This is a genomic window from Bacillus sp. RZ2MS9 (genome assembly GCF_001816185.2).
Classification (GTDB): Bacteria; Bacillota; Bacilli; order Bacillales; family Bacillaceae_G; genus Bacillus_A; species Bacillus_A cereus.
Window position 1 is genome coordinate 4500093 of sequence record NZ_CP049978.1, and the last position, 57671, is coordinate 4557763.

Genomic DNA, 57671 nt, shown 5'->3' on the forward strand with positions numbered 1-57671 from the left:
AGATGTTCCAATAATGTTAGCATCAAAACCTTGTACTGGGCTCGCTTCTAACATATCTAACGCTTTCCCTTTTGTTGGATTTTCCAGTTGTGGAATGTCCACTAATACAACATCTGCCAGTTCTTTTTGTGCTAATAAGAATGCCGTTGTTGCTCCTGTAAATCCTGCACCGATGACTGAAACCTTCTTGCGTTTGATTGTCATAATTTACCCCCCGCTTTAATTATGCGTTTTTGATTATCGCTACATCCATGTTTTTAATAAGTTCATTAGCGAACTCAGAACATTTCACTTCTGTTGCACCTTCCATTAAGCGTGCGAAATCATAAGTTACTACTTTTGAAGCAATTGTTTTCTCAACAGAAGCAGTTACTAATTTCGCAGCTTCGTTCCATCCTAAGTGTTCTAATAATAATACACCTGAAAGAAGAACAGAAGATGGGTTTACTTTATCTAAACCTGCATATTTTGGAGCTGTACCGTGTGTAGCTTCAAAGATAGCATGTCCAGTCACATAGTTAATGTTTGCACCAGGTGCAATACCAATTCCACCTACTTGTGCAGCAAGTGCATCAGAGATATAGTCACCATTTAAGTTCATTGTTGCAACAACATCGAACTCACGTGGACGAGTTAAAATTTGTTGTAAGAAGATGTCTGCAATAGAATCTTTTACGATGATTTTTCCAGCCACTTCAGCGTCTGCCATCGCTTTATTCGCTGCATCTTTACCATCTTTTTCAACGATACGATCGTATTCAGCCCAAGTAAATACTTTGTCGCCGAATTCTTGTTCCGCTACTTCGTAACCCCAGTTTTTGAAAGCACCTTCTGTAAATTTCATAATGTTTCCTTTATGAACTAATGTAACAGAAGAGCGTTTTTCGTTAATTGCATATTGAATTGCAGCACGAACAAGACGCTTTGTCCCTTCTTCTGAAATCGGCTTAATACCAATACCAGATGTTTCTGGGAAGCGGATTTTATTAACACCCATTGCTTCTTTTAAGAAAGCAAGAACTTTTTCTGCTTCTGGAGATCCTTGTGCATATTCAATTCCAGCATAAATGTCTTCTGTATTTTCACGGAAAATAACCATATCAGTATCTTCCGGACGTTTTACAGGTGAAGGAACACCTTCAAAATAACGAACTGGACGTAGACATACATATAAATCTAATTCTTGACGAAGTGCTACGTTTAGAGAACGAATACCACCGCCAACTGGAGTTGTAAGTGGACCTTTAATCGCGATTAAATATTCACGAATTAAGTTTAAAGTTTCTTCTGGTAACCACTCGCCTGTTTGGTTGAATGCTTTTTCCCCTGCAAGCACTTCTTTCCAAACGATTTTCTTCTCACCATCATAAGCTTTTTCAACTGCTGCTTCTAGTACGCGAGATGCAGCCGCCCAAATATCAGGACCAATTCCATCTCCCTCGATAAATGGAATAATCGGATTGTTTGGTACATTCATAACACCATTAGTTACAGTAATTTTTTCACCTGTCGTCAATGTGATAACCCCCATGTTTGAAATTTCATATGTATGAAACTGAGGGAATAACCCCTCAGTTCAAACCGTTAGTCAAATTAAAATATTCTAATCATTACATCTTTCCGAAAAAATCAGACTTTTGAAAGCGTATTTTCACTATCAAAATAGTGTTATTCGCTTATCGTTGTGCAATTGGAACATACACTTGATGCGTTGGTCCATTATAATCAGCACGCGGACGAATTAAACGGTTGTTTTCATATTGTTCTAGAATATGAGCTAACCAGCCTGACATACGGCTAATTGCAAAAATAGGTGTAAATAAGTCATGGTCAATTCCTAAACAATGGTATACAGAAGCTGAATAGAAATCAACATTTGGTGGAAGACCTTTTTCTTTTGTTACAATGTCTTCAATTTTGATAGACATATTATACCATTTCTCTTCTCCTAAAAGCACGCATAATCTCTTAGACATTTCACGTAAGTGTTTTGCACGTGGATCACCCTGCTCATACACACGGTGGCCAAAGCCCATGATTTTCACTTTATTTTGAAGAGCATTATGAATATATGACTCTACATTTTCTTCTTCACCAATCTCAGTTAACATCTTCATTACATTTTCATTTGCCCCACCGTGAAGAGGACCTTTTAATGCACCGATTGCTGCTGTAATACCAGAATATACATCTGAAAGTGTAGCTACGCAAACACGTGCAGTAAATGTAGAAGCGTTTAACTCATGATCTGCATGAAGTACAAGCGCCTTATCAAAAGCTTCAATTTCAACTTCATTTGGCTCGCGATCATTTAACATGTACAAGAAGTTTGCAGCTAATGATAAATCCTTTCTTGGCTCAACAATATCTAAACCTTTACGGATTCTCGCGTAAGCAGCAACTAAAGTTCCGACTTGTGCCTGTAATTTAACCGCTTTCAAATAATTGGACTTTTCATCCATAATTTCAGCGCTCTCATCGTATAATGATAGCATGGAAATTGCAGTTCGTAAAACAGACATCGGATGTGCAATTTTTAAATCTACTTGTTTCAAATATGTTAAAATCTCACCTGGAACTTTATAGTATTCAGATACAATTTCATTAAATTCCGCTAGTTCTTTTTCATTAGGAAGCTTGCGGTGCCATAATAAGTACACTACTTCTTCAAACGTAGCATTCTCAGCTAAATCATCAATATTATACCCAACATAAGTTAATGTATCATCAATAATAGAGCTCACAGATGATGTTGTTGCTACTACCCCTTCTAAACCTCGAATAACAGTCATGACATTCTCTCCTTTTCCTGAAAATTCTCCCAACCTTGCTCCTTATATCTATTTGCTCCCCTTATGAATTATGAACGCCCGTTCACTCTTTAGGCAAGCAAAATGCACGATCATGCAAATTTGTTGCGATGTTCCCCTCTTATTGTCCATTGTTTACATGGAAAGCATGAGCGTGAATGTCTCCCCGAATCCTCACGCTCAAAACAACAAGTTAGTGAGGAAAATACATTCCGAAGAGTTTTATGATAAAAACAACATAAAACAATATCATTATAAAATTGTTTTATGTTGTTTTTATTTTATCTGGTGTAAAGTCTCTGCTGTTATGTAACTTTTCAAAGTTTCTAATCCTATTATAAACAATTATCTGACTTTTGTGAACAGAAAGAATTCAAAAATTTTATATTACTATAAAATTCCTTATTTAAACATCTGTATAATACTCATAACCGCATAGGCAATTCCAGCCCCAATTAACGGACCAACAGCAACCCCATTAAATAGCGCAACCGCTATAATTGTCCCAAAAACAAGCGCAGTTGTAATGTGAGGATCCGTCGTCAACAATTGTACGCCGCCTTTCGCTAACAAAGCGACCGCTACACCTGAAGCTAAAGCAATCCACGCATAATAAGATTTCGCCGCTTCTCCAAGTTGTTTAAAACCTATTTCCCCTGTCGCAATCGGTACGAGCACCGCTATTGTAATGACCGTTACACCTAGGTTAATTCCTTTCGTTTGTAAATAAGGAAAGACCTTATCTCCTAAAAACGTAAACTTCAATAAAAATAACACGCCAATAGCTACAGTAAGCGATTGGTTTTTAGCAATAAGTCCTATAATAAGTAGTATGAATAAAAATAACGTTGACTGACTAATCATGTTTGCACTTCCTTTCTGAAAATAATGAACTCATTTCCAAACAAAAATACCTTTAAACCTATCGTTATACATGCTATATCGATGCCTATTCAACATGAATCACTTCATTTTTTATGTATTTTAAAATGACAAACTGAGACTTTCACCATCAAAATTTAAGCATGTATACATTTTAAAAAACGGGCGTCTCTTCTTTCTTTTCTAATTAGAAACAGGTAAAATAAAAAGAAGAGAAAATGAAGTTTTTACCATATAGTAGAAGCATCAACACCAAGCTTTCACAGTCACTCACATACTGAAAAAGCAGGAAAAATCCATCATTCCACTATAACATAAAGTGAAACTTTAATCAGTGGGGCATTTTCCACTGATTATTAGCCTTCACCAATCGGGCTTTTACGGGCAGTTTATCTCCAGCTAACTCCTTTGATCCAGCCGCACTTCGGGTAGGAGATTTACTTGCCCGCAAATAGCGGGGTAAAGTGAAACTTTAATCAGTGGAGCACACTCGTTATAAGTTGAACGAATTAGGATAATCCAAATTGGAATGGGAGGTATACATCTTTGAACCGAAACTTACTATATATGATATTGCGACTCATATTTGTCATTGTAGCAACGGTAGCTGGGTTCTATGTATTACTATACATGTCAGGGCTTATCTATCCTTTTATTATCGCTTTTGCATTTGCTTATTTGATTAATCCTGTCGTCAATTTCCTTAATCAAAAACTACAATTTCCTCGCGCACTAGCAGTACTCGTTAGCTTAATTCTCGTATTTGGAGCTATCGTTGGACTTGTTACATATCTTGTGACTGAAGCAATATCTGCCACAACATACTTACTACAACTTGTTACAGTAAAGTTTCCAGATATCGTTACATTCGCTCAGCAATTTGCACTTAATCATATTATGCCTCTCTACGATGATTTAATCTCTAAATTTAATCATCTTGGAGAACCACAGCGCTATACAATTACACAAAACATTCAAAACTTAGGAACAGAAGCAACAACACAAATGAAAGAACTTTTAACCGCCATTATAAGCGGGTTAACGAATTTCATTAGTGCACTGCCAACAACTTTAACTGTTCTTGTATTCATTTTATTAGCCACTTTCTTCATTAGTTACGATTGGCACCGTCTTGCTCAGAAAGCAAGAAAATTGCTACCGAATCGTGTACATGGCTATGGAAAAACTATTTTTGTCGACTTAAGAAAAGCTTTGTTTGGTTTTGTGAAAGCACAACTTACACTCGTATCTATGACAACCGTCATTGTACTAATCGGACTTTTAATATTACGCGTACCATACGCCATTACTATTGCGATTATTACAGGAGTTGTAGATTTACTACCATACTTAGGAACAGGCGCAGTCTTCGTTCCATGGGTTATATACGTATTTTTCACTGGCGATACCGCATTCGCCATTGGTCTTCTCATTTTATACATCGTCGTGATTGTCCAAAGACAAATTATGGAGCCGAAAGTACTTTCATCTAACATCGGTCTCGATCCATTAGCAACACTCGTCGCTCTATTTGTCGGCTTTAAACTTTTTGGCTTTTTAGGATTAATCATCGGCCCAGTCACCTTAGTACTACTTAATACATTACACAAAGCTAATGTCTTCCATGACTTGTGGAAATATATTAAAGGTTCACCTTCAAAATAATAGTTTCTAATTCATACACAACAAAAAACTTACATGTAATCAGTGGGAATTTCCCACTGATTATTCCTTGTACTTATTTTTCATACTCATTACATAAAACAAGAGAATTGCACTCAGAAAAGATAATTCTCTTGTTTTTTTGCATAAAAAACGCATATTTCGTGGTGTTTTTACATATTTATTCTATTTATTTTATAATTATCATTTACATTTATTACTTTTTATGTAAATGAATAAATATACAAAATAGCATAAAACAAGACTTCAACTAACAATCTCCGCCTTTTTATATGAATTTTTTACACCAATCGTCCCTTTATATAAGAAAGCAAAAATTTAATTCAGCAGCGTTTCCCTCCATCTTATTCATCTAAATTAATAGCACTAAAAAATCACAAGTTTAATCGAAGTACACACAAGAGTTCAAACGAAAATTATATAGCACATATAATAAGCGAACGTTTTGTTCATCCCCACTCATCATTCGCCCCACATCAGACGCTTACGAGCAGCCCAGCTTTGAGATAGAAATTTCACCCCACAAATAGCGAGGTAAAGCAAAGCTTCAATCAGAAAGTTCCTCTCCTCTTACAATACAAAAAATAGCACTTAGATTTCTACAATCTAAGTGCTATTTCTGAATAATAATAGTAGAGTTCTTTCTAAATTTCCATTCCATCCACTTCATAACAAGCGGCTTCAATAAAGCTCTCGTAATAGGGATCACGCAGATAAACCCTAGCACATCGGTCACATACCCAGGAAGCACTAAGAGAATACCTCCTACAAATACAAAAATACCATCTAGTACCGCCTCACCTGGCATTTCCCCTCTATTCAACTTAGATTGAATCTCTCCAAGCACTTTAAACCCTTGTCTTTTCGCCAAATACACACCTACAACACCTGTAAATACAATCATAGCGAACGTAGACCATAAACCTATTACATGACTTGATCCAATTAAGACCGTAATCTCAATCGCCGGTATTAAAATAAACAAGAATAGTAACCACTTCATAGTTCTACACCTCTCTCACAACTCACTTTTAACGTCCTCACAACGCCTATATACATCATATGAAATATAGATACTCTTTCATATTAAAACACATAACAAACAGCTTTTAAAAGCAATTCTAGGCGCTTTAAGCTAATTCTATCTCGTTTTTGTGTAAAAAAAAGAGAAGGACTCCGATCCTTCTCTCCGTATTACTTATAGCACTTCCGCATGTCCATTATAAACAATTCCGCGTGCTGCATCAACTGTTACTTCTTGGCCATTTTTTAAAGTTGCTGTTACGCCGTTTACACCAACGATAACAGGAATACCGATTGATACGCCTACAACAGCTGCATGGCTTGTTAAGCCACCTTCTTCTACAACTAAAGCCGCAGCTTTTTCGATTGCAGGAATCATATCTTTATCAGTGCTTGTTGTAACAAGGATATCACCTTCGTTTACGTTCGCTACAGCTTCAGCAGCTGTTTTTGCTACAACTACTTTACCTTTTGCAGCTTTACGACCAATTCCTTGTCCTTTAGCAATTTCTTCACCAACAACGTGGATTTTCATTAAGTTTGTTGTACCAGTTTCAGCAACTGGAACACCCGCAGTAATCACTACAGTATCTCCAAGTCCAATTAGACCCGCATCCATACCTGTTTGAATTGCTGTATCTAACATTTCGTCAGTTGAAGCTGCGCGCTTCTCAGCCATAAATGCTTGTACACCCCAAACAAGTGCAAGACGACGTCCTACTTGCTCGTCAGATGTTACAGCTACGATTGGAGATTTTGGACGGTATTTAGAGATCATTTTCGCAGTATATCCACTTTCTGTTGGAGCTACGATTGCAGCTACATCAAGAGCAAGTGCTGTATGCGCAACAGATTGGCTAATTGCATCTGTAATTGTTGGAGTGAACTCTTTAATACGTTTTTTGAACATATCTTCATATTGTAATGATTTTTCAACACGTACCGCAATGTTAGCCATCATTGTTACCGCTTCTACTGGGTATTGTCCAGCAGCTGTTTCACCTGAAAGCATGATTGCATCTGTACCATCGAAGATTGCGTTAGCTACGTCACTTGCTTCCGCACGAGTTGGACGTGGGTTACGTTGCATAGAATCTAACATTTGTGTTGCAGTAATAACCGGTTTACCTAACACGTTACATTTTTTAATTAGACGTTTTTGTACTAACGGTACTTCTTCTGGTGGAATTTCTACACCCATATCACCACGAGCTACCATTAAACCGTCAGAAACTTCTAAGATTGAATCGATGTTGTCGATACCTTCTTGGTTTTCGATTTTTGGTACGATTTGGATGTATTGAGCGTTATGCTCTTCTAATAATTCACGGATTTCTAATACGTCAGACGCTTTACGTACGAATGAAGCTGCAATGAAATCAACTTTTTGCTCGATACCGAAGATGATATCTTTTACGTCTTTTTCAGTGATACCAGGAAGCTTAATGCTTACGTTTGGTACGTTAACACCTTTTTTATTTTTTACAGTTCCGCTGTTAAGAACTTTTGTACGGATGTTTCCATCAGCTTTTTCGATTACTTCTAGTTCGATAAGACCGTCATCGATTAGAATACGAGAACCCGGGTCTACATCGTCATAAAGACCAGCATAAGATACAGAGAACTTCTCTGCAGTACCTAATACTTGCTCAGTAGAAAGAACTACCTCTGCACCTGTTACAAGCTCAGCTTGTCCGTCTACGAAGTCGTGAGTACGGATTTCTGGACCTTTTGTATCAAGTAAGATACCAACTGTTTTACCAGTTTTCTTTGAAGCTTCACGAATGTTTTTAATACGAGCTCCGTGCTCTTCATGGCTACCATGAGAGAAGTTTAAACGAGCAACGTTCATACCTGCTTCGATTAATTGCTCTAATTTTTCAATACTTTCACTAGCAGGACCTATAGTACATACAATTTTAGTTTTACGCATATTGCACCTCCGAAAATTATGAAACCGTTCCCAAATATCTGACATTACGCCGATTAGATGGATAATTCTTTAGATAATTGATACATATCTTTATCGATTGTATGCTTTTGAGCTAACGCTTCGATAATGTCATGATCAACAAGTTTATTATCTTGAATACCTACACAACGTCCACCTTTACCAGCAATTAACAACTCAACTGCTCTTGCACCAAGACGACTTGCTAATACACGGTCTTGTGCACTTGGTGATCCACCACGTTGTACGTGACCTAATACAGTTACACGAGTATCAAAGTTTGTTGCTTCTTCAATGTGCTTACCGATGTCAATTGCACTTCCAACACCTTCAGCTACAATGATAATACTGTGTTTTTTACCACGTTCGCTACCACGTTTTAGACGAGCGATTACATCATCCATGTCATACTCTTCTTCTGGAATTAAGATTGTTTCTGCACCATCAGCTAAACCAGCCCATAATGCGATATCTCCAGCATGACGTCCCATTACTTCGATAACATATGTACGTTCATGAGATGTAGCTGTATCACGGATTTTATCAATTGCATCAATAACAGTGTTTAAAGCTGTATCGAAACCAATTGTGAAGTCTGTTCCAGGGATATCATTGTCGATTGTACCTGGTACACCAACACATGGGAATCCTTGTTCAGTTAATTTTTTAGCGCCTTGGTAAGAACCATCTCCACCAATAACAACAAGTCCTTCGATACCATGTTTCTTTAATTGCTCGATACCTTTTAGTCGTACTTCTGGGTCTTTAAACTCAGGACATCTTGCTGTATATAATTTCGTACCACCGCGGTGGATAATATCGCCAACAGAACCAAGTTCTAATTTTTCAATGTGACCAGAAATTAATCCAGCGTATCCATGGTAAATACCATATACTTCAATATCATGGAAAATCGCTTTACGAACAACTGCACGAATGGCAGCATTCATACCAGGTGAATCTCCACCACTTGTTAATACACCAATACGTTTCATTTGTACTCACCTCATAAAGATTATTTGCCTTATAATAAAATAACACGAAAAAATATAAAAACACAATGGAGAAGATGTGTCTTTTCATAATAAAAACGTGCATTCGCGAAGAGGAACGCACGCTTTTCTTATTTTATCCCAATGGAAGCGTTTGAAAACGAAACTTGCCCAATTTTCATATATTTTTCATAACGTTTTTCGATTAATTCATCTTTCGAAATTCCGTTTAATTGTTCAAAAGTTTTTCTAATTATTAAGTCTATATTTTCTGACTGTTTCAAAATATTACGGTGAGCTCCACCTTTTGTCTCTGGAATAATTTCATCAATTACACCTAATTCTTTCAAATCTGCTGCTGTAATTTTCATTGCCTCTGCAGCTTCCTTTGCTTTTCCTGCATCTTTCCAAAGAATTGCCGCCGCACCCTCTGGTGTAATAACAGAATAAGTGGAATTTTCTAGCATATGAATGTAATCTCCTACTCCAAGGCCTAGCGCACCACCACTACCACCTTCACCGATAACGATACAAATAACTGGTACCGTTAAACCTGCCATCTCAAATAGGTTGCGGGCAATAGCTTCACTTTGTCCACGTTCTTCAGCTGCTTTACCAGGATAAGCTCCCTTCGTATCGATGAAACAAATAATAGGACGATTAAACTTTTCCGCTTGTTTCATGAGACGCAGTGCTTTTCGATATCCTTCTGGATGAGGCATTCCAAAGTTACGGCGAATATTTTCTTTCGTATCTTTTCCGCGCTGATGCCCAATTACAGTTACAGGCATCCCTTTATATTTCGCAATGCCGCCGACAATCGCTGCATCATCGCCAAATAGACGATCTCCATGACATTCGAAAAAATCAGTAAATAAGTGCTCAATATAATCGAGCGTTGTCGGTCGTTCTGCATGACGAGCAATTTGAACACGGTCCCATACTTTTAGATTGCCGTATATATCTTCCTCTAAATTTTCTAGCTTTTCTTCCAAAATACGAATCTCCTCACTGAAGTCCATCTGGCTGTTTTTCGTATAGTCTTTCAGTTCACGAATCTTATTTCTTAGCTCAACAACTGGTTTTTCAAATTCTAGCTCTGCCATACAGCCACTTCCCCTCCTTGATGAACTTCTAAAATCTTACGAAGCGATTCTCTCATATCATCACGATGCACCACCGCATCTAATTGACCATGATCTAGTAAGAATTCTGCCGTTTGGAAATCTTCCGGTAGTTTCTCACGCACCGTTTGTTCAATTACACGTCTACCAGCAAATCCGATAAGTGCACCTGGTTCTGCAAGATTATAATCACCAAGTGAAGCGAAACTCGCTGAAACCCCGCCCGTCGTTGGGTGAGTCATAACAGAAATAAATAATCCTCCTGCATTACTATGCTTTTTCAAAGCTACGCTTGTTTTTGCCATTTGCATTAAACTTAATATACCTTCTTGCATACGGGCACCACCCGAAGCAGTAAAGATAATAAATGGAACTTGTAAGTCGTACGCCTTTTCAACCGCACGGGCGATTTTTTCTCCTACTACAGAGCCCATGCTCCCCATTCGAAAACGAGAATCCATTACTGCAACAACAACAAGCATGTCATCAATTGTTCCTTCACCAGTTACAACCGCTTCGTTCAATTCAGTCTTCTTACGATCGCTCTCTAGTTTCTCTTCATAACCTGGAAACTCGAGTGGATTTAATGAAACCATTTCTTTGTCATACTCACGGAATGACCCTTCGTCCAATATACTATCAAGACGTTCCCATGCATTCATAGGATGATGATATCCACAATTCACACATACTTTTAAATTTTTTAGAAGTTCTTTCGTATACATGATTTTTTTACATTCCGGACATTTTGTCATAACGCCATCTGGCACATCTTTTCGTACTTGTTCTGAAGGTATTGCAGCGTACTTTTTCTTTTTCACGAATAAATCTCTTAGCACAATTTGACCCCCTTCGTTGAGAGCTAAGGTTAGCGTAAGAAGAAAATGGGGCTAACACCAAAGTTTGATGTTAGCCTTATCTTCTCAATCTGTCTAATAACCTCACTCTTTACGTTTAACTTTAACCGCTACGCGGTAGAATGTTTGTCATAACGTGTCATGGTCATTTCGACAAATTTTATACATTACGAGTGAAACTGTATATTCTCTACTAATTCATCGTAAATTTTTAGTGCATCATTTTCTTGTTTTTCTTCCAAAGTAGCGTAAAGCTTTCTATACATATCGATAGAATCTCTTGAAACTTTACAAGAAAGCGTTGATACGTAATCATTTACGATCATCCAAATGCGATATAGTAAATAATTATCGACTTGTTCAATAAGTGTTTTAAAGAACGTTTGATGAAGCGTTGGGATTGAGTTTTCATTTCCTTCAAGTACTTGGTGTAATTTACTTAGCACTTTAGAAAACGTTTCTTTCGGTAAATTACATACAATTCGAATCATATCTTTCTCGAGTAATCGTTTCGTTTGTAATAAATCACGAATTGTTTTCTCATCTTGCAATAAGAACGGAGCAATTAATTGTACAAGACCGTTATCATAAAAGTTTCGAATAAACGTCCCTTCACCACGTCTCGTTTCAATCAATCCTACCAGTTCTAAAGCACGCAATGCTTCTCTTACAGAGGAACGTCCTACGTTTAAGCGTGAACTTAACTCACGCTCAGACGGCAAACGATCCCCCGCCACCAATCCATCCTCTTCCATAATGGAACGGATTTTTTTTACAATTTCGAGATATACTTTTGTATTTGATGATGTCAATGGAATTTCCTCGCTTATTCTTTACCAATCAGCGCTAATTGTTTTGTTTTTTCAGCGATCTCATTTGGATCTACTTGACGGCGAGCTACTCCTGTCTCCATTGCTGCTTTTGCAACGTAAGCCGCTACTTGAGGCGCTACACGCGCGTCAAATGGTGCCGGAATGATATAGTCTGCATTTAACTCATCTTCTGCTACAAGCTCAGCAATAGCCTGTACAGCTGCCATCTTCATTTCTTCGTTAATTTGTGTCGCATGTACGTCAAGTGCACCGCGGAAAATACCAGGGAACGCCAGTACATTATTTACTTGGTTCGGGAAGTCAGAACGACCTGTTCCAACAACAGCTGCGCCCGCTGCTTTTGCCAATTCTGGCATAATTTCTGGAACTGGATTCGCCATTGCAAAAATAATCGCATCGTCATTCATTGTACGAACCATCTCTTCTGTTAATGCACCTTCTGCAGATACACCAATGAATACGTCTGCACCTTGTACAACATCAGCTAAAGAACCTTCTATACGATTCTTATTTGTATATTTTGCAACTTCATCCTTCACCGAATTCATACCTGTAGGACGACCATCATAGATTGCCCCTTTACGGTCACACATAATAATGTCGCGTACACCATAGCGATATAAAAGTTTAATAATTGCAATACCTGCTGCACCTGCGCCATTTGCGACAACTTTAATGTCAGACATTTTCTTTCCAACTAATTTCAGTGCATTTACAAGACCTGCTACTGTTACAATAGCTGTTCCGTGTTGATCATCATGGAAGATAGGAATATTTGTTTCTTTTTTCAAACGCTCTTCAATAATGAAGCAGTTTGGTGCTGCGATATCTTCTAAGTTAACGCCGCCAAAAGTTGGCTCCATTAATTTTACAGTTTCAACAATTTTATCTACATCGTTTGTATTTAAGGCAATTGGGAATGCATCTACACCAGCAAAGCTCTTGAATAATACAGCTTTACCTTCCATTACTGGAAGAGATGCTTCAGGTCCAATGTTACCAAGACCAAGTACAGCTGTTCCATCTGTCACAACTGCTACCATATTTCCCTTCATCGTATATTCATATACCTTACTTTTATCGTCATAAATTTCTTTACAAGGTTCTGCAACCCCTGGAGAATATGCAAGACTTAAATCTTTTGCATTTTCTACTTTTACTTTTGATACAGTTTCTAATTTTCCTTGATGCACTTTATGCATGTGAAGTGCTTCTTCACGAAGTGTTGACAAACTATCCACTCTCCTCAAATTATTCTTGCTGATATCAATTTCTCCAAGTGGTCTGACCACGAACACTACTACTATAATAATCGAAGTGTAGGGAAATTGTCCATTATATTTTCACAACTACATTTTCTTCCCCGACAATTTCACGAAGTGCTCCTAAACATTCTTCACTTGGATGAATCGATAAACTCCGAGATAATTGTACCATTTTATGTTCCTTTTCATAATAAATTAGTACTTTCGCAAAACCTGAATAGTCGAACAATATTTTCGTAACCCGATTTAAAAGCTTTTTCTCATACTGAGATGGCAATTTCACGTAAACAGATGCGTCTTTTTCTTTTCTTCATAAACATCCATTTCCTCTAGCGGATATAGTCCATTTATAATCCATTGCAGCTTATGATTTCTTAGCTCAATCGTACCGTCAACTAAAACAATTGCTCCTTCTTGCAACTTATCCGAGAAATGTATATACGTTTCCGGGAAGAGGACCGCTTCCATTTCATCATTTTGATCACAGAATGTAATAAATGCCATCTTTTGAAACTTTTTCGTACGAATCACTCTAACACTTGTTATATACACAATAGCTCTTTGTACTTTTTTCTTGTGTCGCATCGCCTGAGCGAGAGATGGAATTTCTAATTCTTTTGCTAACTTCACATATTGCGCTGTCGGATAACTTGATAAATAAAAGCCAAGTACTTCTTTCTCTTTATTTAGTTGTTCAATAAAAGATAGCTCTTCTCCTTGTACATATTTTGATTTTGGAACAGCATCTCCTAAATCACGTGCGAGATTCGCGTACTCTAACGCCCCTTTAATACTTTTCCATAAATTCGTTCTCGAAACACCAAAATCATCAAAACATCCCGACCAGACGAAAGCTTCTAAATTACGCTCCGTTACGAACTTTGACGGCATACGGAGACAAAATTCAAATAAATCTTCGAACATTTTTTTCTCTCGTTCTTCTAATAATGCCGTCACTGTAGCCATTCCAATATTTCGGATCGAAAGTAAACTGTAACGTATCGCATTCCCTTCTATTTGGAAGTTATAACCACTTCTCTGAAGAGACGGCGGCAAAACGTGAAAACCTTTCCGCTTCGTTTCTCGTATATACTGTACAATTTTATCTTCATTTCCAATTGCGCTTGATAATAATGCCGTCATAAATTCCAGCGTATAGTTCGCTTTCAAATAGGCAAGCTGATATCCGATCATACTGTAAGCTACAGCGTGGCTTCGGTTAAAACCGTAATTCGCAAATCTGACAATTAAATCATAAATTTTTTCAGCAGACGTCTCATCATATCCATTTCGCAAACATCCCTGGACGAAATGCTTACGTTCCTGATCTAAAATATCACGATTTTTTTTACTCACTGCACGGCGCAGTAAATCTGCTTCTCCAAGCGAAAACCCTGCTAACTTCGATGCAATTTGCATAATTTGTTCTTGGTATACAATGACGCCGTATGTTCTTTCTAAAATTGGCTTTAAATCCGGATGTAAATATTCGATTTTTCTTTTTCCATGTTTCGATTCAATAAAAGTCGGTATCTGTTCCATCGGTCCTGGTCTGTATAACGAGTTAACAGCTACGATATCTTCAAACTCATTCGGTTTTAACCCGCGAAGTACATTTCGCATACCGCCTGACTCAAGCTGGAATACACCTGTTGTATCTCCTCTCCCTAATAATTGGAATGTCTTTTCATCTTGAAGAGGTAAGTTTCTTATATCGATTTCTTTCCCAGTTTTGTTCGCGATAAATTTTATAATATTTTCAAGTAACGTTAAATTACGTAATCCTAAAAAGTCCATCTTAAGCAACCCAAGTTCTTCTAGCGCATCGGCTGGATATTGCGTAACATAAACATCGTTATGTCCTTCTTGAATTGCTACACTGCCTGTTAGCGGTTCTTGACTCATAATAACACCAGCCGCATGAATAGACGTATGACGTGGTAAACCTTCTACACGTTTTGCGATTTCAAACACACGCTCATGCAAAAGATTCCCTTGTATAAACTCACGAAGTGATTGTGATTCTTCATATGCATCTTTTAACGTTATACCAAGCTTTGATGGGATAAGTTTTGAAAATATATCAATATCTCGCGGCGGAAGCCCCATTACGCGGGCAATGTCTCTAATTGCCGCTTTTGCTGCAAGCGTACCAAACGTTACAATTTGCGCAACACGGAGCTGACCGTATTTATCTTTCACATAGCGAATCATCTCATCACGTCTTACGTCTGGAAAATCAATATCAATATCAGGAAGCGTCACACGTTCAGGATTTAAAAACCTTTCAAATAATAGATCGTATTCAATTGGATCAATATCTGTAATTTCTAATACGTATGAAACGAGTGAACCAGCTGCCGATCCACGACCTGGTCCTGTTAGAATATGATTTTCATGTGCATACTTCATAAAATCCCATACGATGAGGAAATAATCACTAAATCCCATACGAGAAATAACATTTAATTCATGATCCAAACGCTTTATATGCACTTCTTTCGGTTCACCATATCGTTTCCGCAAACCTTCTTCACAAACACGACGCAAGTATATATCACTCGTTTCATTAGACGGAACAGGAAACTTCGGAAGTTGATTTACATGGAACGGTATTTCTACTTGGCAACGCTCTGCAATTTTTATTGTATTTTGGATTGCTTCCGGCGCATGGGAAAATAGTGCTTCCATTTCATCCGATGACTTTAAATAATACTGATCTGTTTTCAGCCTCGGCCTATCTGGATCAGTCATTTTCGTTCCACTTTCAACAGATAGTAAACATTCATGAACAAGCGCGTCACTTTGATTGATATAGCGCACATCGTTTGTTGCAACGACTGGAATATTAACCCTACTAATAAATTCAGGTAGTTTCTCTTGTAAAAGCAACTCATCTTGAATTGCATGATGCTGCAAACTCATATAAAAATGGCCGAACATATTTTGATACGTGCGAGCTACTTCTTCAGCCTGACTCTCATTGTCTTCTAGTAATAATTGCTCAATTTCGCCATCTTTACCTGGCGAAATAGCAATTAATCCTTTCGCATAATGCGCAAGCCACTTCTTAGGAATACCTTCTTTGGACTTTGTCATAATACTGCTAGAAATCTTTAATAAATTTTGGTAGCCTATTTCATTCTCAGCAAGTAATACAAGCGGATAAGACCTTTCTTCTTCTTCACTAAAAATAGAAGCGGTTAATCCAATAACAGGCTGTATACCATGTTTCTTACATGCTTTATAAAACGGAATAACACCATACATAACATTTTCATCCGTAATAGCTAGCGATGAAAAACCAAGTTCTTTCGCCCTGACTACAAGCTCATCAATTTTACAAGCACTTTTTAATAAACTAAAAACGGTTTGACATTGTAAATGCACAAACTTCACTGTTGTACCCTCTCTTTACCTATTTGACTACTTTTATTATAGGTGATGAGGAAAGCGGAAATCAAAACATACTTCTTATACTTTGTCCATATATATGAAGAAGAAAGGGGAATGACGATGGATGTAAGAGAACATACTTTTTTCTCTCTGCTTATTATTAGTTATTTTATTGCCTTTGGGGTTATACTTGGCGGTTCATTAATTGGTGGATTTGGTGCGTTTCTTATCGGAAAACCAGCTCTAACTTACATTAATCAATTCGCCCAAAATTTAAGAATTTGGGCACTCGTTGCAGCAATCGGCGGAACATTCGATACCTTTTATAGCTTTGAAAGAAGTTTCTTTGGCGGAGATATGAAAGATATCGTAAAACAAATTCTCCTTATTTTTTTCGCAACTGGTGGTATGCAAACAGGTCTCATTATTATTAAATGGCTAACGCAGGAACATGTATGAGAGTACCAAGTGCCAATACAGCAAAAAGATGGTACTTAGTATTAGCTGGTGCTGCTGTTGGAGGCGTGTTGAGCTGGTTTATTTTTTTGTACATATACGGTGTTTTTCAACAAGAACAAGCCAGTAAAATAGCAGAACAAAGAGAAATTATAGAAAAACAAGAAGCAAAGCTCCACGTCCTTCTCGAAGATCAAGAAAAATTGAACACTGAAAATAAACGGCTCTTAACCATTCAAGAGATTAAAATAAAACTTATCAATCGAGAAAAATACGATTTAGACAATCTTACACTCGAAAATATGACTACATCTATTCATAATGATCTCCAGCATCTTTTAACGAAAAACATTCAAAGTATCGCAAAAAATAAAGACCTACTAAAAAAGGTAATCGAAAATAAAACATACAAACATTACGATCGCCTATACCGTTTTAAAGTCGATACAATATCTTTTGATACAGTGCTTGAAATTAGCATTACTATAGAGAAAGAAAAATAAAGAAGGAGGGCTTTAGCGCCGCTCCTTCTTTTCGTTCTAACATATAGTCTTTTATTTACAAATCTCACGTAAATCAGCAAAAAGACGATCCGCTTCTTCCCAAGAAGATGCCTTGGCACCAGAAGCCATCGGATGCCCTCCGCCGTTATATTGCATTGCCAATTTGTTTATAACTGGTCCTTTTGAACGAAGACGAACACGAATTACGTCATCTTCCTCTAAAAATAGAACCCACGCCTTTAATCCATCAATATTGCCAAGCGCTCCAACAACACCAGATGCTTCAGAAGGAAGTACATCAAACTCTTCTAATACTTCTTTCGTTAATTTAATGTAAGCTGCTCCTTCTTCTACCATCGTAAAGTTTTGTAAAATATAACCGTTTAAACGAGCAATTTTTTCTTTTGTCTTATACATTTCATTGTATAAATCTGTGAATTTCACACCCATATCAACAAGCTCACTTACGTAACGAAGTGTTTTTGCTGTCGTATTTGGGAATAAGAAACGACCTGTATCTCCAACAATTCCTGCTAAAATAAGGCGAGCTGCTTCTTTTGTTATTTTTAATCCTTTATCTTTTCCATAGTTATAAAACTCATAAATCATTTCACTTGTAGAACTCGCTGTCGTGTCTACCCACGTAATATCTCCATATGGATCTTCATTTGGATGATGATCAATTTTAATTAACATCTTCCCTTTTGTATAGCGTTGATCGTCAACCCGTTCTTGATTCGCAGTATCACAAACAATAACAAGCGCATTTTCATATACACTATCTTCAATATCATCCATTACTCGTAAGTATGCTAGTGACGGTTCATTGTACCCAACCGTATAAATATTTTTCTCTGGAAACGATTCTTGTAGAATTGTACCAAGACCACCCTGTGAACCTAACGCATCTGGGTCCGGACGCACGTGGCGATGAATAATAATTGTATCAAACTCTTTAATTGCTCCTAAAATTTGCTCATGCATATGTATAATCTCCTTTTTAATCAACTTCTTCACTTTATCCTCCATTATAACGGAAAGTATTTCATACATGCGAACAATTGCTTTATAATAAAAGTTAGAAAGTTTAGATATTTCTTTTTCTTTTCTATTATTTTTCACAAAGCGATGGGAGTGTTCATTATGCCAGTATTAGTCTTCTGTATTATCGTCTCATTTATGTTGTACCTCTTTTACAAAACAAAATACTTTCGTACAAACCGCCCAATGGAGAAAGGTTGGCTCTCAGGAAAATCCGCAATGGCACTCGGTTCATTCGTTTTATTTTTCGGGATAAACCAATTCTTTTTAGAACTTTCAACCGCTCGTATTATCGTTGGTGTTTTATTCGTTCTATTTGGTAGTGCAAGTGTATTTAACGGGTTTCGCCAATACAAACATTTCTTGCCATTAGCAGTTAAAGAAGCCGAAGTCTATGAAGCAACATAAAAAAGCATCAATATTGTGATGCTTTTTTACGTCCCTTAACTTTCAAAATCATATATGCAACAAACGCAGATGGTATATTAAATGGGTTACCTTGTACATGAAAATGTAGTTGTTCTTCTCCAAAAGACATTTTTTCATATAGCTCTCGCTGAGATAATCCTGTCTTTTCCTTTTTTTCATGTAAACCTTGTAAATATAAATATTGGATCGGTATCATTACAAGAAAGTAAAATAGTGCGATACTACCAAAAAAGAGTACGGCTGACGACATAATGCATACCACCTTTCAGAATTCCATTTTCTTACAATATAATCATAACACAATATACAACCAAATTGAATTACTATTCTGTCTTTTCTTACGTTACTTTTCCACTCCACTCCATACATATTTTACTAAAACTCCCATCTAAAATCATGCCTTTCAAATTTAAAACAACAAAAAAAGATGGAACAAATCAAAACGATTTGTTCCATCTTTTTATTTATCGATTAACTGCACCATAAGTAATGCCTTTCCAACAACATTACCTTCATGATGCACCTCTACATCGACCTTACCAAATTTACGCCCAATTTCTAATACTTTCGGATGAACAGATACAACATTATCAATTTGAACCGGCTTTACGAAATAAATCGTTAAGTTTTCAACAATTAAATCGCTTTTCTTTTGCGCACGAATGACGCGATTTGTCGCTTCTGTCACAATTGTTGCAAATACACCGTACGATAACGTTCCGATTGAGTTCGTCATTTGCGGCGTCACCGAAAATTGATATAGATGCTCATTCTTCGCTTCTTTCGGCGTCATAAATTGATTCGTTACAATATCATCAATGGTTTCTCCAACTTGTGGCTGACGTTGAATCATTTGCAGTGCCTGAAGTACATCTTGACGGCTAATAATACCTTGTAGTTTATTTCCTTCATCAACAACAGGAAGTAACTCAATACCTTCCCACACCATCATACGTGCCGCAGCTGCGACAGACATTTTACCGTTCACTGTAATTGGGTGTTTTGTCATCACTTTATCAATTGGTGTTTCTTTCGCTACACCGATCATATCTTTTGAAGTCACGATTCCTAGCACTTTGTTACTTTCATCAACAATCGGATACCTTCCGTGCATCGTCTCTTCATTATAGGCATGCCATTGCTGCACTGTATCATTTGGCTTTAAATATAACGTTTCTTCAATTGGCGTTAAAATATCTTCAACGAGTACAATTTCTTTCTTAATAAGCTGATCGTAAATCGCACGGTTAATTAACGTTGCAACTGTAAAGGTATCGTAACTACTTGAAATAATCGGCAGTTTTAATTCATCTGCTAATTTCTTCACATGATCTTCCGTATCAAATCCGCCCGTAATTAATACAGCGGCTCCAGTTTCTAACGCTAATTGATGTGCGTTCGTACGGTTACCGACAATAAGTAAGTTCCCAGCTTCTGTATAGCGCATCATCGCTTCTAATTTCATTGCCCCGATTACGAATTTATTTAACGTTTTATGTAGTCCTTCTCTGCCTCCAAGTACTTGACCGTCGACAATGTTAACGACTTCTGCATATGTCAGTTTTTCGATATTCTCTTTCTTCTTTTGTTCAATTCGAATTGTTCCGACACGTTCAATTGTACTAACATACCCTTTATTTTCTGCATCTTTAATTGCACGGTAAGCGGTCCCTTCACTTACACTCAAATCTTTCGCAATTTGTCTTACAGAAATTTTATGGCCTACTGGCAGGCTATTAATATGTTCTAAAATTTGGTTATGCTTGGTAGCCAAATGGTTTCACCATACTTTCTTTTCCCTAAATTCTTCATGTGTTGTACTTTCAGTATACTATATTTTCAAAACTGTTACACTCTCTCTTTGCATACCTGTACTATTTTTTTTATAACAAAATGACTCTTACATTCCACCAGTCATTCTATTACAACAATGTAATGCTATTGTCATCTCATTCGATAGTTCGCACACTTGATTACCTATACAATTAAGACAAGAAATAAAACAAAGGAGCGAACACATGATGAAAAAACTTTTAGAGGTTGTAGGTGCTGTATTTTTAGCTTTCGTAGATGGGAAAAAAGTTACAATGGAATTGAATGAAACACCTGAACAACCACGTACCAAAAGAAAAGAATCACCAAAACAAATACAAGTATTAAAAGCTGTCCTACACACGTAAAAACCCTTCACTTTTCTTTTCAAATGAAGGGTTTCTTTTCTATAGTGTAATACTTTCTCCAGCTTCTAATACTTTCCCTGTACAATTTTGTAGCTTTTCTACAAATTGATATGGATCTTGTTCAATAACTGGGAACGTATTGTAATGCATCGGTACAACAGTTTTCGCATTAATCCATTTTGCCGCTAGTACAGCATCTTCTGGTCCCATTGTGAAATTATCACCAATTGGTAAAAATGCTAGATCAACTTTATTTAATTCCCCAATTAACTTCATATCAGAGAATAGTGCAGTATCTCCTGCATGGTATACAGTTCTCTCTTCTGCTGTAAATAAAATACCTGCTGGCATACCTGTATATGTAATCGTCTTATTTTCTTCATCAATATAACTAGAGCCGTGGAATGCTTGTGTAAACTTCACTTTTCCGAAGTCAAATTCATGTGAACCACCAATATGCATCGGGTGTGTATTTACACCTTGCCAACTTAAAAATGTTGCTAGTTCAAATGGCGCTACAACAACTGCATTATTTTTCTTCGCAAGTTCTACTGTATCTCCAACATGATCACCGTGTCCATGCGATAAAAGAATTGCATCCACTTTTACATCTTCAGCTTTTAAATCTGTTCTCGGATTACCTGTTAAAAACGGGTCAATTAAAATAACTTTTCCATTCGTCTCAATTTTCACAACTGAATGTCCATGATAAGATACTTTCATTATTACATTCCTCCCCTATTCACATTCTCACTTTTTATTCTACATGATTTTTCAATCCCCTGTCTTTTCTAACATCTATTTACTTGTCATAACGCTTTCTTCCGAGTTAAAGTTATATTTGTAATTAAATATCTCGGGGGTGCCAATCGATGAATGCTAGATTAGAAAATTTAATGCAATGGCTAAAAGAAAAAAACGTAGAAGCTGCGTTCTTAACTTCTACACCGAACGTCTTCTACATGACAAACTTCCACTGTGAACCACACGAAAGACTTCTTGGTATGTTTGTATTCCAAGAAAAAGAACCTATTTTAATTTGCCCTAAAATGGAAGAAGGTCAAGCGCGTAACGCTGGCTGGGCACATGAAATTATCGGATTTACTGATACTGACAGACCATGGGATATGATTGCAAAAGCAATTAAAGACCGCGGCATCAATGCAAATGCAGTTGCAATTGAAAAAGAACATTTAAACGTAGAGCGCTACGAAGAATTAACGAAATTATTCCCAAATGCAGCTTTCAAATCAGCTGAGGAGAAAGTTCGCGAACTTCGTTTAATTAAAGATGAAAAAGAACTTTCTATTTTACGCGAAGCAGCTAAAATGGCGGACTATGCTGTTGAAGTTGGTGTAAATGCAATTAAAGAAAACCGCAGCGAGCTAGAAGTATTAGCAATTATTGAACACGAATTAAAAACAAAAGGCATACATAAAATGTCATTTGATACGATGGTATTAGCAGGTGCGAACTCTGCTCTTCCACACGGTATTCCTGGCGCAAACAAAATGAAACGCGGCGATTTCGTACTATTTGATTTAGGCGTAATCATTGATGGTTATTGCTCTGATATTACACGTACAGTAGCATTCGGTGAGATTTCTGAAGAGCAAACTCGCATTTACAACACTGTACTTGCTGGACAACTACAAGCAGTTGAAGCATGTAAACCGGGTGTTACACTTGGCGCAATCGACAACGCTGCACGTTCTGTTATCGCAGATGCAGGTTACGGTGACTTCTTCCCACACCGCCTTGGTCACGGACTTGGAATTAGCGTACACGAATATCCAGATGTAAAAGCTGGCAACGAGTCTCCATTAAAAGAAGGTATGGTCTTCACAATCGAGCCAGGTATTTACGTACCAAACGTAGGTGGCGTTCGTATTGAAGATGATATTTACATCACAAAAGACGGATCAGAAATTTTAACAAAGTTCCCGAAAGAGTTACAATTTGTAAAATAATAAAAAAGGTAGCTTGATTGCTGCCTTTTTTATTTCTCTACTATTTCAAATTTAGCACCATCTTCTCCTCATACTTATCATCCCATTTAATCACAATCTCTATTGGTTCATCTTTAGAGATAGGCGCGCAACTTACACAAGAAGGCTTCATTTCAACCTTTGCTCCTCTATGAACTTCTGACGTTTGTGTCATTGTACTAAAGGCTCCATTAATAGCAATCTCTAAGTTTTTAAATTCTGTCTTTCCATCCCCGCCCTTATATTGAAACGTAAACATTCCATCTTCACTGTCATCCTTAATATGCCCTTTATATTGTCCAGTCCAACTTTTGCTCTCGCTAGAAAAAGTAACATACGAAATGGAACAGCTTCCTAAAAAGAAAATACTAATGAAAAAGAATAATGCTCTCTTCATAATGCCCCCTCCATTCAAAAGCACTTATTTATTGTCTATTTCTTCCTCTTATTATACTATTAAAATACAGAATTTTCTAAAATAGGTGGTTTATATGTTACAACAACAGTTAGAAGAAATTCGTAATAATCATTACGTAATGGATACAATTAACATGGATTCTTTAATTTCCAATATGCTTAAACATATCGGTGTTACCGATAGCTATTTAAGGGACAAACTTATTTGCTCTACTTTTTACCATCTCATCAAAAAGGACTACCTTTCACACACACAATTACAGAAACTATTATTAGAAAGCATCAGTGACAAATATTTATTGTATAAAATTCATTCGGATGACGAAGATGCGGTATTTACCCGTGCATTTACAACATTATTAATTGCACTCATTATTGATGCCGATACAAATCATAATTTCTTATCACAGGCTGATCTTTTACATGTAAAAGATCGATTAGTGTTATATATGAACAACGAGCATGATTTCCGCGGATATGTGCAAGACCACGGCTGGGCACATAGTATCGCTCACGCTTCTGATACATTTGAGGCGCTTGTTCGTAGTCCTAAACTGGAAACTTTATATTATGAAGAAATATTACAAACTTTATTAAACAAAGTTTGTGTCCATTCTATTTACTACAAATATGAAGAAGACGAACGTCTCGTTTATCCGATTGTCGCAATGCTACAAAATGGTCTAAAGGAAGAGGTACTCCTATTAGCCCTTCATGAATTAGTAGCTCAATTACCCGTCAAAAAACAGACATTACATACCGAATCGTACGAGTACCTATACGGAAATATAAAATCTTTCTTACGTAGTTTGTTTTTCCGACTACGCACACTGTCTATATGTGAAGAAACCGAATGCAAAATTGAAAAGTTGCTGCAAGACCTTCCAAAATATTATTAAAAAAAGAAGGCCACTTAGAAAGTGCCTTCTTCTATTTCACTAATATTTAATTGAAATTTCACGATCCAAACTGAGAAAAGGTGGACAAGAAGCGCAAACGCCATACATGCTCCGCTTAAAAAAGTTAGTATAGGATGCGAATACACGTGCCCCAATCCATAGGATATCGCCACGAAAAACATTGTTATGTAAATATAAATTGCTCCATGTATTTGCCTCATATAAACCTCCTTTTCCCATATTATAACATAAATTTTCTGATTATTCACATTAATTACTTGTAATCAATATTTCTCAACTGTTACACCTCTTACAGCAGCCTTAATATACGGTGACCCTTGTAAACTTTGTAAACCCTCTGTTTTCCTGTTACGACTACACCGTATATTGGTAAGTCTTTTGTTTTGGTGTTTTTTATTTCTTTATCCCGCATTAACAGGCAGTAAGACCCCACATCAAAATTCAGCGGAAGCAAAGAAGTTAGGGGGGGCGGACTGCTCGTAAAAGCCCGATTGGTGAGGGCTGATAATCAGTAGGGGATGCCCCCCCACTGATTAAAGTTTCACTTTATAGTTTATCCTAAAATATTCTCGATATCCCTCTTTATTTTCACTTAAAGATATCCAAATACAGCTTTTATAAATTTTTCCATAGTAAAAAGCACATTTATTTTGATGTGCTCTTCACATATAATTTAGTAAAATATGAACCATTTTTTTGAAACAAAAACTCCCACTCATCTCTCCCCATACTATCGTTATGACTTAGTTTCCATAATAATTGAACGAGGATAAAATCCCAGCTTTTCATAAAATGATACAGCTTCATTTCCATACACTACTGTTAATTCAATTTCATCTATCTTTTTCACTTTAAACCATTCCACTGCACTATTCATTAATTTCAAACCAAATCCGTTTCTTCGGTATTTTTCATCAACAAATAAAACTTCAATCTTTCCGCTTACGCTTTTACTATACGCTATACAAAATCCTAATATATTATCTGTTTCTGACTCAATCAATAATTCAATTCTATATTCTCCGTACTTTGAGTTCTTTTTATAATTTTCAATACGTTCCTCAAATGTCATTCTTGGGTAATCGCCAGAAAAATATTTTGATTTATTATTATGATATTCATGCAATTTATTTAAGGATTCTCTTATTATCTCTATTTCATCGAGAGTGATATATTTATTACTAATTCTCATCCTATAGCATCTCCAATAATATATATTTCAGCAAAAAAATAAGACTGTTTTTTGTTCACAAAATATTACTCTATTATTCCATCGCTTCCCTCACAACATCTTGAATCATAACAACTTCCGTTTTCATATCAACAGATGGTGCTTCTTCATCAATACATTCATGCCAAAATTCCAAGTGCTTTTTATCGATTTCATAATGAGAATTTTCGACAAGAGCCCCGCCTTCTCCTTGCACAGAATACCAATATAAGTATTCTTCTCCATCTCTTATTTCCCGGAAAATTGTCTCAACGTACATCTTTTCGTCGTTTAATGTCAAAAGCACTTCTTTCATATTGTCATTAAGAAGCTGCATCCATTCATCTACACGATGACTTTTACCTTGTTTCACTTTGAATCTCGTTAATTCCACATTCATTTTTATTCCCCCGTTTTCTTACGTACAAACAATCTATATTCTATCGGATTATGAAAACTTAATTTACTAGCTAGTTTTTGCGAAGGAATATTGTCTACATAACAATCCCAGCACGGTGTAATATCATTTTGCATGCAATGTTCAATGAACCGTGTTGCAACAGCTTGAGCTAATCCTTTCCCTTGATGCGCTTCATGTGTTGCGATATCTATTTCAGCATAACCATTCCCGCTAAATATTGAGACGCATTCAGCTACAATTATCCCATCTTGTTCTATACAAAATCCAAAACCACTATTCAAAAACGTTTCTTTTGATCCCCAATATTCTTTATAATACTTCTCTGTAAATTCACTGCTTCGTTCTATATCACTTTTATCAATACGCTTCACTGCATATGTATTTTTATTTGCATCTTGTGTTCGCTCTTCAAAGATTTCTCTTTGGAATTTCATTCGTGGCATATTCCGAAGTACATTACTAAAACGCCCTTCAATCATCATTTCCCACTCTTCACTTGAAGCGAATAGTGTAAATCTCTTCTCTGTTTTTTCAATAGCCATTTTTAAATACATCAATAAATCTTCATTATAATTTTGATCATCCGTATGACCAAATAAATAATAGATACCGTTAACTGTACGAATTAATCCTGCTGTTAACTTCTCGTTGGCAAAAACCTCACCATCTACCATTTGATCACATACCGCATAAGCAAATGTCGTCGTTCTTGTATTACTTTCCAAAATCGGAATGATTTTTCTATACTCGGCTACAGATAATTTTTTCATAATTGCTCCACTATAATCGTATCAGCCTCTATATGTTCAAAACAAAGATTTACCGTCCTCTTTAATGCTCTCGTTCTATGAATCGTACATGCTGGAATTAAAATAGAATCATTTGGCTTTAAAACCGCCGTTTCTCCATCTTCAAAATCAATAAGTAACTCTCCCTCTAGCACAATAAATAATTCATCCGAATTAGAATGATAGTGCCAATCATATTCACCAGTAAATACAGCGATGCGTAAGCAATGACTGTTTATGTTTGAAACGACGAAGTTTTTATGTTGATCTTGAATGTCTTTTGTTAATTCTATTAAGTTCACAGTTTCCATATTTCATCCCATCCTTCCATTAGTCGTTCTTCTGAAAAACCAACTTAGTCTCCACCACCTCCGCAATCTCCTCCGCCATCACTTGAGCTGCTACAATCGTTGCTACTGTAGTCACCGAATCCACTTGATGAGCTTGAATTGGATGAAGATTTTTTGCTTCTTTTTCTATCTTTTTTACTTTCATGACTAGGCCAAACCTTATCAAATAATATAAAGAATAAGATTCCTTCTACCATAACAAGCATAACGCCAAAAATACCTTCAATAACATTAGGGGTTATCCCCAAACATTTAACCATCCCACATAAAAACACACAAAAAATCACATACAAGAACATACAAATATATCGAAATACTTTTTCTATCATAAGGACTACTTTTTTTGAAAAAGGTATGTTCTGTTCCTGTTTTCTCTTCATATACTTTTGTCTCTTAACTTGCTTTTTCTTCCTCTTTTTGCTCCCCATTGAATCCCCTCTTTTTGTTATATAATTCTAAATTATCATAATAAAAATCGATTTACACCAATAAATAACAATTATTCACATGTTATTTCTCCATAAAAAAAGACCCTCCTCATAAAGGAAGGTCTCGAATGTATTTCTATTATGATAAAGCAGGAGCTTTTTCAAGAAGCTCTTTCGCATCGGCGTATTGTAAGCCGTGCGCTTCTGCAACTGCTTCGAATGTTACATAGCCATCTAATGTGTTAATACCTTTTAGTAATGCAGTGTTGCCTAAGCAAGCATCTTTGTAACCTTTGTTCGCAATTTGTACTGCATATGGTACTGTTACGTTTGTTAATGCAAGAGTTGACGTACGTGGAACTGCACCTGGCATATTAGCAACTGCATAATGAACAACGCCGTGTTTTTCGTAAGTTGGGTTGTCATGAGTTGTAATACGATCAGTTGTTTCGAAAATACCACCTTGGTCAATCGCGATATCTACAACGACAGAACCTGGTTCCATTGATTGAATCATTTCTTCAGTTACAAGTTTTGGCGCTTTTGCACCTGGAATTAATACTGCTCCAATAACAAGGTCAGATTCTTTAACAGCTTCTGCAATGTTGTATGGATTAGACATTAATGTTTTTACTTGGTTACCGAAAATATCATCTAATTGACGAAGACGTTCTGCACTTAAGTCAATGATTGTTACATCTGCACCTAAACCTACTGCAATCTTAGCTGCGTTTGTACCAGCTTGACCACCGCCGATGATTGTTACTTTGCCGCGTTTTACCCCTGGAACGCCTGCAAGTAAAATACCTTTACCACCTTTGTTTTTCTCAAGGAATTGTGCACCGATTTGTGCAGACATACGACCAGCTACTTCACTCATAGGTGCAAGTAATGGTAAAGAACGATTGTCTAATTGTACTGTTTCGTATGCGATTGATGCAACTTTGTTATCGATTAATGCTTTCGTTAATTCTGGCTCTGGAGCTAAGTGTAAGTATGTGAATAAAATTAAACCTTCACGGAAATAGCCGTATTCACTTGCTACTGGCTCTTTTACCTTCATAACCATATCTTGATTCCATGCTTCTTCAGCAGTTTCTACAAGTTTCGCACCAGCTTGTACGTATTCTTCATCCGTAAAGCCAGATCCTAAACCTGCTCCTTTTTGAACAAAAACTTCATGACCATTTTGTACTAAATGTACTGCTCCCGCTGGCGTCATTGCCACACGGTTTTCATTGTTTTTAATTTCTGTTGGAATACCGATACGCATGATTAGTTCCCCCTTGAGTTATGAAATGACCCCTGAATCATTTTTTAAAGCGCTTTCTACGCTCTTATATTTTAACATAATATCTCAATATTTGACAAAAAAATAACACGAGTTTTCCGATAGATTTAATTTTATATTAAAGGACAGTATTATCCGCACCTCTCAGCACAATGGATAAACTGTCCAATTATTCGAAACTTCATCTTATTTTATTCTATCGATGTCTATGAATAACATCCACTGCACCAGTAACTTCAATAATTGTACCGGTAATCATATCGGAATCGTCCTCACATAAAAACGAAATGGTTCTTGCAATATCTTCACCTGTTCCAGATCTACCAATCGGTGTGTTATGCTCTTTCAGCTGACGTGCTTCTTGAATAGTTGCCTCTTTCATCTCGCCTATAATATCACCAGGACATACCATGTTCGCAGTAATACCATACTCCGCTTCTTCATAAGCAACTGTTTTCGTTAATGAAACAAGTCCTACTTTCGCTGCGGCAAAAGCTGAACGATAAATCCATCCCGGTGCACTATCCGCCCCTTGAAATCCGTAATTAATAATACGGCCAAAGTTCTGTTTTCTCATGACCGGAACGACAAGTTTTAATAAATGAAATACCGCTGTTAAATTTCCCTGAATCATTTCATTCCATTCATCTTCTTCATAATCAACTAACTTTTTTCGTTCAAATACATATGGACCAGCATTATTAATTAAAAAGTCAATTTTGCCAAAACGGCTCATCGCTTCTTCTACTATTTTATGTAAATCTTCCTTTTTCGTGACATCCGCTTGCACGAATTGTAGACGCTCTTCCACATCTTTATATGTTTCTTTCATCGTTTCCATAGCCGTGGTATCGCTATGGTACGTTACTGTTACTGAATAGCCTTTAGCCAATAACTTTTCTGTTACTTGCTTTCCTAAACCTTTCGTACCGGCTGTAATGAGCGCATGTCTCACAAAACTGCCCCCTTTTAAATTGCTATACTTCATATGTAACAAGTTCTCGCTCCAATTACAACTAAAATGAATTGAAACAGAGTTTTCAAAATTCTGTAACGTTTCTGGCAAGCACGTTACCAAAATTTGTTTTATAATTAAGTTGTAAACAGTTATAAAACAGATTGGGAGGAATTTACTATGAATAATACATATACAAATATTTTAATCGCGGTGGATGGTTCTAAAGAAGCAGAAAAAGCCTTTAAAAAAGCAATTCAAGTCGCAAAGCGCAACAATGCAACATTAACAATTGCTCATATCGTTGATGTAAAAGCATACTCAGCAGTAGAAGCTTATAGCCGTGCAATTGCGGAACGGGCAAATCTATTTGCAGAAGACTTATTAGAAGACTACAAAAAAACTGCGCTTGAAGCTGGTCTTGAAAAAATTGAAACTGTATTAGAATTCGGTAATCCTAAATCAAAAATTTCAAAAGAAATCGCTCCAAATCATAAAGTAGATTTAATTATGTGTGGTGCGACTGGTTTAAATGCTGTTGAGCGTTTCCTAATTGGTAGCGTCTCTGAACATATTATTCGCTATGCGAAATGCGATGTCCTTGTTGTTCGTGGTGATGAGGAACAAGGTGAGCTTTAATTTATAGATAAAACACCAAGTCCACATAGGCTTGGTGTTTTTCATTTTATAAACTTCACTATAAACACAAGACATGCTACGACAACAACGGTAATTGCCAACACATAAGGCGGAAGAAACTTCAAAGACCATAACGCCATCATGATTGTCGCGATCGTTAAGTACGTTTGCCTTGCACCCTCTGTCATTTTTTTACGAAGTAAGAAAACGTACAAATAGCCAATTGGCGGCGTAATAAAGCAAAGAACATATATGATTTTTGATTTTAAATACCACTTTTGTTCTCCGAGTTTCTTTATATCTTCTTCTATTCTCTTATGCTCTTGCTCTCTCGCTTCTTCTACAAGCGGATTTTCCTCTTCTCCTCGCTTTTCTTTCATATAAGGAAGAAAGTGCATAAAAAAATAGTATGCAAATACGAACGCACCAAATCCAATATTTAATCTTTCTAATGGAATATGTTCACTAAAAAAAGCAGCAGTAAGCACTAAAGACAAACAGTATGTCATCATCCAAAATGAATGTTTTCTCTTTTTCCGTTCCATTTCTTTTTCACCTTGTATATCTTTTCTTTTCGAAATCCATATAGAAATAAAGCAATCTACTACAAATAGAGCAAAAATAAATATCGCAACGTGTACTGTTTCTAAATCCTCAAATGAAAAGATATTTGGGAATGCAACATGTAATACAATTAGCGTGTACAAAATTAACCCTATAAAATAAATACGTCTCATTTTTCATCCCTTTCTTATTTCCTAACATTACGTTAACATACATTTTTTAGAAATAGACGGACAAAATATATATGTGTAAAAAAGGAGGATGCAACATGGATGATTCTGAACGTATTATTTTAGATGTGAATGGGAAAGAACTCGAAATGCTAGATACGATTCGTACTCATTTTAAAGAGAAACATGGCGTTGAACTAAGTAACGGTGCATTACTTAGAGATTTGATGGATATTGAGTATATTCGAATTACGGAAGATCGACATAAGTATGATTAATTTGTGGCTATAAAAAAAGAAGGTAAGCTTCTCTCCATCAAGATTAGCGTACCTTCTTCCCTATAAAATCAATCAACTTCCAACAAACTCTCCAACTAACCCCTTCGCCTTCTCCAAAGCGTTTTTGATTTGTTCAAATCCTGTTCCACCCGCACTATTACGACGCTTTACAGCCGCATATGGTGAAAGAACTTCATACAAATCTTCTTCAAATAAAGAGCTCATTTCTTGATATGTTTCAAGCGGGACATCTAATAAATAAATTCCTTTTTGTGTGCAATGTAGCACTAACTTCCCAACAATTTCATGAGCTTGACGGAATGGTAGTCCTTTGTTTGCTAAATAGTCGGCAATTTCTGTTGCGTTGGAGAAATCTTGCGTCACAGCTTGCCCCATTTTTTCTTTGTTTACAGTCATCGTTTCAAGCATGCCCGCCATAATATGAAGGCATCCTTCTACTGTTTTTACTGTATCAAACATTCCTTCTTTATCTTCTTGCAAGTCTTTATTGTAAGCGAGCGGTAATCCTTTCATTACTGTAAGTAAACTGAATAAATTACCGTATACTCTGCCTGTTTTACCACGGATTAGTTCTGCCATATCCGGGTTTTTCTTTTGCGGCATAATGCTGCTTCCAGTTGCGTATTGATCGCTCATTTCAATAAATTGAAACTCTTGGCTACTCCATAAAATAAGTTCTTCACAAAAGCGCGATAAGTGCATCATAAGCATAGATGAGTTACTTAGGAACTCCAGTATGAAATCACGATCGCTTACTGCATCTAAACTATTTTCATATATTCCATTAAATCCAAGAAGCTCCGCACTATATTCTCGGTCAATCGGGAATGTCGTCCCAGCTAGCGCTCCTGCTCCTAATGGGGAGATATTAATACGCTTTAACGAATCTTCATAACGATTTACATCACGCTCTAACATCCAAAAATAAGCGAGAATATGATGAGCAAATGAAATCGGCTGGGCACGTTGCAAATGCGTATAGCCAGGCATAATCGTTTCAATATTATTTTCTGCTTGATGAACAAGAACAGTTTGCAATTGTTTTGTAGCTTTTATAATATGTTCTACCTTTTCTTTTAAATACAAATGCATATCTGTCGCTACTTGATCATTACGACTTCGGCCTGTATGAAGTTTCCCTCCTACTTCGCCAATTTGTTCAATTAACATCTTTTCGATATTTAAATGAATATCTTCTGCTTCTACTGAAAATTGTAGCTTATTCTCTTTTGCTTCTTTCAATAAATATTGAAGACCTACCTTTATTTTCTCTGCTTCTTCTTTCGTCACGATGCTCTGCTTTGCTAGCATCGTGACGTGTGCAATACTCCCGTTTATATCTTGATTTACTAATTGTTGATCGAAGGAGATGGATGCTCCAAACTCTTCAACCCATGCTTCCGCTTCTTCTGTAAAACGTCCGCCCCAAAGTTTGCTCACGCTTCCACCTTCTTTTGATTCACTTGGCTGTATACTTTCGTCGGTAAACCAAATAATGAAATGAATCCAACTGCTGCATCATGATTAAATTCGTCCTGGGCAGTATATGTTGCTAATTTTTCATCGTATAAAGAGTATTCAGATTTACGTCCTTCTACAATCGCATGACCTTTAAATAATTTCACACGCACTGTACCTGTTACATTCTTTTGCGTTTCTTGTAAAAATGCATGAAGCGCTTGTTTTAAAGGTGAGAACCATAAACCGTTATAAATAAGTTCTGTTATTTTCTGTTCAATCACTGGTTTAAAATGCGCTACTTCTTTTACGTGTGTTAAATCTTCCAACTCTTTATGCGCAGTGATTAACGTCATTGCTGCTGGACATTCGTATACTTCACGAGATTTAATACCGACAAGACGATTTTCTACGTGATCAATACGTCCAACGCCGTGTTTTCCAGCAAGCGCATTTAACGTTTTAATTAATTCTGCAAGTGAATATGCAGTGCCATTTAAAGTAGTCGGTACGCCCGCTTCAAATCCGATTTCTACAAACTCTGCTTTATTCGGTGTATCTTCTAACGCCAATGTCATCTCATATGCATCTTCTGGCGGCGCTGCCCATGGATCTTCTAAAATTCCACATTCGTTGCTGCGTCCCCATAAGTTCTGATCGATTGAAAACGGGCTATCTAAATTAATCGGAATTGGTACATCGTTTTCTTTTGCATATGCAATTTCTTCTTCACGTGACCATTTCCATTCACGTACAGGCGCAATCACTTCTAAGTAAGGATTTAATGCTTGGATAGAAACTTCAAAACGAACTTGGTCATTTCCTTTTCCTGTACATCCGTGTGCAACTGCAGTTGCGCCTTCTTGTTCTGCGATTTCTACTAATTTCTTCGCAATAAGCGGACGAGATAATGCAGAGACAAGAGGGTATTTTCCTTCGTATAATGTGTGTGCTTGCATCGCCATCAATGCATATTCGTTTGCAAATTCTTCTTGAACGTCAATCATATATGATTTAATTGCACCTACTGAAAGTGCCTTTTCCTTTACAAATGCTAAGTCTTTACCTTCCCCTAAGTCTAAACAAAGCGCGATAATATCATAATTCTTCTCTTGTAACCATTTAATTGCAACGGAAGTATCAAGACCTCCGGAATATGCTAATACAACTTTTTTCTTCTCCATTTTGCATCCCCCTAAAGAATAAATATTCATTTTCTTTTATAATAATTCACACTTTAACACCTTTCACAAAATGTATCAAGAGTCATTTTCAAATTTTTTCAAACAATTTCGTCGAACTTCTTTCTGTTTTTCTGTACAATATAAGCAGGAAAACGGGGGTGAACTTATGGAAAAGTATTTCTTATACGATGAACATCTAGGAATTGAAATTCCACATTTACAAGAAGACTGGGAAGAAATCCCCGAAAAAATGCAACATGCTATTTTACTAAAATGGGAACAAGTTCGCGGGAAAATTCCTGATCGTATAAAAGAACTTGAGCACTATATTAATAAAAAACAACATTATTTAAATAACGAAGAAGACTTCGAAGTTTCTTGTAAACTAAATTCAGAAATTGCCGATCTTGCTTCCATCATTAATGACCTTTGGCTTTGGTATCGACTCACTCAAAATGTATCTGAGGGGAAAGCACACCAATGAAAAAAGCATGCCCCTCAATTACTTTGGGTCATGCTTTTTTTGTCGTAACATGATTTACAATATATCTCTTGTGCTGTTTTTGCCAAACACACATCAAAAGGGCCAACTAATATACTTCTTTCTTTCGGCAACTTTACAAAAGCAACAAGCTCTTCTTCATATTGAATTTTTTTCTGACATGAAATACATATTAATTCTTTTCTTTTGAACATTTCTTTTAGCATACCTTCACTCTCCCCTTCATCTATCTATATTAATATACTCTCATAATAGTTAAGACTTGTAAAAAAATGACACATTCCGAATCGAATGATTCATATACTATGTACAAAAGGAGGTCTACAGCTTATGCGTGCTTTCGTTATTATCGCTTTAACTTTTTTAAGTGTGATTAGTTGGGATGCGTTTTTCAAAGATAAAAGTGATGAAAAGAATACAACGGAATAAAACCTTTTTTTCTTACTTATTGGACAAACCGTTACAAACTGTCCAATCCTCCGAAATAACTTAGGCTTTTCTACAAAAATATTTAAACATAACATTTTTTGTAGATTCCCTCCGTTTATTGTCGGTTTCCATCCGCATACATTTTTTAAAAGTATGATATAATAGTATAAATCTTGAAGGAAGGGATTTTGATATCATGATCGCTCGAAGGAGCATGTGGCATCGTATTGACGAATCATACACGTAGCGTATTTTTCAGCTCAGATACTTTAGTCTAGCGAAAAAAATACGAGAGTGGGGAAATTATGATTGCCCGAAGGATAATTTGGCAAAAAAAAGACTCTTCTTACACATAGCGTTTTGTTTAGGACTTAATTGTTACTAACTAAACAAAACAAAGAAGAGCAGGATTGCTAAATGAAGAATCCTACTCCACGTTTTGTTTAGTCGTTTTAAGACTTAAACTAAAACGAAGGTAGGGAGAATTGATGGACGAGAGGATTATTCGTTATTTCTTCAGCGACATATAGCGTAGTTAGTTTTTTCGTAAACTAACTGAAAGCTACATGTGAGCTCGTAGTTAGTTTACAACACAAAAAGGACTACTAACTACGGAAAGAAGGAATAACGATGAGGAACATCCAAAGTCGGCAAATTATTAAAGAAATTTTTATGGTTTTAATCGGTTCATTTATTTTAGCAGCAGCGCTATATCACATTCACTTCCAAAACCACTTAACAGAAGGTGGCTTTGTAGGAATTGCACTATTCATTCAAAACTTTTATGATATTTCACCATCTATTTCAACTGTATTAATGGATATCCCAATTATTTTACTGTGTGCTTCATTTTTAGGTAGAAAAATGGTTGGCTATTCATTCCTAGGTTCAATTTCATTCGGAGTATTTTATTCCTTTATGGAAAATTATTCTCCATTTACGGTAGATTTATCAAATAACTTATTTATAGCTGCAGTAGTTGGCGGTGCGTTAGCTGGTATTGGACTCGGTTTTATATTGCGATTTGGCGGTGCAACCGGTGGAGACGATATTTTAACAATTGTATTAAGTAAACGAACTCGTTTTACAATTGGGCAAATTTTCTTCGTCTTTGACGCGATTGTTCTTGCGCTTTCATTATATTATTTAAATTGGACAGAAATTGCTTTTACTATTCTTTCGATTGCCGTACAGGCAAAAACATTGGATTTAATTTATTATCCAAAAACAGAAAAAACAGCAGAAAAGCAGCCAGTATCTGTTCCAATGTCTAAAAAACATGCAACAAATTAAAAAAGCGAAAGGCTTCGGCCTCTCGCTTTTTTTATGCTCTTTTTTCTTTCTCGACTATATGGCGCACTTGATAAAATCTATTTGCAAATTCAGTAACGTTTCTTGTTAAACGATAATTCACTGTAGATCCAATTGCCATTCCAATTACCGGTATACCTTGGAATAATTTACGACGAAGAGCATAAATCGAAAATGTCTTCAAAATTTGTTTTAACACAACCTCAGTAGAAGCTGTTTGTAGCACTGCTTCGTCTCCTTCGTAGAAGAACGAATCTTCTTGCTCCAGCTCTTGCAATAAATTGTACCATGCGTATTGCTGAAGTCTTCCTGGTAGTAATGACGCATGAAACACCTTTAACGCAAGCATCATTTCATACGGCTTGTTCACATCATGTCCAAATGATGTTGCAATAAGTTGGACTGCCTTCACATTTAATGCGATCATAACCGGAAAATCCGCCGTTAATAATAATAAACCTCCAGCACCTGTTGCCCCGCCTTGTACAAATGAATATAGACGATGACGTGCTGTTTGCTGCTCTGCTATGTATGTTAATTGATCAATAGATAATCCTTTCAAATCTTCAAGCTGTTCAATCGATTCATCAAATAATCTTGATGTTCCTAAAATCCGATTACGTGCATCTAACTGTGCTTGTGAACTTTGAATAAATGCATGCAAATGAAAGAGCCATCCATCTGCTTTCGTGAAGAATTCTTTTCGCTTTTTCTCAGGTAATTTCGCAACTGTAGTATGTAACCATTTATCAAACACTTTTTGAAAATCGGTCGCTTCTTGCTCAACTAATTGCGCTTCCCATTCTTTTATATTGTCTAAAATGGCTTGTTCTCGCTTCGATCGCATCGTAACAACCACCTCGTTCGATTTTTTTCTATTGTAACATATTTCTGCTTATTCTTTGCAAATATGCTTGTCTATCTTTATTCACATACCATTTTTGAATGGCATAAAATATTAACAAAAAGGATGAGATAAATCACATGAATCTATCCGATATAAAAAAAGAATATAATGCGGTATTCAGCTTAGGACAAAACTGCTGGCCTGCTTGGGCATTATATCAATTAGAATTATCACCATTTTTTGGCGTTATTGATTTTATGCTAAGCCCCTCATTAGAAAAAGTGAATGTATTATTACAAAATCGATTTGACCGCTTTTTAAATTTCGAAAATTTATCCTTCATCTCATTTTGGGATGATGATGCAAAATTAAGATTAAGGGACAACCTTTATGAAATTGACTCCTGTCATGACTTTAAAACAGATGTAAACACACCAACTTCTTGGCCTTCTTATACAGAAATTAAGTTAAATTATGAACATCGTATTAATCGTTTTCTAGCTACAATTGAAACGGCCGAATCCATATTATTTATTCGAACTGGAGGAACATATGAAGAAGCATGTTCCCTAGAACAAATTTTATCTCAAATCGTTACACATACATTCTCTGTCCTGTTACTAATTCCTGCCGATATACCAACTATCACCCAAGAAGATTGGGGATTACAACGTGTTTGCGTTATGAAATGTCCTATTATGGATGTATACCAATACAATGAAGCATTTTGGAAAGACTTATTTGATGGCATTACGATTAGACCACATTCTTAAATACATGACACCTTTACTACAAAACATATTATAATCTTCCTTATACAAAAAAATAAGGAGTGATTGTATATGTATCCACGTGCAAAGGCTTTTGGCATTGCTATACATCACGGGCGTCTTCTCGTACAAGAATATCATTCAGCCGATGAAACATTTTACCGACCTCTTGGTGGTTCAATTGAACTTGGTGAACAATCAGCACATACCGTTATTCGTGAATTTAGGGAAGAGCTTCATACAGAAGTGGAAATCACCAATTATTTAGGTTGTTTAGAAAATGTCTTTCATCTAGATGGAGACATTGGTCATGAAATTATTCAACTATATTCTTTGCGTTTATTAGACACGTCACTATATGAAATGAAAATATTAAATATACAAGATGAGGAAACAGTAGCATATGCGAAATGGATTCCTATTACGGCATTCATTCAGAAAGAAAAAATATTATATCCGGATGGAGTTTTAAAATACATCCAAAAGAAAAAAGACGAAATCCTATAGGATCTCGTCTTTTTTTCATATATTAACCAATATCTCCAAGACGTAGTACGTCACGAGCAATCATAACTTCTTCGTCAGTTGGAATTACGATAATTTTTACTGGAGAGTGTGGGAAGCTGATGAATGCTTCTTCACCGAATACGTTATTACGTTTTGCATCGAAGTATACGCCCATGTACTCAAGGCCTTCTAATACGCGCTCACGAATAATCGCACTGTTTTCACCTACACCAGCTGTGAAGATGATTGCGTCTACACCTTTCATACGAGCAGTGTAAGAACCGATGTATTTGTGGATACGGCTTACGAATACATCAAGTGCTACTTTCGCACGGTGGTCGCCTTCTTCTTCTTTCGCAATGATGTCACGTAGGTCACTAGAGTAACCAGTAAGACCTAACATACCACTCTTCTTGTTTAATACGTTAACTACTTCTTCTACTGTTTGGCCTGTTTTTTCCATGATGTATGGAATTAACGCAGGGTCAAGGTTACCAGAACGTGTACCCATTGTTACACCAGCAAGTGGAGTGAAGCCCATAGAAGTATCAATAGATTTACCGCCTTCTACTGCTGCGATACTTGCACCGTTACCTAAGTGACAAGAAAGTAAGCTTAAGCTTTCAATTGGACGACCTAATAATTCAGCCGCACGCTCAGTTACATATTTATGAGAAGTTCCGTGGAAACCGTATTTACGGATGCCGAATTTTTCATAGTACTCATATGGTAAGCTGTATAGGAATGCAGATTCCGGCATTGTTTGGTGGAATGCTGTATCGAATACTGCTACTGCTGGTACGTTTGGTAATACTTCTTGGAATGCTTTAATACCAACAACGTTTGCTGGGTTATGAAGTGGTGCTAAATCGCTTAATTCTTCGATATCAGCTAATACTTCATCAGTAATTAAAACAGAGTCAGCAAATTTTTCGCCGCCGTGAACAACACGGTGACCGATACCGCCAATCTCATCTAGAGATTTAACGATTCCGTTTTCAGTTAACTTTTTAAGAAGCATATTAACTGCTACTGCGTGATCTGGAATGTTTGTAATTTCTTTTTGTTTTTCGCCATCTACAGTAATAGTGAAGATACTATCTTCTAAACCGATACGTTCTACTAAACCTTTTGTTAATACTGTTTCACTTGGCATTTCAAATAATTGGAATTTTAAGGAAGAGCTTCCTGCGTTAATCGCGATGATTTTTGACATCTAGTCTTTCGCCCCTTTTTCTCTTGGTAGTTGTGTGGATGTTTCCACAAACCGCTCGATTTTATCTGATCAAATTCACTAAATATGAAAACGTTTCATCATTAGCAAATTTTATACTCACGATTTTAATTTAAACATCGTCCGACATATATTTCAAGTGAAAAAATTGTAACACCAAGAAAAAATATATATTACAGATTTCAAAAAAATTCAGTTAAATCTTGTATATATTTAAAAATATGACATATTATATAAAACTGTACTACATAAATCACTAATGCTGTTACATATACCTAGCTTTATTTATGTGTTGCAAACCAAGTATTTAATTGATCCATAATGTCTTCCATCGCCTTCATGTTAGAGAATTTAGGCAACTCCACTAATAACGCCTGTTTTGGCATTGTTACATTAGCGCCTTTCTTTTGGAGAACAAATATACTTTTTGCATTTTTCTCGTTTTTAAACATGGAAACAGGAAGCTGTAATAACCCTTGAATAAAGCATGTTTCTTTAATAAATGCATGTAATTTCGGTGCTTGGTCACTTTCAAAAATGAAGTTTGGTACTAAGAAGAATAAGTAACCGCCCTCTTTCGCATGTTTCACACTTTGTTCAATAAATAAGTGATGGGCATACGACATTCCTTCATCTGCTTTTAATTTATATTCACTTGCACCGATTTCGTTTGGATAATAACCAACTGGCAAGTCTGAAACGACTGCATCAACTGGATCGATATAAAGTGGTGCTAGTCCATCTTGATGGAAGAATTCGATTGCATGCTTTTGTAAATTTGCATTTACTAAAGCAAGTTTAATTAGCACTTCATCCACTTCTACACCAAATCCACTCATTGTTAGTCCTTCTTTAGCGCTATTAAACACTGTAGTCATTAAGTTACCTGTTCCAATTGCAGGATCTAAAACTGTAATTTCATTTTGACCTTGCATAAATTTATGGAATAAGTAACTCATGAACATCCCAACTGCATCAGGTGTCATTTCGTGATTCGCTTGTACGCCTTCTTTCATTCCTTTTAAGATGGCTAACTGAAATGCTTTACGAATTTCTTCACCTTTATATGTTTCTTCATTAAACGTACTATATTCACGATTCAGCCTTTCAATTGCTGATTCGGATAATTCCTCTTGTAAAATCGCTCCCTCAAACAAGTTATCACCTGTTTCTACAAGCGCCTCTAAATATGTTACATCTAATTCTTTACGTAAAACTACCGCAGAAGAATCAAAAATAGAAAATAATGTTTCTACTGTCTGACTCACGTACATTCCTCCTTCTCTCTTTTACACATAACTTATATCATACCACAAAGTGATTTTTTCCAAAAAGAAAAAGCGACCTCCTGTAAAGAGCTCCCCTTTAGTTATATATGATATAACGTTTTTTCTCATATATCGATGCCGTTACAGAGCAATATATGAGAAAAAACGACCTCTTTATAAGAGGTCATTTTCTTCACATTACTTCGCAGATTTAGCTGCTTCTAATGCTGCTTCATAGTTTGGATGGCTTGTACCTTCGCTTACGTATTCTACGTAAACTACTTTGTCATTGCTATCTACTACGAATACTGCACGAGCAAGTAAACGAAGTTCTTTCATTACTAAGCCGTAAGCTTCACCGAATGAAAGGTCGCGGTGGTCAGAAAGTGTTACAACATTTTCTAAACCGTTTGCTGCACACCAGCGTTTTTGAGCGAATGGTAAATCAGCGCTAATTGTTAATACTTTCGCGTTTTCAATACCTGCTGCATCTTGGTTAAAACGACGTGTTTGTGCATCACACACACCTGTGTCGATTGAAGGTACAACACTAATTAATTTCACTTCGCCTTTGTATGTTTCTAAACTTACTGGAGATAAGTCGTTTGCTAATACTTGGAAGTTTGGCGCTTGATCGCCAACTTTAACTTCTGTTCCAACTAAAGTCATTGGATTACCTTTAAAAGTTACGTTTGCCACTTGAAAATCCTCCCTTATTTAAACAAAATATGTACAATGTAAATGATAGTTTGTCCCTATCGATAATGCAAATAAAATCGCTTTATTTACAAAAAAATTAAAGAAGCTAACCTATTGATTAGCTTCTTTATTCGTTAAATTTGAAATTCAGGATCATCTTCTTTTCGTTTATCCATCATTTCTTTCACTTTATCAACAGCTTGTGGCGCTAATTCAATTATTTTATCGATGACATGTGTTTGTTTATCTAAGTGCAATACTTTCACACCATCTCCATTTATAACAAGAAAAGCAACAGGATTAATAGAAACTCCTCCACCACTTCCCCCGCCAAATGGATGGCGGCCTGAATGTTCTACTTTACCAAATTCACTTCCACCAGCAGCAAATCCGAAACTTACTTTCGAAACAGTAAGAATTACACTTCCATCTGCCGCTTTAATTGGGTCACCAACAATTGTATTTACATCAGTCATTTGTTTTAAATGCTGCATTGCTGTTGTCATTAAACCTTGAATTGGATGGTCCATTCTATATCCCCCCTATGCTTGAACAGATTTTTCTGTCATACCAGATCTTTGCTTCCTCATAAATATGAGCAATTTCACCGCTGTTTTTATAGTGCGGAATATACGAAAAGATGCTGTTAACTCACATCTTGATGCAAATCCTTTTCCTTGAAAAACTGGGGTAATTTCAAATTCTGGTACGTCGACAATATGCATATATTGTCCGACAACTCCAGCAGCCATACCTTTTGTCCCCCATGCATATCCAGTGACAATTCCAGTACTAGCTGCGTCGCCTGCTCCAATTTGTGTATGCCATTTCCAACCATTGATTTTCACTCGTTTGAGAAAATCTTTAACAATAGTATGAACTTCTTGAAGCTTTTTTATCAGTTCACCAATGCTGTCAAGTTGCGCCATAATTTTATTATCGAGTCCGCCGTCCTCTTCAGCTTTTTCGATTTTCTGTCCTGTCTTTTTCTGCTGTTTTTCAATTCTTTCCAACACATCAAATGTATATCGAATCATCCATATTTTCACTTGAAGCAAACATTTCTTTTCCATTTCTGAATATAAAAATGTCACCTTAAGCTTTATTTTTGACAATAGTATAAACAAAATAAAAAGAAGAAGAATTATTATTCCAATTACGAGCCACTTCATACGTATCATCCTTTCACTCCGTACCCATTATCGACAACTTTATTCATCATTAAACAGAGTTCTATAAGATTGAATATAAAAATTTTTCTAAAAATAAAAAGGTGTTTTGACATTTTATATCGAAATATATTATTTGAACATATCATCAGGGAACGGACTCTAATGATATGTAGCACGAAAAACAGAAAATTTAACTGCAGTGGAGGGATACATAATGGCAGATCGTCGCAATTTATTTTTCTTTTATGGTGATGACAAAGCAACGCTCGTTGAAAAAATGAAACCAATCTATCGTATTTTAGAAGAGAATGGATTTACCATATTAGATCATCCAAAAAATGCAAACGCTATCGTCAGTGTTGGAGATGATGCAACCTTCTTACAAGCCGTTCGTAAAACTGGTTTTAGGGAAGATTGCTTATACGCAGGGATTTCTACGAAAGATGAAACTTCGTTCTACTGCGATTTCCATATTGATCACGTTGATACAGCCCTTCAAGAAATTACAAAAAATGAAATTGAAGTGCGTAAATATCCAACAATTCAGGTAGATGTAGATCACAGTACATCTTTCCATTGTTTAAATGAGTTCTCATTACGTTCTAGTATTATAAAAACATTCGTTGTAGATGTTCACGTTGATGATTTATATTTCGAAACATTTAGAGGTGACGGTTTAGTAGTTTCTACCCCAACAGGAAGTACTGCTTACAATAAATCATTGCATGGCGCAGTTGTTGACCCACTTATTCCATGTTTCCAAGTAAGCGAACTAGCATCTTTAAACAACAACACTTACCGTACGCTCGGTTCACCTTTCATTTTAAATCACGAACGTACATTAACTTTAAAACTAAGACCAGACGGTAACGATTATCCTGTTATCGGCATGGATAACGAAGCGCTTAGCATTAAACAAGTGGAAAAAGCTGTTGTACGCTTAAGCGATAAACAAATTAAAACAGTTAAATTAAAAAACAATTCTTTCTGGGAAAAAGTACAGAGAACGTTTTTATAGGATTAAAATAACCGCAGAATTATGGAATTCCATAATTCTGCGGTTATTTATTTACCCCGATTGGCGCGGACAATACTCTCTTACTATCCACCCGTTATTCTTGTCAGTTTTTGTCGGTAAGTCGATATATTTTAATAATCGCTCATATATTTCGAGTTACGGTAGATATATTTCAATAATCGCTTATATATTTCGAGTTACAGTCGATATATTCCGAAAATCGCTCATATATTTTTATGCATCTTTTCTATAGACAACTTGGCCATCTATTACGGTCATTTCTGCTTCTACTTCTTTTATTTCTTCTGCCTCAATTTCAAACATATTGCGGTCTAATATTGTAAAGTCTGCTTCATATCCTTTTGTAATTTGCCCTCGCTTCGCTTCTTTTCCAATTGCATAGGCACTTCCTGTTGTAAATAAAGAAACAGCCTCATATACCGTTAATCTTTCCTCAGGCATATAGCATACACCGTCAATAAAACTTCTACGTGTAACAGCGCTATATATACCTAGAAACGGATTTACTTGTTCAATGGGGGCATCTGAGCCACCATTACAATGTAGCCCTGCTTCCAGTAATGTCTTCCAAGCATACGCATAACGAAGACGGCACTCTCCTAGTTTTTCAATGACTGACGGAAAATCTGATGAAAGAAAGACTGGCTGTATATCTATAATGACTTGCAAGTTTTTCATTCTTTCAATTAACTCCTCACGAGCAAGCTGACAATGAATAATGCGGTCACGTAACCCTTTTGCTGGTGGATATAATTCGAGTGCATCAATGACATATTCAAGCGATAAATCACCGATAGTATGAATCGCAACTGGCATATGTAAATCTCGTGCTTTCTTCACTAATTCTGCAAGTTCTTCACATGAGAAAATCGCAACCCCATTCGTTTCCTTCGCATCTTCATACGGTTCACTTAATAATGCTGTTCTTCCGCCAAAAGAACCGTCAGAAAAAATTTTCATTGCCCCAAATTCAATATAATGTTCATTTTCATATTCTTTTCGTTCATGTGCTACTTCATGGTGAACGAGCAAATGGGCTTTAAATGGCATTTCTTTTATCACATGAGAAAACGCATTATGCGTTTTTCTAAAACCACCATAATAATTTAAATCTTCCGTATGCCCGCCAACAAGTCCGTATTTCCAGCAATCTTTAATCGCTGTTTGCAGAGCTCTTTGTAAATAAGCTTCATCAATTTCTGGCTGAACATGTTTAATTAATTCTTGCCCTTGTTCATATAAAAGTCCTGTTAACTTATTTGATGAATCTCTGCCAATTTTCCCGCCTTTTGGATCTTCTGCCTTTTCTGTTATATTCGCTTCTTGCAGTATGTATGAATTCACCCATGTAACGTGACGACAAACTCTCTTTAATAAAATAGGATGGTCTTTCGAAATTTCATCTAAATCACGCGCGTGAACATCTTTCGTATCTGTAAAGTTATTTTCATTCCATCCTTCTCCAATAATCCAAGAGCCCTTTGGAGCTTCTTCCACTCGCTTCTGAACAAGAGTCAGTACTTCGCTATAAGATGTACAATTTGATAAATCTAGACGAAGTAATCTCTCTCCATGCCCAATAAGATGCATATGGCTATCAACGAGACCTGGGATCATTGTTTTTCCTTTTAGGTCATGTAACTTTACGTTTGAATATTTGCTTTCTAATTCTCCCTTATTACCAGCATCAACAATTATGCCGTTTTCAACGTAAACAGCGTCCACTTTTTCATTTTCTTCTCTCATTGTGTAAATGGTGCCGCCATACCAAATTTCTCCCATATATCCCATCTCCTTTATTTTTTATTGTATAAAAAAAAGCACCATTTCAAAACATGGTGCTTTTCTAAAAATTACTTTTGTTCAGTAGTAGACGTTGTAACTTGCCATTCAATATTAAATTTATCTTTTACTTGTCCGTATGCTGGGCTCCAGAATGTTTCTTGAAGTGGCATGATAACTTCTCCACCTTCTTGTAACTTATCGAATACTTCTTTTGCTTTTTCTGCATTACTAATTTGAATTGCAATTGTTACTTGAGATCCGTTTGCATGTCCTTGACCTGGGAATGTATCAGAAATCATAAGATCCGTATTACCAACTTTTAAAGTAGCGTGTAAAACGCGCTCTTTCGCTTCAGCTGGAATCGGGTATTCTGGATTTTCAGGCATGTCACCAAAAGTTTGCATGACTTCTACTTTTGCATCTAAAGCCTCTTTATAAAACTGTACAGCTTCTTGCCCACTACCATCTAAAACTAAGTACGGATTAATACCTAAAATCATACGGACACCTCTTTTTTAAGTTTATAAAATCGAACTTGTGTTCGTTTTTTATATTATCATTGTTTTGCATTTCATTCAACTATTTACTCCACTGTTTTCAAAATTATTTTGACGGAATCTCCATCTCTTGTTTTCTAAGTTCAATACGGCGAATTTTTCCAGAAATCGTTTTTGGTAGTTCATCTACAAATTCAATTTTGCGAGGGTATTTATATGGTGCAGTGAGTTCTTTGACGTGTTGTTGGAGTGTTGGAATTAATGTTTCTTCGTTCTTTTCTATATTCTCTCTTAATACGATAAATGCCTTCACGACACTTCCACGAATTTCATCAGGACTTGCGACAACTGCACATTCTCTTACGTAAGGATGTTTTACAAGTGCATCCTCTACTTCAAACGGCCCGATTGTATAACCAGAGCTAATAATGATATCATCACCGCGCCCTTCAAACCAAAAGTAGCCGTCTTCATCTTTCTTCGCTTTATCACCTGTAATATAATAATCACCGCGGAATTGCATCGCTGTACGTTCATCGTCTTTGTAATATTGTTTAAAGAGGGCCGGCGTTTCAATGTGAACTGCAATATCACCAACTTCGCCTACTTTAACTGGAGTACCTTCCTCATTTACGATATCGACGTGGTTACCTGGCGTTGGTTTCCCCATTGAACCTGGTCTAATATCCATCCCTTTCATTACACCAACAAGTAATGTATTTTCCGTTTGCCCATAGCCGTCTCTCACTGTAATATGAAAGTGCTTTTGGAACGTTCCAATGACTTCTCTATTTAACGGCTCACCTGCTGATACAGCGCTATGTAACGCCTCTAAATTGTACTGGCTTAAATCTTCTACCTTTGCCATTAATCTATACTCAGTCGGTGTACAACAAAGCACATTCACCTTATTATCGTCTAATAAGTTCAGGTACGTTTTCGGTTCAAACTTACCGTGATATACAAATCCTGTTGCCCCTGATCCTAGCGTTGCTAAAAACGGGCTCCAAATCCACTTTTGCCAGCCTGGACTAGCTGTTGCCCATACAATATCATTCTCTTCAATTCCGAGCCAATTTGGAGCGCTCGTACGTAAATGAGCGTATGCCCACGCATGTGTATGAACGACACCTTTCGGATTTCCTGTCGTTCCTGACGTGTAAGATAAAAAGACCATATCTTCTTTATCTGTCTTCGCCATTTCTAACATGTCACTCTCTGTTTCTAACGCTGTTTTTAAATTAATCCATCCATCTACTGACTGCTCGCTCAGGACAAATTTTCGAAGAGATTCCATCGCTTCTATATCATCAAACTGCCTAATATACGGCTCATAGCTTACTATCGCTTTTACTTCTCCATGTCCAATTCGATATTCTATATCTTTTTTACGTAACATTTCCGAGCTTGGAATTACGACAAATCCTGCTTTAATAGCAGCAATATACGTCATGTACGCTTCAATTAAACGCGGCATCATAATGAGAAGCTTGTCCCCTTTTTGCAAACCACTTTTTATAAAAGCGTTTCCAATTTTATTCGCACCTTGCATTAATTCAGCGTATGTAACTTCCCTTCGATTCCCTTTATCATCTTGCCAAATTAAAGCTAACTTCTCTTTATCACCTGTATATTTCTCTATTTCAGAAACTAAATTATAAGACGGTGGCGCCAACAATTCTTCTCTCTTCATAAAATATCCTCCCTTTTCTTTATGCCTCCTTTATATAATAAAGAATTTTCTGTCAATTTTGAACCCTCTTCTTTTGACAAATTTTTCAGTTCTGTCGAATTAGTAAATGAAATTACATCGACTTACCGACAAATAGCGACACAACACAAAAAAGAAAGAGCGGGAGAACCCGCTCTTTCTAAGCCATCATATGGGATTATTTTTGGTAACCGCCTAATTGTTGCTCAGCTAGTGAAACTAGACGTTTAGTGATTTCACCACCAACAGAACCGTTAGCGCGAGCTGTTGCATCAGCTCCAAGTTGAACACCAAACTCTTGAGCGATTTCGTATTTCATTTGGTCTAATGCTGATTCAGCACCAGGAACCGCTAATTTATTTGTGCTACGTGACATGTTATATCACCTCCTTGTGAGTATAGAGTGTGATAAATAACATGACTTCATACACGTTTTAAATATGGTAATTTATGGTTTTAGAAAAGTTCTTCAAATTTTTCTTCTTCCGCCACTACTTCTACCGTTTGTAATACCATTGTTTCTTTGTTCGCTACAGCTTCATCGATTAATGGTGTGAAATCGTATTTCGCTTCAAAACGATTTGCTTTTTCACGTTTCGGCTTCGTCGCTGGGCTTGCTGGTGTAAATACAGTACAGCAATCTTCATATGGACGAATTGAAATATCATACGTGCCGATTTCTTCAGCGATTTTAATAATCTCTAATTTATCCATCGTAATAAGCGGACGAATAACTGGGTAGTTTGTTACTTCGTTAATCGTATGCATACTATCTAACGTTTGGCTTGCTACTTGTCCAAGACTTTCACCAGTCGTAATTGCAAGTGCGTTACGCTCCTCAGCAATACGTTCTGTAATACGCATCATCATACGGCGCATAACCGTCATTGAATAGCTAGATGGAATTTCTTTATTAATCGTTTTTTGCACTTCTGTAAACGGAACAAGGTGAAGCGTTACTCGTTTACAATACTTCGTTAACTCTTGCGCTAAATCGATTACTTTTTGTTTTGCACGCTCACTTGTGAAAGGTGGACTATGGAAGTGAACTGCTTCCACAGATACGCCGCGTTTCATCGTTAAGTAAGCTGCTACTGGGCTATCAATACCACCAGAAAGAAGTACCATTACTTTTCCGCCAACGCCAACTGGTAAACCGCCAGCTCCCATACGCTCATCACACATAATGTAGCTATAGCCACTGCGAATTTCTACGCGTACATTTACATCTGGATTATGAACATCTACTGTAATATCTTCTGTGTTTTCTAGAATGTGTCCGCCAATCTCAGGTAATAATTCCATCGTTCTCATTGGGAAATGCTTATAAGAACGGTGTACAGTAATTTTAAATGTTTTCACATCACCTTTTACTTGTAAGAAAGCTGCTAATGCACCTTCTTTAATGTCTTCTAATTCTGATGGTACTTTCATCGCTAAGTTAAACTTATGAATACCAAATACATCCTTCAATCTTTCAGAGACTGCTTCATGATCTTCACCATTTAACTGGATGTACATACGATCATGTGTTGCATCGATTTTAATATTTGGGAATTTTTTCAGTTTGAACTTCACGTTATCTTTTAATGTGCTTACAAACTTAGAACGGTTCTTACCTTTTGTCGTCATTTCTCCGTAACGCACTAAAATATATTCATATTTCAACATAATTTCTTTACCTCATCACTTCATATAATTTTGGCATCGTCTCTTTTACAATACCTTCAAATTGTTTTACTTCTTCCATTGTGTTTTCTGGTGCTAAACTAATACGAATAGCGCTTGCAGCTGCTGCATGCGGCACTCCCATTGACACTAACACTCTGCTCACTTCATTTGCTTTTGAAGAACAAGCAGATTTCGTTGACACATATACACCGTGTTCTTCTAAAGCATGAACGACTACTTCTGGTTTTAAACCAACAAATGATACATTTAAAATGTGCGGTGCTGCATATGCAAGCGACGTGTTAATCGTTACATCTTCCATCTCTTTAAAGAAACGAACAAGCTCTGCTTGTAAACTTTGCAAATGAGCTACCTTTTCTTTCACTTGTTCCATTGTCATGCGAAGTGCTTTCACCATCGCTACAATGCCAGGTAAATTTTCTGTACCAGAGCGATACTTAAGCTCTTGTTGACCACCTGATAAAATCGGATCTAATCTTACGCCATCGCGTACATAAAGAAGACCTGTTCCTTTTACACTGTGGAATTTATGTCCAGATATTGAGCAAAGATCAATATGAGAAGCATATAAATCAAGCGGTACTTTTCCTATCCCTTGTACATGATCTACATGGAATCTTATTTTCGGATGATTCGATAATAACGTTCCAATTTCAGCAACGGGCTGAATTGCTCCAGTTTCGTTGTTCACATGAATAATTGACACAAGAATCGTATCTTCACGAAGCGCTCGTTTCACATCTTCTACCGATACAACACCATGCTCGTTAACCGGTAAGTATGTTACATCAAACCCGAGTTCTTCTAATTGCTTATATGCTTCAAACACAGACGCGTGTTCAATATTTGTTGTAATGATATGTTTACCACGCGAACGATTCCTCATCGCTATCCCTTTAATCGCAAGGTTATTCCCTTCCGTTCCACCTGATGTAAAAATAATTTCAGAAGGTTTAACACGAAGAAGCTGCGCTGCAATCGTTCTTGATTGTGTTAATAGACGCTCTGCCTCTCCTCCAAGCGAATGAATAGAAGAAGGATTACCAAAATATTTCCCAGCAACCGTCACGTACGATTGAAGAGCTTCTGGATATGGCTTAGTCGTCGCACTATTATCAAAATAGATCATCGTTCTTCCCCTTTCAGCGCTATCACATCATATAATCATATCATAAATACGTGTCATTACGCTAAGACTACGCAAAGGTTCCGTTTTATCTCGATTGGTGAAGGCTAATAATTGGCGAGGATGCCCTCCTATTACAGTTTCACTTTATCCCGCGTTAACGGGCAATAAGACTCTCACCTCAAAATCCAGTTAGAGCAAAGAAGTTAGATGGGAGATTAACTGCCCGTAAATGCCCGATTGGTGAAGGCTAGTAATCAGTGGGGATGAATCTTCCCACCGATTACAGTTTCACTTTATTTTGAAACGAATAACCTTGCTGTATTCCGCTATTCATTATAGCAACATCGCCTGCAAAATTACATAAAAAAACAAACCCTTTTATGAAAGGGTTTGTTCATTGTCTACATATTCAGCTATTTTTTGAACAACGCCAGGTTCAAGTTGCTCTAATACTGAAGCCGCTTGTTCTAGAGCTGCATCGTATTGGTATTCACGGAATAATTTCTCAGCATAATTTAAACTTTCTGCTAGGTTTTCATCATGACTACGGTAACGGTTACCGTACTGAATTAATTTTTCCACTAAATATGCTTGTCCAATTAACTCTTCTGTCATTTCAGCTACACCGTTCACAGTTGTGTATGCTTCTTCTAAACTGCTATTTACAGCGTTCATATTTAACGGCTTCACTTCTAATTGTTCATATACAGCTTGCATTGCCATTTGCCCTCTTTTTAAATCTTCCATAATACTCTCTGGAAGACCTGGCAAATTCGACTTTTGCATAAAGCGTTTCGTTTCGAAAATAGTATTTCGCATTTCTTGTAACTTCTCACGTGCTTCAAATTCTTCTTTGCGCATCGTTTGCAGCATTTCTTTATATTCTGCATGAAGTACTTTTAACGTTTCACATTGCTCATAAACCTCTTCTAGTTCCTCGCGAATAATAGAGAAGGCAATATCTTGTTCTGCAACGCGTAATTGTAGCATTTCAAAACGTTTCGTTAAAATGTGCATTTGCTTTTCAATTACTTTTTGAGACTCAATGTCTTTATCTTGTAACTGATAGCTTTGTTTCACAAGTTGTGTTTCTGTTTTCGTTTCAATCGTTTCGATACGCATTTCTTCTAAGTCATCGTAAACAGAAAGTGTTTTTTGCTCCACATAATGTCTCGCATGTACTTCTTGTTCCAATTGATCGTAGAAGCCATCTAAACGAGTTTTTAAGTTTTCTACTTTTTCAGCCGCTTCTGTTATATGAAGCTCCTGTATATCCATTAAACATGTTTGTAGTTGTTTCGTCATATCGCGAACTTCTTTAGGGACTTCCAAATAATCTAATACATAACCTTGTCTTACCATATCATTATGTCCGTGTAATAAATCTTCCAGCTGAACTGGTAACGTCGCTTGGCACTCTACCAATAAATCTGGAATTTGGTGAATAATGATTTCTAAATCTGCTAAACCTTCTTCCAAACTAATAACAATTTCTCTCGCTTTTAAATAGTCGCCATTGTTTGTTGCTTCTTCAAAGGTTTTAAATTTCTCAGATTCAGCGTCTAGCATCTCTTCGATTTTCTGCTCTGCTGCTCCATACATATGTCTATGAGCAAGAACACTCTTTTTCATACTACGATATGTATCACGTAACCCTTCAATTTCCGAGCTATTTTTCTCATGGCTTTCTAACAATTGCTGTAATTCATTTAAAATGTCAGTAATACGATTATCAGCGTCATCTAAACCACTTATGGATTCGTTCATCGCATGCTTTGCTTTTCGGAAGGAGAATTGCGAGGCGAATTTTCGCGCTTGCGCTAAATCTTTGTCAGCTTTCGGAAGGGTTGTTGATACAATTTCATCCCATTCTTCACGCCATTTACCAAACAGTTCTTCTGTTTGACCCGTCATGTTTAAATCTTTTACCCGTTTTAGTTCATCTGCCACAGGTTTATCTTTTATCTCTTGTTTCCACTGCTCCAGTGCTTCAATATCTTTATATGAACGATTTCTTATCACAAGCTCTATCATGAGCAGCACTAGAATAGAGCTTACTACAATGATAACGATCGTCAGGATAGAATCCATGCAAAAAAGCCTCCTAGTTATATCTCTTTTTTTGTCCGTTCCGTTTATGAAATGGAAGGCATTATGTATAAAAAGGGAATTCCCCTATATTTAACAACTAACAATGTACTAATCATACCATGTAATGGTTTGTTTTTGACCTAGTTTTTTTAAAAATTTCATGTTCCTTTCAATGTGATTGTAATCTTTCTCAATATTCCGCCTACCTCACTACCTATCCTCAAATGATTGTAATAACAAACAATCTTTCGTATGGGATACGAAATAAATTTTCCGCATGAGTGGTGGTTCAACAGAAATTACATGTACATTTCCTTGCCTTACAGACTGCTCTACTGCCCTTTCTGGAAGTAACGTGATACCAAGGCCAGCTTTTACCATTGCAAGCATCGGTTCTGCGTAAGATGTTTCCACAGCTATAGTTGGTTTTACACCTATTTCATGAAACATGTTCATAATCATTTTCCTTACATCACATATTTCTGGATATACAATTAATTTTTCATTGTGCAGCTCTTCTATTTGAATGACTATCTTCTCTTTGTACGGATGATTATTTGAAACGGCACAAACAATTTTCTCTTGTTGCACTTCTTTTATATACGTAGCACCTTCTACTACTGAATCGATGAACATCGCGTCAATCTCCCGCGCTTTAAATAAATCTCTTAATACTTCTGTATGCCCGATTTGCCATTCCACTTCGAACTCATCACCTAATATATCTTTACATTCTGATATGTAATGCTCCGCTAAACTCGGTAGTATACCAATTGAAAACTTCCGGTTCTCTTGATACCCCCTCATTTCTGTTTTCACTTCATTTATTTGCTCCAAAATCGGTAACATTCTTTTTATAAATAACTCTCCTGCCTCCGTTAACTCTACTCCTTGCGCAGAACGTTTAAGTAAAGTAACCTCTAAATCCGCTTCTAACTTTTGAATTTGTTTACTAAGCGCTGGTTGTGATATATGTAAAATCTTACTTGCCTTTGATAAACTTCGCGTATGCTTCACTTCAATAAACGATCGTACTGCCTCCAAATCCATCGTACACACCTCTAACAAAAAGTTATAACCGTTATAAGAAATCGATATTTCCTCCTATAAACAATTACTCTTTATACTTATTTCATCAACTTACTATAACGAAATGTAAAGGGGAAAGATACTCTTGAACAAAAAACCAATGCTACTCGGATCCTTTCTATGCTTACTCGCCGTCACTGCCTGGGGATTTATGTTTCCTGTAATGGCAAATGCTCTGCAATTTATCGATCCATTCTTCTTCACAACGATTCGCTATGGATCAGCAGCTATTATTTTTCTTATTTTGCTATTAATTACTGAAGGGAAGACTTCACTCCGCTTAGAAAAAAGAACACTTTCTCTGTTCTTTTACGGGACAGTCGGTTTCGCGGGGTATGGTTTTCTCGTTTTCTACGGACAACAACTTGCCGGACCTTCCGGAGCAATCCATGCAGCTATGATTCAATCCCTTATGCCACTGATTGCCTTATCACTGCAATGGATAACGAAAAATCGCCGCCCACAAAACTATACATTCCTTTGTATGTTCGTTGCATTACTTGGTGTTATGCTTGTCATTTCAAAAGGAAATATTCACTTATTATTTGGAGCTGCAAGCCACTTATCAACAAACATATTGATGCTATGCGGCGTTACTTGCTGGGTCATTTATACAAACGGGGCTGCTCGTTTTCAATCTTGGTCACCACTTAGGTACACGACATTAACTTGTTTATTTGGCTCCATTTCACTCATCGTTATTGTTACTTTCTTAACGTACACAAATATAGTTACTATGCCGTCACTGCGTACAGTTGTGAGCGTTCGTTTTGAGCTCTTTTATATGTCGATTATCGCAGGCGTTATCGCTGTATTTTGCTGGAATATGGGAAATCGCTATATTTCATCTATTAACGGCATATTATTTATGAATTTAGTTCCTATCCTTGCACTCATTGGTTCTATCTTTCGAGGTTATACAGTCGATAAAATTGAAATCGCTGGAGCTGCATTAACAATTATCGCGCTATTATGTAACAATTTATGGCAAAGAAAAGTAAACATAAAAATCCCCACCTCAGTTCGTTAGGTGGGGATTCTTCACATATGAACAGCTCTTGGCCATTCATGGTACATATTCGCTTTACATAATGCTTGTTCCATCCATTGCTCAATCTCTTTCGTATACATTTCTATGAAAAATGTCTCAGACGGGAAAGAATGGAGTACTTCTGATATATATTGTGGATATAAAAACGGCATACTTATCATACCTTTTAATTGCGTCATAAACATTGTAAATGATACTTTCTGAAATTCTTGTTTCATTTGTCCTTGTCTAATCATTTGTTCTATATAATATCTTTCTTTAGAAAAATAAACGGTCATCACTTCACGAATTAATGTCGTATCAAGCGAAAGCTCTCGGTAGAAGAAACGTGTTAGTTCTCTATTTTCAAATTGATATCGTAAAATCCCGCGCACCATTTGCACCATTACATCTTTAGCCGACAAATACTCTCTCTGTTCAAACGACATTTCAATCACATGAATATATCCTTCTAAAAAATCAGTAATAAGCTGTTCTAATAAACCTTGCTTCCCAGCAAAATAATATGAAATATTCGCTACATTCACATCCGCTCGCTTTGCAATGTCTCGCACCGACGTTCCATCATAACCTTTCGTATTAAACAACGATATTGCCGCATCAATTACTTTTTGTTTCGTCTGCTTCATGCGCTCACTTCCCCTCACTGAACAGCTATAGTTTAAATTTCTTGACTTTTAAGACAAATTCCTTTAATTTTCTATCGACAAAGTCATGTGAAATACATCGTATTTTGCTAATATTTTACACATCTCGATAAAAAAGGAGCTGTTTCCATGTTTACTAAAGAAAGTTATGCAGGATCTCGCGTGCAGCAATATGAGACAGTAATTAAACAACTGGATGCGTTATTAACTGGCGAATCAAACGTAGTCGCAAACTTATCAAATGCTTCCGCATTATTAAACCAATTTTTAGATCGCGTTAATTGGGTTGGCTTTTACGTAACAGAAGGAAATCAGCTTGTCCTTGGACCGTTCCAAGGAATGCCTGCTTGCGTACGCATTCCATTTGGACGAGGCGTTTGCGGCGTAGCAGCTGAAACGAAAACAACACAGCTTGTAGCAGACGTTCACCAATTCCCAGGTCACATCGCTTGCGATAGTGCTTCTAATTCAGAAATCGTTGTACCAATTGTGAAAGAAGGAGCTGTCATTGGTGTACTTGACATTGATAGTCCCGAAAAGAATCGTTTTGATGAATTAGATCAGCGCTATTTAGAAAAGTTTGTGGAAACACTCCTAAAACATATGTAAAAAGAAAAGAGCGAGTTATCGATTTAGTACGTCCTGTACAAAACCGATAGCTCACTCTTTTTTTATTGATTAACAGTAGATATTTTCTTTAATGCCTGCTCTAAATCAGAAACGATATCCTCCCACGATTCTAAACCGACCGATAAGCGTATTAAATTATCGAAAATGCCCATTTCTTTTCTTAGTTCCGCTGGAATCGCAGCGTGCGTCATCGTTGCTGGATGCTGAATTAACGTTTCTGTATCTCCTAAACTCACCGCAATTGTAATAAAGTGAAGATCATTAATAAACGCTTGCGTCTCTTCTTTTCCGCCTTTTACTGAAAAAGAAATAACACCGCCCCCGCGTTTCATTTGACGAGATGCTAACTCCCCTTCTGGATACCAAACACCTTCTACCGCATCATGTTTTCTTAAGAACGATACAATTTTTTCTGCATTATCACAATGACGATCCATTCTTACTGCTAACGTCTTTAACCCACGTAATAATAACCACGCATCAAACGGCGCCATAATACCGCCGATATCCTTTCGCATCGGGCGAATCTTTTCAGCTAATGCTTTCGTTTTACAAATTGTTACACCTGCTACAACGTCACCGTGACCACCAATATATTTTGTCGCACTATGCACAACAGCGTCACAGCCAAGCTCAAGCGGCCTTTGTAAATAAGGTGAACAAAACGTATTATCAACAATAACAAGTAAGCCTTTTCGCTTCGCAACCCGAATCACTTGTTTTAAATCAATTAATTTCATTGTCGGATTAATTGGTGTTTCAACGAAAATAAGCTTTGTATTTGGGCGAATTTTATTTTCAATATCAACCTCTGTCTCCATATCACAAAACGAATGCGTAATCATAAATTTTTCTTCTAACACTTCTAAAAAACCGTACGTGCATCCGTATAATCCATTTGAACAAATAATATGATCTCCAGCCTTTAAAAAACCGATTAAAGTCGCTGAAATAGCTGCCATACCAGATCCGAAGGCAAGTGCCTCTTCTCCTCCTTCTAACACCGCCATACGTTCTTCAAATAATTTCACAGTTGGATTTCCAAGCCGTGAGTAAATATAAGA

60 protein-coding genes and 2 pseudogenes (2 of these 62 cut by a window edge) are annotated in these 57671 nt (G+C 36.6%); 16 read left to right on the plus strand and 46 right to left on the minus strand.

The window, feature by feature from the left end:
* The 4 genes from mdh to BHV55_RS22950 all read right to left on the minus strand — a co-directional run.
* Positions 1 to 204, minus strand: the 5' portion of a protein-coding gene (gene mdh / locus BHV55_RS22935; RefSeq protein WP_000153232.1) for a malate dehydrogenase. The gene continues 735 nt to the left of window position 1, outside the view; 204 of the gene's 939 nt are visible here — the first part of the coding sequence; its start codon is at positions 202 to 204; the stop codon falls past the left edge of the window.
* Between the two features lie 19 nt (positions 205 to 223).
* Positions 224 to 1516 carry an NADP-dependent isocitrate dehydrogenase gene (gene icd, locus BHV55_RS22940; RefSeq protein ID WP_000206898.1) on the minus strand — a complete coding sequence of 431 codons (1293 nt, stop codon included), beginning with the start codon at positions 1514 to 1516 and terminating at the stop codon, positions 224 to 226.
* Between the two features lie 160 nt (positions 1517 to 1676).
* Positions 1677 to 2825, minus strand: a complete 1149-nt coding sequence (gene citZ, locus BHV55_RS22945) for a citrate synthase (protein WP_000503652.1) — start codon at positions 2823 to 2825, stop codon at positions 1677 to 1679.
* Between the two features lie 387 nt (positions 2826 to 3212).
* A complete protein-coding gene (locus BHV55_RS22950; protein WP_000625507.1) occupies positions 3213 to 3674 on the minus strand; it encodes a DUF441 domain-containing protein in 462 nt (153 codons plus the stop codon).
* A 564-nt stretch (positions 3675 to 4238) separates the two neighbouring features.
* Between BHV55_RS22950 and ytvI the strand changes: the two genes are divergently transcribed.
* Complete coding sequence (gene ytvI / locus BHV55_RS22955) at positions 4239 to 5357, plus strand: sporulation integral membrane protein YtvI (RefSeq protein ID WP_001081388.1); 1119 nt, start codon at positions 4239 to 4241, stop codon at positions 5355 to 5357.
* A gap of 631 nt (positions 5358 to 5988) precedes the next feature.
* Here ytvI and BHV55_RS22960 read toward each other — a convergent pair.
* The 8 genes and pseudogenes from BHV55_RS22960 to dnaE all read right to left on the minus strand — a co-directional run bounded on the left by BHV55_RS22960 (position 5989) and on the right by dnaE (position 16819).
* Positions 5989 to 6378: an FxsA family protein gene (locus tag BHV55_RS22960; protein ID WP_000871631.1), complete on the minus strand. Its 390-nt coding sequence runs from the start codon at positions 6376 to 6378 to the stop codon at positions 5989 to 5991.
* Between the two features lie 195 nt (positions 6379 to 6573).
* Complete coding sequence (gene pyk / locus BHV55_RS22965; protein WP_001232673.1) at positions 6574 to 8331, minus strand: pyruvate kinase; 1758 nt, start codon at positions 8329 to 8331, stop codon at positions 6574 to 6576.
* A 53-nt stretch (positions 8332 to 8384) separates the two neighbouring features.
* On the minus strand, positions 8385 to 9344 hold the full coding sequence (gene pfkA / locus BHV55_RS22970) for a 6-phosphofructokinase (RefSeq protein ID WP_000821156.1): 960 nt from the start codon (positions 9342 to 9344) through the stop codon (positions 8385 to 8387).
* Between the two features lie 128 nt (positions 9345 to 9472).
* On the minus strand, positions 9473 to 10447 hold the full coding sequence (gene accA / locus BHV55_RS22975) for an acetyl-CoA carboxylase carboxyl transferase subunit alpha (RefSeq protein ID WP_000818807.1): 975 nt from the start codon (positions 10445 to 10447) through the stop codon (positions 9473 to 9475).
* Positions 10435 to 11304: an acetyl-CoA carboxylase, carboxyltransferase subunit beta gene (gene accD / locus BHV55_RS22980; RefSeq protein WP_000942857.1), complete on the minus strand. Its 870-nt coding sequence runs from the start codon at positions 11302 to 11304 to the stop codon at positions 10435 to 10437. Before accD ends, accA begins: the two co-directional genes overlap by 13 nt.
* A 185-nt stretch (positions 11305 to 11489) precedes the next feature.
* Positions 11490 to 12134, minus strand: a complete 645-nt coding sequence (locus BHV55_RS22985) for a FadR/GntR family transcriptional regulator (protein WP_000204440.1) — start codon at positions 12132 to 12134, stop codon at positions 11490 to 11492.
* Between the two features lie 14 nt (positions 12135 to 12148).
* Positions 12149 to 13357, minus strand: a complete 1209-nt coding sequence (gene ystJ / locus BHV55_RS22990; protein ID WP_162200568.1) for an NADP-dependent malic enzyme — start codon at positions 13355 to 13357, stop codon at positions 12149 to 12151.
* A 133-nt stretch (positions 13358 to 13490) separates the two neighbouring features.
* Positions 13491 to 16819, minus strand: a pseudogene (gene dnaE, locus BHV55_RS22995) (DNA polymerase III subunit alpha).
* 42 nt (positions 16820 to 16861) lie between these two features.
* On the opposite strand from dnaE, the gene BHV55_RS23000 reads away from it, so the two are divergent.
* Complete coding sequence (locus BHV55_RS23000; RefSeq protein ID WP_002005839.1) at positions 16862 to 17275, plus strand: YtrH family sporulation protein; 414 nt, start codon at positions 16862 to 16864, stop codon at positions 17273 to 17275.
* Positions 17272 to 17775 (plus strand): sporulation membrane protein YtrI, encoded by a 504-nt coding sequence (ytrI, locus tag BHV55_RS23005; protein ID WP_001265740.1) that lies wholly within the window; start codon positions 17272 to 17274, stop codon positions 17773 to 17775. Before BHV55_RS23000 ends, ytrI begins: the two co-directional genes overlap by 4 nt.
* A gap of 51 nt (positions 17776 to 17826) precedes the next feature.
* Here ytrI and BHV55_RS23010 read toward each other — a convergent pair whose 3' ends face one another.
* A complete protein-coding gene (locus BHV55_RS23010; RefSeq protein ID WP_000545136.1) occupies positions 17827 to 18759 on the minus strand; it encodes a DHH family phosphoesterase in 933 nt (310 codons plus the stop codon).
* A gap of 159 nt (positions 18760 to 18918) precedes the next feature.
* Between BHV55_RS23010 and BHV55_RS23015 the strand changes: the two genes are divergently transcribed.
* Positions 18919 to 19224 (plus strand): YtpI family protein, encoded by a 306-nt coding sequence (locus tag BHV55_RS23015; RefSeq protein ID WP_001144776.1) that lies wholly within the window; start codon positions 18919 to 18921, stop codon positions 19222 to 19224.
* A gap of 7 nt (positions 19225 to 19231) precedes the next feature.
* Here the strand turns inward: BHV55_RS23015 and BHV55_RS23020 are convergent, their stop codons facing one another.
* Both BHV55_RS23020 and BHV55_RS23025 read right to left on the minus strand, forming a co-directional pair.
* The gene (locus BHV55_RS23020; protein ID WP_000093045.1) at positions 19232 to 19495 is read right to left on the minus strand and encodes a DUF3949 domain-containing protein; all 264 of its coding nucleotides are present in this window, start codon (positions 19493 to 19495) and stop codon (positions 19232 to 19234) included.
* A gap of 210 nt (positions 19496 to 19705) precedes the next feature.
* Positions 19706 to 21019, minus strand: a complete 1314-nt coding sequence (locus tag BHV55_RS23025) for a CBS domain-containing protein (protein ID WP_000201590.1) — start codon at positions 21017 to 21019, stop codon at positions 19706 to 19708.
* A gap of 244 nt (positions 21020 to 21263) precedes the next feature.
* On the opposite strand from BHV55_RS23025, the gene BHV55_RS23030 reads away from it, so the two are divergent.
* Positions 21264 to 21425 (plus strand): hypothetical protein, encoded by a 162-nt coding sequence (locus tag BHV55_RS23030; protein ID WP_000976306.1) that lies wholly within the window; start codon positions 21264 to 21266, stop codon positions 21423 to 21425.
* Positions 21426 to 21464: 39 nt separating this feature from the next.
* Here BHV55_RS23030 and BHV55_RS23035 read toward each other — a convergent pair whose 3' ends face one another.
* Entirely contained in the window at positions 21465 to 22148 is a 684-nt protein-coding gene (locus tag BHV55_RS23035; protein ID WP_048568494.1) for a metal-dependent hydrolase, read from the minus strand.
* A gap of 149 nt (positions 22149 to 22297) precedes the next feature.
* Between BHV55_RS23035 and pepQ the strand changes: the two genes are divergently transcribed.
* Positions 22298 to 23395 carry a Xaa-Pro dipeptidase gene (gene pepQ / locus BHV55_RS23040; RefSeq protein ID WP_000994032.1) on the plus strand — a complete coding sequence of 366 codons (1098 nt, stop codon included), beginning with the start codon at positions 22298 to 22300 and terminating at the stop codon, positions 23393 to 23395.
* 40 nt (positions 23396 to 23435) lie between these two features.
* Here the strand turns inward: pepQ and BHV55_RS23045 are convergent, their stop codons facing one another.
* Positions 23436 to 23810, minus strand: coding sequence for a hypothetical protein (locus tag BHV55_RS23045; RefSeq protein ID WP_070756986.1), 375 nt, complete (start codon positions 23808 to 23810; stop codon positions 23436 to 23438).
* Between the two features lie 94 nt (positions 23811 to 23904).
* Between BHV55_RS23045 and BHV55_RS23050 the strand changes: the two genes are divergently transcribed.
* Positions 23905 to 24729 (plus strand): DUF2785 domain-containing protein, encoded by an 825-nt coding sequence (locus BHV55_RS23050; RefSeq protein WP_000941455.1) that lies wholly within the window; start codon positions 23905 to 23907, stop codon positions 24727 to 24729.
* A gap of 14 nt (positions 24730 to 24743) precedes the next feature.
* Here BHV55_RS23050 and BHV55_RS23055 read toward each other — a convergent pair whose 3' ends face one another.
* The 9 genes and pseudogenes from BHV55_RS23055 to BHV55_RS23090 form a co-directional block, all read right to left on the minus strand.
* Complete coding sequence (locus BHV55_RS23055) at positions 24744 to 24950, minus strand: hypothetical protein (RefSeq protein ID WP_001248905.1); 207 nt, start codon at positions 24948 to 24950, stop codon at positions 24744 to 24746.
* Between the two features lie 63 nt (positions 24951 to 25013).
* Positions 25014 to 25153, minus strand: a pseudogene (locus tag BHV55_RS27380) (anti sigma factor C-terminal domain-containing protein); the annotation flags it as partial.
* 333 nt (positions 25154 to 25486) lie between these two features.
* Complete coding sequence (locus BHV55_RS23060; RefSeq protein ID WP_070756987.1) at positions 25487 to 25942, minus strand: GNAT family N-acetyltransferase; 456 nt, start codon at positions 25940 to 25942, stop codon at positions 25487 to 25489.
* A 73-nt stretch (positions 25943 to 26015) separates the two neighbouring features.
* Complete coding sequence (locus BHV55_RS23065; RefSeq protein WP_001100230.1) at positions 26016 to 26360, minus strand: DUF6176 family protein; 345 nt, start codon at positions 26358 to 26360, stop codon at positions 26016 to 26018.
* Between the two features lie 2 nt (positions 26361 to 26362).
* Complete coding sequence (locus BHV55_RS23070; RefSeq protein ID WP_070756988.1) at positions 26363 to 27151, minus strand: GNAT family N-acetyltransferase; 789 nt, start codon at positions 27149 to 27151, stop codon at positions 26363 to 26365.
* On the minus strand, positions 27148 to 27480 hold the full coding sequence (locus tag BHV55_RS23075; protein WP_000450931.1) for a cupin domain-containing protein: 333 nt from the start codon (positions 27478 to 27480) through the stop codon (positions 27148 to 27150). Before BHV55_RS23075 ends, BHV55_RS23070 begins: the two co-directional genes overlap by 4 nt.
* Positions 27481 to 27524: 44 nt before the next feature.
* On the minus strand, positions 27525 to 27947 hold the full coding sequence (locus BHV55_RS23080) for a hypothetical protein (RefSeq protein WP_000534947.1): 423 nt from the start codon (positions 27945 to 27947) through the stop codon (positions 27525 to 27527).
* A 139-nt stretch (positions 27948 to 28086) separates the two neighbouring features.
* Complete coding sequence (ald, locus tag BHV55_RS23085) at positions 28087 to 29220, minus strand: alanine dehydrogenase (protein ID WP_001219402.1); 1134 nt, start codon at positions 29218 to 29220, stop codon at positions 28087 to 28089.
* A gap of 214 nt (positions 29221 to 29434) precedes the next feature.
* Positions 29435 to 30226 carry an SDR family oxidoreductase gene (locus BHV55_RS23090; RefSeq protein WP_002062486.1) on the minus strand — a complete coding sequence of 264 codons (792 nt, stop codon included), beginning with the start codon at positions 30224 to 30226 and terminating at the stop codon, positions 29435 to 29437.
* A 147-nt stretch (positions 30227 to 30373) separates the two neighbouring features.
* On the opposite strand from BHV55_RS23090, the gene BHV55_RS23095 reads away from it, so the two are divergent.
* Positions 30374 to 30832, plus strand: coding sequence for a universal stress protein (locus tag BHV55_RS23095; RefSeq protein WP_001066673.1), 459 nt, complete (start codon positions 30374 to 30376; stop codon positions 30830 to 30832).
* A 41-nt stretch (positions 30833 to 30873) separates the two neighbouring features.
* On the opposite strand, the gene BHV55_RS23100 is transcribed toward BHV55_RS23095, so the two are convergent.
* Complete coding sequence (locus tag BHV55_RS23100; protein ID WP_061138922.1) at positions 30874 to 31569, minus strand: hypothetical protein; 696 nt, start codon at positions 31567 to 31569, stop codon at positions 30874 to 30876.
* Positions 31570 to 31664: 95 nt separating this feature from the next.
* On the opposite strand from BHV55_RS23100, the gene BHV55_RS23105 reads away from it, so the two are divergent.
* A complete protein-coding gene (locus BHV55_RS23105; protein ID WP_000342765.1) occupies positions 31665 to 31844 on the plus strand; it encodes a hypothetical protein in 180 nt (59 codons plus the stop codon).
* A gap of 72 nt (positions 31845 to 31916) precedes the next feature.
* Here BHV55_RS23105 and argH read toward each other — a convergent pair whose 3' ends face one another.
* Positions 31917 to 33305 carry an argininosuccinate lyase gene (gene argH / locus BHV55_RS23110; RefSeq protein ID WP_000041289.1) on the minus strand — a complete coding sequence of 463 codons (1389 nt, stop codon included), beginning with the start codon at positions 33303 to 33305 and terminating at the stop codon, positions 31917 to 31919.
* On the minus strand, positions 33302 to 34507 hold the full coding sequence (locus tag BHV55_RS23115; protein ID WP_070756989.1) for an argininosuccinate synthase: 1206 nt from the start codon (positions 34505 to 34507) through the stop codon (positions 33302 to 33304). Before BHV55_RS23115 ends, argH begins: the two co-directional genes overlap by 4 nt.
* Before the next feature lie 166 nt (positions 34508 to 34673).
* On the opposite strand from BHV55_RS23115, the gene BHV55_RS23120 reads away from it, so the two are divergent.
* The gene (locus BHV55_RS23120) at positions 34674 to 34991 is read left to right on the plus strand and encodes a hypothetical protein (RefSeq protein ID WP_000417216.1); all 318 of its coding nucleotides are present in this window, start codon (positions 34674 to 34676) and stop codon (positions 34989 to 34991) included.
* Positions 34992 to 35005: 14 nt separating this feature from the next.
* Here the strand turns inward: BHV55_RS23120 and BHV55_RS23125 are convergent, their stop codons facing one another.
* A complete protein-coding gene (locus tag BHV55_RS23125) occupies positions 35006 to 35215 on the minus strand; it encodes a hypothetical protein (protein ID WP_000910674.1) in 210 nt (69 codons plus the stop codon).
* An 853-nt stretch (positions 35216 to 36068) separates the two neighbouring features.
* On the opposite strand from BHV55_RS23125, the gene BHV55_RS23130 reads away from it, so the two are divergent.
* On the plus strand, positions 36069 to 36731 hold the full coding sequence (locus BHV55_RS23130) for a YitT family protein (protein WP_001244515.1): 663 nt from the start codon (positions 36069 to 36071) through the stop codon (positions 36729 to 36731).
* 31 nt (positions 36732 to 36762) lie between these two features.
* Here BHV55_RS23130 and BHV55_RS23135 read toward each other — a convergent pair whose 3' ends face one another.
* A complete protein-coding gene (locus BHV55_RS23135) occupies positions 36763 to 37596 on the minus strand; it encodes an EcsC family protein (protein WP_070756990.1) in 834 nt (277 codons plus the stop codon).
* Between the two features lie 137 nt (positions 37597 to 37733).
* Between BHV55_RS23135 and BHV55_RS23140 the strand changes: the two genes are divergently transcribed.
* Both BHV55_RS23140 and BHV55_RS23145 read left to right on the plus strand, forming a co-directional pair.
* Complete coding sequence (locus BHV55_RS23140; RefSeq protein WP_001053732.1) at positions 37734 to 38369, plus strand: DUF1796 family putative cysteine peptidase; 636 nt, start codon at positions 37734 to 37736, stop codon at positions 38367 to 38369.
* 69 nt (positions 38370 to 38438) lie between these two features.
* Positions 38439 to 38873, plus strand: a complete 435-nt coding sequence (locus BHV55_RS23145; RefSeq protein WP_000283468.1) for an NUDIX hydrolase — start codon at positions 38439 to 38441, stop codon at positions 38871 to 38873.
* Between the two features lie 22 nt (positions 38874 to 38895).
* On the opposite strand, the gene ackA is transcribed toward BHV55_RS23145, so the two are convergent.
* The 5 genes from ackA to BHV55_RS23170 all read right to left on the minus strand — a co-directional run bounded on the left by ackA (position 38896) and on the right by BHV55_RS23170 (position 43255).
* Positions 38896 to 40089, minus strand: coding sequence for an acetate kinase (gene ackA / locus BHV55_RS23150; RefSeq protein WP_000034575.1), 1194 nt, complete (start codon positions 40087 to 40089; stop codon positions 38896 to 38898).
* A gap of 299 nt (positions 40090 to 40388) precedes the next feature.
* On the minus strand, positions 40389 to 41375 hold the full coding sequence (locus tag BHV55_RS23155) for a class I SAM-dependent methyltransferase (protein ID WP_070756991.1): 987 nt from the start codon (positions 41373 to 41375) through the stop codon (positions 40389 to 40391).
* 198 nt (positions 41376 to 41573) lie between these two features.
* Positions 41574 to 42074 carry a thiol peroxidase gene (gene tpx / locus BHV55_RS23160; RefSeq protein WP_000024529.1) on the minus strand — a complete coding sequence of 167 codons (501 nt, stop codon included), beginning with the start codon at positions 42072 to 42074 and terminating at the stop codon, positions 41574 to 41576.
* A gap of 134 nt (positions 42075 to 42208) precedes the next feature.
* Positions 42209 to 42604: a GerW family sporulation protein gene (gene ytfJ / locus BHV55_RS23165; RefSeq protein WP_000350003.1), complete on the minus strand. Its 396-nt coding sequence runs from the start codon at positions 42602 to 42604 to the stop codon at positions 42209 to 42211.
* A gap of 12 nt (positions 42605 to 42616) precedes the next feature.
* Positions 42617 to 43255: a DUF2953 domain-containing protein gene (locus BHV55_RS23170; protein ID WP_002101410.1), complete on the minus strand. Its 639-nt coding sequence runs from the start codon at positions 43253 to 43255 to the stop codon at positions 42617 to 42619.
* A 205-nt stretch (positions 43256 to 43460) separates the two neighbouring features.
* On the opposite strand from BHV55_RS23170, the gene BHV55_RS23175 reads away from it, so the two are divergent.
* Positions 43461 to 44264 (plus strand): NAD kinase, encoded by an 804-nt coding sequence (locus BHV55_RS23175; RefSeq protein WP_000785186.1) that lies wholly within the window; start codon positions 43461 to 43463, stop codon positions 44262 to 44264.
* A gap of 234 nt (positions 44265 to 44498) precedes the next feature.
* On the opposite strand, the gene BHV55_RS23180 is transcribed toward BHV55_RS23175, so the two are convergent.
* The 8 genes from BHV55_RS23180 to BHV55_RS23215 form a co-directional block, all read right to left on the minus strand.
* Entirely contained in the window at positions 44499 to 46067 is a 1569-nt protein-coding gene (locus BHV55_RS23180) for an amidohydrolase (protein ID WP_070756992.1), read from the minus strand.
* Positions 46068 to 46138: 71 nt separating this feature from the next.
* On the minus strand, positions 46139 to 46570 hold the full coding sequence (locus BHV55_RS23185) for a VOC family protein (RefSeq protein WP_000600356.1): 432 nt from the start codon (positions 46568 to 46570) through the stop codon (positions 46139 to 46141).
* Positions 46571 to 46673: 103 nt separating this feature from the next.
* Positions 46674 to 48260: an acyl-CoA synthetase MbcS gene (gene mbcS, locus BHV55_RS23190; RefSeq protein ID WP_070756993.1), complete on the minus strand. Its 1587-nt coding sequence runs from the start codon at positions 48258 to 48260 to the stop codon at positions 46674 to 46676.
* 196 nt (positions 48261 to 48456) lie between these two features.
* On the minus strand, positions 48457 to 48654 hold the full coding sequence (locus BHV55_RS23195) for an alpha/beta-type small acid-soluble spore protein (RefSeq protein WP_000091640.1): 198 nt from the start codon (positions 48652 to 48654) through the stop codon (positions 48457 to 48459).
* Positions 48655 to 48734: 80 nt separating this feature from the next.
* Entirely contained in the window at positions 48735 to 49949 is a 1215-nt protein-coding gene (thiI, locus tag BHV55_RS23200; protein ID WP_000922337.1) for a tRNA uracil 4-sulfurtransferase ThiI, read from the minus strand.
* A 7-nt stretch (positions 49950 to 49956) separates the two neighbouring features.
* Entirely contained in the window at positions 49957 to 51099 is a 1143-nt protein-coding gene (locus BHV55_RS23205) for a cysteine desulfurase family protein (RefSeq protein WP_000638992.1), read from the minus strand.
* A 378-nt stretch (positions 51100 to 51477) separates the two neighbouring features.
* Complete coding sequence (gene ezrA, locus BHV55_RS23210) at positions 51478 to 53190, minus strand: septation ring formation regulator EzrA (protein WP_000377305.1); 1713 nt, start codon at positions 53188 to 53190, stop codon at positions 51478 to 51480.
* A gap of 210 nt (positions 53191 to 53400) precedes the next feature.
* Positions 53401 to 54240, minus strand: a complete 840-nt coding sequence (locus BHV55_RS23215; RefSeq protein WP_000362528.1) for a LysR family transcriptional regulator — start codon at positions 54238 to 54240, stop codon at positions 53401 to 53403.
* Positions 54241 to 54364: 124 nt separating this feature from the next.
* Here BHV55_RS23215 and BHV55_RS23220 point away from each other — a divergent pair, with 124 nt between their 5' ends.
* Positions 54365 to 55309 (plus strand): DMT family transporter, encoded by a 945-nt coding sequence (locus tag BHV55_RS23220; RefSeq protein ID WP_070756994.1) that lies wholly within the window; start codon positions 54365 to 54367, stop codon positions 55307 to 55309.
* Between the two features lie 11 nt (positions 55310 to 55320).
* Here the strand turns inward: BHV55_RS23220 and refZ are convergent, their stop codons facing one another.
* Entirely contained in the window at positions 55321 to 55959 is a 639-nt protein-coding gene (refZ, locus tag BHV55_RS23225) for a forespore capture DNA-binding protein RefZ (RefSeq protein WP_000814923.1), read from the minus strand.
* Positions 55960 to 56106: 147 nt separating this feature from the next.
* Here refZ and BHV55_RS23230 point away from each other — a divergent pair, with 147 nt between their 5' ends.
* On the plus strand, positions 56107 to 56586 hold the full coding sequence (locus BHV55_RS23230; protein WP_000494337.1) for a GAF domain-containing protein: 480 nt from the start codon (positions 56107 to 56109) through the stop codon (positions 56584 to 56586).
* Between the two features lie 62 nt (positions 56587 to 56648).
* Here the strand turns inward: BHV55_RS23230 and megL are convergent, their stop codons facing one another.
* Positions 56649 to 57671 carry the 3' portion of a methionine gamma-lyase gene (gene megL, locus BHV55_RS23235; RefSeq protein WP_000726606.1) on the minus strand. Its footprint extends 153 nt past the window's final position, so 1023 of the gene's 1176 nt are visible here — the last part of the coding sequence; its start codon lies off the right edge, out of view; the stop codon is at positions 56649 to 56651.

Bases quoted from the DNA above. Each gene is read 5' to 3' on its own strand.
- ytfJ (WP_000350003.1), bottom strand. From the start codon at position 42,604: ATGGACCATCCAATTCAAGGTTTAATGACAACAGCAATGCAGCATTTA.
- BHV55_RS23195 (WP_000091640.1), bottom strand. From the start codon at position 48,654: ATGTCACGTAGCACAAATAAATTAGCGGTTCCTGGTGCTGAATCAGCA.
- BHV55_RS23145 (WP_000283468.1), top strand. From the start codon at position 38,439: ATGTATCCACGTGCAAAGGCTTTTGGCATTGCTATACATCACGGGCGT.
- mbcS (WP_070756993.1), bottom strand. From the start codon at position 48,260: ATGAAGAGAGAAGAATTGTTGGCGCCACCGTCTTATAATTTAGTTTCT.
- refZ (WP_000814923.1), bottom strand. From the start codon at position 55,959: ATGAAGCAGACGAAACAAAAAGTAATTGATGCGGCAATATCGTTGTTT.
- thiI (WP_000922337.1), bottom strand. From the start codon at position 49,949: ATGTTGAAATATGAATATATTTTAGTGCGTTACGGAGAAATGACGACA.
- ytrI (WP_001265740.1), top strand. From the start codon at position 17,272: ATGAGAGTACCAAGTGCCAATACAGCAAAAAGATGGTACTTAGTATTA.
- pfkA (WP_000821156.1), bottom strand. From the start codon at position 9,344: ATGAAACGTATTGGTGTATTAACAAGTGGTGGAGATTCACCTGGTATG.
- BHV55_RS23090 (WP_002062486.1), bottom strand. From the start codon at position 30,226: ATGAAGTATAGCAATTTAAAAGGGGGCAGTTTTGTGAGACATGCGCTC.
- BHV55_RS23185 (WP_000600356.1), bottom strand. From the start codon at position 46,570: ATGATTTTAGGTATTAATCCGTACTTAGTTTTAGATGGTAGTGGGCAA.
- BHV55_RS23055 (WP_001248905.1), bottom strand. From the start codon at position 24,950: ATGAGGCAAATACATGGAGCAATTTATATTTACATAACAATGTTTTTC.
- BHV55_RS23035 (WP_048568494.1), bottom strand. From the start codon at position 22,148: ATGAAAGTATCTTATCATGGACATTCAGTTGTGAAAATTGAGACGAAT.
- ackA (WP_000034575.1), bottom strand. From the start codon at position 40,089: ATGTCAAAAATCATCGCGATTAACGCAGGAAGCTCTTCCTTAAAATTC.
- BHV55_RS23120 (WP_000417216.1), top strand. From the start codon at position 34,674: ATGGAAAAGTATTTCTTATACGATGAACATCTAGGAATTGAAATTCCA.
- BHV55_RS23170 (WP_002101410.1), bottom strand. From the start codon at position 43,255: ATGATACGTATGAAGTGGCTCGTAATTGGAATAATAATTCTTCTTCTT.
- BHV55_RS23080 (WP_000534947.1), bottom strand. From the start codon at position 27,947: ATGGGGAGCAAAAAGAGGAAGAAAAAGCAAGTTAAGAGACAAAAGTAT.
- BHV55_RS23045 (WP_070756986.1), bottom strand. From the start codon at position 23,810: ATGAAGAGAGCATTATTCTTTTTCATTAGTATTTTCTTTTTAGGAAGC.
- BHV55_RS23130 (WP_001244515.1), top strand. From the start codon at position 36,069: ATGAGGAACATCCAAAGTCGGCAAATTATTAAAGAAATTTTTATGGTT.
- pyk (WP_001232673.1), bottom strand. From the start codon at position 8,331: ATGCGTAAAACTAAAATTGTATGTACTATAGGTCCTGCTAGTGAAAGT.
- BHV55_RS23140 (WP_001053732.1), top strand. From the start codon at position 37,734: ATGAATCTATCCGATATAAAAAAAGAATATAATGCGGTATTCAGCTTA.
- BHV55_RS23215 (WP_000362528.1), bottom strand. From the start codon at position 54,240: ATGGATTTGGAGGCAGTACGATCGTTTATTGAAGTGAAGCATACGCGA.
- BHV55_RS23125 (WP_000910674.1), bottom strand. From the start codon at position 35,215: ATGCTAAAAGAAATGTTCAAAAGAAAAGAATTAATATGTATTTCATGT.
- BHV55_RS23010 (WP_000545136.1), bottom strand. From the start codon at position 18,759: ATGCATGAGCAAATTTTAGGAGCAATTAAAGAGTTTGATACAATTATT.
- ystJ (WP_162200568.1), bottom strand. From the start codon at position 13,357: ATGCATAAAGTGCATCAAGGAAAATTAGAAACTGTATCAAAAGTAAAA.
- BHV55_RS23065 (WP_001100230.1), bottom strand. From the start codon at position 26,360: ATGAATGTGGAATTAACGAGATTCAAAGTGAAACAAGGTAAAAGTCAT.
- BHV55_RS23135 (WP_070756990.1), bottom strand. From the start codon at position 37,596: ATGCGATCGAAGCGAGAACAAGCCATTTTAGACAATATAAAAGAATGG.
- BHV55_RS23230 (WP_000494337.1), top strand. From the start codon at position 56,107: ATGTTTACTAAAGAAAGTTATGCAGGATCTCGCGTGCAGCAATATGAG.
- BHV55_RS23050 (WP_000941455.1), top strand. From the start codon at position 23,905: ATGTTACAACAACAGTTAGAAGAAATTCGTAATAATCATTACGTAATG.
- BHV55_RS23095 (WP_001066673.1), top strand. From the start codon at position 30,374: ATGAATAATACATATACAAATATTTTAATCGCGGTGGATGGTTCTAAA.
- BHV55_RS23030 (WP_000976306.1), top strand. From the start codon at position 21,264: ATGATGAAAAAACTTTTAGAGGTTGTAGGTGCTGTATTTTTAGCTTTC.
- BHV55_RS23100 (WP_061138922.1), bottom strand. From the start codon at position 31,569: ATGAGACGTATTTATTTTATAGGGTTAATTTTGTACACGCTAATTGTA.
- BHV55_RS23175 (WP_000785186.1), top strand. From the start codon at position 43,461: ATGGCAGATCGTCGCAATTTATTTTTCTTTTATGGTGATGACAAAGCA.
- BHV55_RS23015 (WP_001144776.1), top strand. From the start codon at position 18,919: ATGCCAGTATTAGTCTTCTGTATTATCGTCTCATTTATGTTGTACCTC.
- BHV55_RS22950 (WP_000625507.1), bottom strand. From the start codon at position 3,674: ATGATTAGTCAGTCAACGTTATTTTTATTCATACTACTTATTATAGGA.
- ald (WP_001219402.1), bottom strand. From the start codon at position 29,220: ATGCGTATCGGTATTCCAACAGAAATTAAAAACAATGAAAACCGTGTG.
- pepQ (WP_000994032.1), top strand. From the start codon at position 22,298: ATGAATGCTAGATTAGAAAATTTAATGCAATGGCTAAAAGAAAAAAAC.
- ezrA (WP_000377305.1), bottom strand. From the start codon at position 53,190: ATGGATTCTATCCTGACGATCGTTATCATTGTAGTAAGCTCTATTCTA.
- BHV55_RS22960 (WP_000871631.1), bottom strand. From the start codon at position 6,378: ATGAAGTGGTTACTATTCTTGTTTATTTTAATACCGGCGATTGAGATT.
- BHV55_RS23115 (WP_070756989.1), bottom strand. From the start codon at position 34,507: ATGGAGAAGAAAAAAGTTGTATTAGCATATTCCGGAGGTCTTGATACT.
- BHV55_RS23205 (WP_000638992.1), bottom strand. From the start codon at position 51,099: ATGATCTATTTTGATAATAGTGCGACGACTAAGCCATATCCAGAAGCT.
- accA (WP_000818807.1), bottom strand. From the start codon at position 10,447: ATGGCAGAGCTAGAATTTGAAAAACCAGTTGTTGAGCTAAGAAATAAG.
- BHV55_RS23105 (WP_000342765.1), top strand. From the start codon at position 31,665: ATGGATGATTCTGAACGTATTATTTTAGATGTGAATGGGAAAGAACTC.
- BHV55_RS23180 (WP_070756992.1), bottom strand. From the start codon at position 46,067: ATGGGAGAAATTTGGTATGGCGGCACCATTTACACAATGAGAGAAGAA.
- BHV55_RS23020 (WP_000093045.1), bottom strand. From the start codon at position 19,495: ATGTCGTCAGCCGTACTCTTTTTTGGTAGTATCGCACTATTTTACTTT.
- BHV55_RS23070 (WP_070756988.1), bottom strand. From the start codon at position 27,151: ATGAAAAAATTATCTGTAGCCGAGTATAGAAAAATCATTCCGATTTTG.
- BHV55_RS23075 (WP_000450931.1), bottom strand. From the start codon at position 27,480: ATGGAAACTGTGAACTTAATAGAATTAACAAAAGACATTCAAGATCAA.
- BHV55_RS23060 (WP_070756987.1), bottom strand. From the start codon at position 25,942: ATGAGAATTAGTAATAAATATATCACTCTCGATGAAATAGAGATAATA.